At 67.1% G+C, this 57084-nt stretch carries 50 protein-coding genes; 19 read left to right on the top strand and 31 right to left on the bottom strand.

All coding sequences use genetic code 11. The features are described 5' to 3' along the window. Nucleotides 1-1317, top strand: a 1317-nt coding sequence (locus JHD80_RS09000) for a TolC family outer membrane protein (protein WP_199086230.1), incomplete at its 5' end; no start/stop codon positions are given. Nucleotides 1318-1471: 154 nt separating this feature from the next. Continuing rightward, nucleotides 1472-2176: a PopZ family protein gene (locus JHD80_RS09005; RefSeq protein ID WP_349237238.1), complete on the top strand. Its 705-nt coding sequence runs from the start codon at nt 1472-1474 to the stop codon at nt 2174-2176. Nucleotides 2177-2261: 85 nt separating this feature from the next. Here JHD80_RS09005 and JHD80_RS09010 read toward each other — a convergent pair whose 3' ends face one another. Both JHD80_RS09010 and JHD80_RS09015 read right to left on the bottom strand, forming a co-directional pair. Further along, entirely contained in the window at nt 2262-2492 is a 231-nt protein-coding gene (locus JHD80_RS09010; protein WP_199086232.1) for a hypothetical protein, read from the bottom strand. A 25-nt stretch (nt 2493-2517) separates the two neighbouring features. After that, on the bottom strand, nt 2518-3003 hold the full coding sequence (locus tag JHD80_RS09015) for a pyridoxamine 5'-phosphate oxidase family protein (RefSeq protein ID WP_199086233.1): 486 nt from the start codon (nt 3001-3003) through the stop codon (nt 2518-2520). Nucleotides 3004-3188: 185 nt separating this feature from the next. Here JHD80_RS09015 and dps point away from each other — a divergent pair, with 185 nt between their 5' ends. The 5 genes from dps (at nt 3189) to JHD80_RS09040 (ending at nt 10665) form a co-directional block, all read left to right on the top strand. After that, nucleotides 3189-3716, top strand: a complete 528-nt coding sequence (dps, locus tag JHD80_RS09020) for a DNA starvation/stationary phase protection protein Dps (protein ID WP_199086235.1) — start codon at nt 3189-3191, stop codon at nt 3714-3716. A 282-nt stretch (nt 3717-3998) separates the two neighbouring features. Then, nucleotides 3999-6818, top strand: coding sequence for a valine--tRNA ligase (locus tag JHD80_RS09025; protein WP_199086243.1), 2820 nt, complete (start codon nt 3999-4001; stop codon nt 6816-6818). Between the two features lie 306 nt (nt 6819-7124). Further along, nucleotides 7125-7706, top strand: coding sequence for a YqaA family protein (locus JHD80_RS09030; protein ID WP_199086245.1), 582 nt, complete (start codon nt 7125-7127; stop codon nt 7704-7706). 288 nt (nt 7707-7994) lie between these two features. Further along, on the top strand, nt 7995-9725 hold the full coding sequence (gene ilvD / locus JHD80_RS09035) for a dihydroxy-acid dehydratase (protein ID WP_199086247.1): 1731 nt from the start codon (nt 7995-7997) through the stop codon (nt 9723-9725). Next, nucleotides 9712-10665: a tetratricopeptide repeat protein gene (locus JHD80_RS09040; RefSeq protein WP_248311453.1), complete on the top strand. Its 954-nt coding sequence runs from the start codon at nt 9712-9714 to the stop codon at nt 10663-10665. Before ilvD ends, JHD80_RS09040 begins: the two co-directional genes overlap by 14 nt. 108 nt (nt 10666-10773) lie before the next feature. Here the strand turns inward: JHD80_RS09040 and xth are convergent, their stop codons facing one another. Both xth and JHD80_RS09050 read right to left on the bottom strand, forming a co-directional pair. Beyond that, nucleotides 10774-11553: an exodeoxyribonuclease III gene (gene xth / locus JHD80_RS09045; RefSeq protein WP_199086249.1), complete on the bottom strand. Its 780-nt coding sequence runs from the start codon at nt 11551-11553 to the stop codon at nt 10774-10776. 126 nt (nt 11554-11679) lie between these two features. Then, nucleotides 11680-12123, bottom strand: a complete 444-nt coding sequence (locus JHD80_RS09050) for a BA14K family protein (RefSeq protein ID WP_199086251.1) — start codon at nt 12121-12123, stop codon at nt 11680-11682. A gap of 244 nt (nt 12124-12367) precedes the next feature. Here JHD80_RS09050 and JHD80_RS09055 point away from each other — a divergent pair, with 244 nt between their 5' ends. Then, nucleotides 12368-12934: a TIGR00645 family protein gene (locus JHD80_RS09055; RefSeq protein ID WP_199086253.1), complete on the top strand. Its 567-nt coding sequence runs from the start codon at nt 12368-12370 to the stop codon at nt 12932-12934. A gap of 73 nt (nt 12935-13007) precedes the next feature. Here the strand turns inward: JHD80_RS09055 and trpE are convergent, their stop codons facing one another. Continuing rightward, nucleotides 13008-14522, bottom strand: a complete 1515-nt coding sequence (gene trpE, locus JHD80_RS09060) for an anthranilate synthase component I (RefSeq protein WP_199086255.1) — start codon at nt 14520-14522, stop codon at nt 13008-13010. A 2-nt stretch (nt 14523-14524) separates the two neighbouring features. Continuing rightward, nucleotides 14525-16438 (bottom strand): peptidylprolyl isomerase, encoded by a 1914-nt coding sequence (locus JHD80_RS09065; RefSeq protein ID WP_199086257.1) that lies wholly within the window; start codon nt 16436-16438, stop codon nt 14525-14527. Between the two features lie 188 nt (nt 16439-16626). On the opposite strand from JHD80_RS09065, the gene tpiA reads away from it, so the two are divergent. From tpiA to JHD80_RS09080, 3 genes are all read left to right on the top strand, one after another. Next, nucleotides 16627-17391: a triose-phosphate isomerase gene (gene tpiA / locus JHD80_RS09070; RefSeq protein WP_199086259.1), complete on the top strand. Its 765-nt coding sequence runs from the start codon at nt 16627-16629 to the stop codon at nt 17389-17391. A gap of 145 nt (nt 17392-17536) precedes the next feature. After that, nucleotides 17537-17950 (top strand): preprotein translocase subunit SecG, encoded by a 414-nt coding sequence (gene secG, locus JHD80_RS09075; protein ID WP_199086330.1) that lies wholly within the window; start codon nt 17537-17539, stop codon nt 17948-17950. Between the two features lie 154 nt (nt 17951-18104). Further along, nucleotides 18105-19733 carry a CTP synthase gene (locus tag JHD80_RS09080; RefSeq protein WP_199086261.1) on the top strand — a complete coding sequence of 543 codons (1629 nt, stop codon included), beginning with the start codon at nt 18105-18107 and terminating at the stop codon, nt 19731-19733. Here the strand turns inward: JHD80_RS09080 and JHD80_RS09085 are convergent, their stop codons facing one another. The 5 genes from JHD80_RS09085 to JHD80_RS09105 form a co-directional block, all read right to left on the bottom strand. Further along, nucleotides 19734-20120, bottom strand: a complete 387-nt coding sequence (locus JHD80_RS09085) for a GFA family protein (protein WP_199086263.1) — start codon at nt 20118-20120, stop codon at nt 19734-19736. It abuts the gene before it with no gap. 141 nt (nt 20121-20261) lie between these two features. Beyond that, nucleotides 20262-21023: an ABC transporter ATP-binding protein gene (locus JHD80_RS09090; RefSeq protein WP_199086265.1), complete on the bottom strand. Its 762-nt coding sequence runs from the start codon at nt 21021-21023 to the stop codon at nt 20262-20264. Then, nucleotides 21020-22009: a FecCD family ABC transporter permease gene (locus JHD80_RS09095; RefSeq protein ID WP_199086331.1), complete on the bottom strand. Its 990-nt coding sequence runs from the start codon at nt 22007-22009 to the stop codon at nt 21020-21022. The genes JHD80_RS09090 and JHD80_RS09095 overlap by 4 nt, the downstream gene beginning before the upstream one ends. Nucleotides 22010-22056: 47 nt before the next feature. Beyond that, the gene (locus JHD80_RS09100; protein WP_199086267.1) at nt 22057-23079 is read right to left on the bottom strand and encodes an ABC transporter substrate-binding protein; all 1023 of its coding nucleotides are present in this window, start codon (nt 23077-23079) and stop codon (nt 22057-22059) included. A gap of 184 nt (nt 23080-23263) precedes the next feature. Then, a complete protein-coding gene (locus JHD80_RS09105; RefSeq protein ID WP_199086333.1) occupies nt 23264-24406 on the bottom strand; it encodes an NAD(P)/FAD-dependent oxidoreductase in 1143 nt (380 codons plus the stop codon). Nucleotides 24407-24590: 184 nt separating this feature from the next. On the opposite strand from JHD80_RS09105, the gene JHD80_RS09110 reads away from it, so the two are divergent. From JHD80_RS09110 to JHD80_RS09125, 4 genes are read left to right on the top strand one after another with little or no spacing between them, the layout of a single operon-like run. After that, entirely contained in the window at nt 24591-26654 is a 2064-nt protein-coding gene (locus tag JHD80_RS09110; RefSeq protein ID WP_199086269.1) for a hydantoinase/oxoprolinase family protein, read from the top strand. A gap of 6 nt (nt 26655-26660) precedes the next feature. After that, nucleotides 26661-28649: a hydantoinase B/oxoprolinase family protein gene (locus tag JHD80_RS09115; protein WP_199086271.1), complete on the top strand. Its 1989-nt coding sequence runs from the start codon at nt 26661-26663 to the stop codon at nt 28647-28649. Continuing rightward, nucleotides 28646-28963 (top strand): (2Fe-2S)-binding protein, encoded by a 318-nt coding sequence (locus JHD80_RS09120; protein WP_465246507.1) that lies wholly within the window; start codon nt 28646-28648, stop codon nt 28961-28963. The genes JHD80_RS09115 and JHD80_RS09120 overlap by 4 nt, the downstream gene beginning before the upstream one ends. Continuing rightward, nucleotides 28960-30342 (top strand): FAD/NAD(P)-dependent oxidoreductase, encoded by a 1383-nt coding sequence (locus tag JHD80_RS09125; RefSeq protein WP_199086273.1) that lies wholly within the window; start codon nt 28960-28962, stop codon nt 30340-30342. Before JHD80_RS09120 ends, JHD80_RS09125 begins: the two co-directional genes overlap by 4 nt. A gap of 10 nt (nt 30343-30352) precedes the next feature. Here the strand turns inward: JHD80_RS09125 and JHD80_RS09130 are convergent, their stop codons facing one another. The 6 genes from JHD80_RS09130 to JHD80_RS09155 all read right to left on the bottom strand — a co-directional run bounded on the left by JHD80_RS09130 (nt 30353) and on the right by JHD80_RS09155 (nt 36289). Further along, nucleotides 30353-31252, bottom strand: coding sequence for a LysR family transcriptional regulator (locus JHD80_RS09130; RefSeq protein WP_199086275.1), 900 nt, complete (start codon nt 31250-31252; stop codon nt 30353-30355). A gap of 88 nt (nt 31253-31340) precedes the next feature. Beyond that, entirely contained in the window at nt 31341-32651 is a 1311-nt protein-coding gene (locus tag JHD80_RS09135) for an NAD(P)/FAD-dependent oxidoreductase (protein ID WP_199086277.1), read from the bottom strand. Between the two features lie 11 nt (nt 32652-32662). Continuing rightward, nucleotides 32663-33391, bottom strand: a complete 729-nt coding sequence (locus JHD80_RS09140; protein ID WP_199086336.1) for an ATP-binding cassette domain-containing protein — start codon at nt 33389-33391, stop codon at nt 32663-32665. Between the two features lie 2 nt (nt 33392-33393). After that, the gene (locus JHD80_RS09145; protein ID WP_199086278.1) at nt 33394-34050 is read right to left on the bottom strand and encodes an amino acid ABC transporter permease; all 657 of its coding nucleotides are present in this window, start codon (nt 34048-34050) and stop codon (nt 33394-33396) included. A 22-nt stretch (nt 34051-34072) separates the two neighbouring features. After that, nucleotides 34073-34819, bottom strand: a complete 747-nt coding sequence (locus JHD80_RS09150) for an ABC transporter substrate-binding protein (protein WP_199086280.1) — start codon at nt 34817-34819, stop codon at nt 34073-34075. A gap of 144 nt (nt 34820-34963) precedes the next feature. Next, complete coding sequence (locus tag JHD80_RS09155) at nt 34964-36289, bottom strand: NAD(P)/FAD-dependent oxidoreductase (protein WP_199086282.1); 1326 nt, start codon at nt 36287-36289, stop codon at nt 34964-34966. A gap of 218 nt (nt 36290-36507) precedes the next feature. On the opposite strand from JHD80_RS09155, the gene JHD80_RS09160 reads away from it, so the two are divergent. Continuing rightward, on the top strand, nt 36508-36996 hold the full coding sequence (locus tag JHD80_RS09160; RefSeq protein WP_199086284.1) for an Lrp/AsnC family transcriptional regulator: 489 nt from the start codon (nt 36508-36510) through the stop codon (nt 36994-36996). 142 nt (nt 36997-37138) lie between these two features. On the opposite strand, the gene JHD80_RS09165 is transcribed toward JHD80_RS09160, so the two are convergent. The 7 genes from JHD80_RS09165 to JHD80_RS09195 all read right to left on the bottom strand — a co-directional run bounded on the left by JHD80_RS09165 (nt 37139) and on the right by JHD80_RS09195 (nt 45629). Next, nucleotides 37139-38806: an ABC transporter ATP-binding protein gene (locus tag JHD80_RS09165; protein WP_199086286.1), complete on the bottom strand. Its 1668-nt coding sequence runs from the start codon at nt 38804-38806 to the stop codon at nt 37139-37141. Then, the gene (locus JHD80_RS09170; RefSeq protein ID WP_199086288.1) at nt 38806-39663 is read right to left on the bottom strand and encodes an ABC transporter permease; all 858 of its coding nucleotides are present in this window, start codon (nt 39661-39663) and stop codon (nt 38806-38808) included. Before JHD80_RS09170 ends, JHD80_RS09165 begins: the two co-directional genes overlap by 1 nt. A 2-nt stretch (nt 39664-39665) precedes the next feature. Continuing rightward, the gene (locus JHD80_RS09175; RefSeq protein WP_113252194.1) at nt 39666-40616 is read right to left on the bottom strand and encodes an ABC transporter permease; all 951 of its coding nucleotides are present in this window, start codon (nt 40614-40616) and stop codon (nt 39666-39668) included. A gap of 89 nt (nt 40617-40705) precedes the next feature. Beyond that, nucleotides 40706-42319: an ABC transporter substrate-binding protein gene (locus tag JHD80_RS09180; protein ID WP_199086290.1), complete on the bottom strand. Its 1614-nt coding sequence runs from the start codon at nt 42317-42319 to the stop codon at nt 40706-40708. A gap of 64 nt (nt 42320-42383) precedes the next feature. Further along, nucleotides 42384-43100: an HAD-IA family hydrolase gene (locus JHD80_RS09185; RefSeq protein ID WP_199086292.1), complete on the bottom strand. Its 717-nt coding sequence runs from the start codon at nt 43098-43100 to the stop codon at nt 42384-42386. A gap of 286 nt (nt 43101-43386) precedes the next feature. Beyond that, nucleotides 43387-44763 carry an aspartate aminotransferase family protein gene (locus tag JHD80_RS09190; protein ID WP_199086294.1) on the bottom strand — a complete coding sequence of 459 codons (1377 nt, stop codon included), beginning with the start codon at nt 44761-44763 and terminating at the stop codon, nt 43387-43389. A gap of 14 nt (nt 44764-44777) precedes the next feature. Further along, the gene (locus tag JHD80_RS09195; protein ID WP_199086296.1) at nt 44778-45629 is read right to left on the bottom strand and encodes a GNAT family N-acetyltransferase; all 852 of its coding nucleotides are present in this window, start codon (nt 45627-45629) and stop codon (nt 44778-44780) included. Nucleotides 45630-45950: 321 nt separating this feature from the next. On the opposite strand from JHD80_RS09195, the gene JHD80_RS09200 reads away from it, so the two are divergent. Both JHD80_RS09200 and JHD80_RS09205 read left to right on the top strand, forming a co-directional pair. Continuing rightward, nucleotides 45951-46619 carry a haloacid dehalogenase type II gene (locus JHD80_RS09200; RefSeq protein ID WP_199086298.1) on the top strand — a complete coding sequence of 223 codons (669 nt, stop codon included), beginning with the start codon at nt 45951-45953 and terminating at the stop codon, nt 46617-46619. Nucleotides 46620-46630: 11 nt separating this feature from the next. Beyond that, nucleotides 46631-47908: an NAD(P)/FAD-dependent oxidoreductase gene (locus tag JHD80_RS09205; protein ID WP_199086300.1), complete on the top strand. Its 1278-nt coding sequence runs from the start codon at nt 46631-46633 to the stop codon at nt 47906-47908. Between the two features lie 219 nt (nt 47909-48127). On the opposite strand, the gene JHD80_RS09210 is transcribed toward JHD80_RS09205, so the two are convergent. From JHD80_RS09210 to argE, 7 genes are all read right to left on the bottom strand, one after another. Continuing rightward, on the bottom strand, nt 48128-49138 hold the full coding sequence (locus tag JHD80_RS09210; RefSeq protein WP_465246508.1) for an amino acid ABC transporter substrate-binding protein: 1011 nt from the start codon (nt 49136-49138) through the stop codon (nt 48128-48130). A gap of 92 nt (nt 49139-49230) precedes the next feature. Continuing rightward, nucleotides 49231-50691: an NAD-dependent succinate-semialdehyde dehydrogenase gene (locus JHD80_RS09215; protein WP_210339843.1), complete on the bottom strand. Its 1461-nt coding sequence runs from the start codon at nt 50689-50691 to the stop codon at nt 49231-49233. A gap of 14 nt (nt 50692-50705) precedes the next feature. After that, nucleotides 50706-51749, bottom strand: a complete 1044-nt coding sequence (locus JHD80_RS09220) for a tartrate dehydrogenase (protein ID WP_199086304.1) — start codon at nt 51747-51749, stop codon at nt 50706-50708. 11 nt (nt 51750-51760) lie between these two features. Then, entirely contained in the window at nt 51761-53224 is a 1464-nt protein-coding gene (locus tag JHD80_RS09225) for an aldehyde dehydrogenase family protein (RefSeq protein WP_199086306.1), read from the bottom strand. Nucleotides 53225-53357: 133 nt separating this feature from the next. Then, a complete protein-coding gene (locus JHD80_RS09230; protein ID WP_199086307.1) occupies nt 53358-53717 on the bottom strand; it encodes a cupin domain-containing protein in 360 nt (119 codons plus the stop codon). Between the two features lie 31 nt (nt 53718-53748). Then, entirely contained in the window at nt 53749-54672 is a 924-nt protein-coding gene (locus JHD80_RS09235; RefSeq protein WP_199086310.1) for a 2-hydroxyacid dehydrogenase, read from the bottom strand. Nucleotides 54673-54696: 24 nt separating this feature from the next. Then, on the bottom strand, nt 54697-55830 hold the full coding sequence (argE, locus tag JHD80_RS09240) for an acetylornithine deacetylase (protein WP_199086312.1): 1134 nt from the start codon (nt 55828-55830) through the stop codon (nt 54697-54699). Between the two features lie 112 nt (nt 55831-55942). Here argE and JHD80_RS09245 point away from each other — a divergent pair, with 112 nt between their 5' ends. Beyond that, on the top strand, nt 55943-56923 hold the full coding sequence (locus tag JHD80_RS09245; RefSeq protein ID WP_349237239.1) for a GNAT family N-acetyltransferase: 981 nt from the start codon (nt 55943-55945) through the stop codon (nt 56921-56923). Nucleotides 56924-57084 lie beyond the last annotated feature (161 nt).

Here is a 57084-nt window from a genome sequence, read left to right on the forward strand (position 1 = left end):
ATGGATGCCGCGCTCGCGCGGGCCTACTCTGCCAATCCGACGCTCAACGCGCAGCGCGCCTCCGTCCGCGCGACCGACGAGAACGTGCCGCAGGCGAAGGCGGGCTACCGTCCGCGCATCACGGCCTCGGCCGATATCGGCGCCAGCATCACTCAGCAGGAGATTCCTGCCCTCGCCAGCAGCTCGCCCTATCACACGACGGTCAATTCGCGCCTCGGGTCGCGTGGCGCCGGCGTCCAGATCGACCAGAACATCTTCGACTCCGGCAAGACCCGCAACTCGGTGAGCCAGTCCGAATCGCAGGTGCTCGGCGCGCGCGCCACGCTGCGCAACACCGAGCAGAACGTGCTGCTCGACGCCGCGACGTCCTACATGAACGTGCTGCGCGACACCGCGATCCTCAACCTCAACCGCAACAACGTCGAGGTTCTCGAGGAGCAGCTGCGCCAGACGCGTGACCGCTTCCAGGTCGGCGAAGTGACGCGTACCGACGTGGCGCAGGCGGAAGCCCGCCTGTCCTCGGCACGTTCCCAGGCGATTCTCGCCGAATCGAACCTCAAGACCTCGGTAGCGCGCTTTCGCCAGAACGTCGGCACCGAACCGCGCTCGCTGGCGCCTGGCCGCCCGGTCGAGGCTCTCCTGCCGAAATCACTGCCCGTCGCGCTGAACCAGGCGCTGTCGAATCATCCGGCCATCATCGCCTCGCTTCACGGCGTCGACGCCGCGGAACTGCAGGTGAAGGTCACGGAAGCCGATCTCTACCCGGTGGTGGGTGTGCGCGGCCTCGTTCAGCAGCGCTACGACAACCAGTATTACGGCGACCAGCGCTTCTCGGCCAGCCTCGTCGGCACGCTGACCATCCCGATCTACGAGGGTGGCCAGGTCTATGCCCGGACGCGCCAGGCCAAGGAAACGGCCGGCCAGCGTCGCATCGAGGTCGACACCCAGCGCGATACCGTGCGCGCCGCGGTCGTTTCCGCCTGGGGTGGGCTCGAAGCGGCCAAGGCCCAGATCATCGCCGCCCAGGCGCAGGTCGAGGCGGCGTCCACGGCTCTGTCCGGCGTCCGCGAGGAGGCCAAGGTCGGCCAGCGCACGACGCTCGACGTCCTCAACGCCCAGCAGGAGCTGGTGAGCGCCCGCTCGAGCCTCGTCGTCGCCCAGCGCGACCGGGTCGTAGCCTCCTATTCGGTGTTGTCCGCCATCGGCAAGCTCTCGGCCCAGTCCCTGAAGCTCAAGGCCGAGGTCTACGACGCCCGCGAGCATTACGAGCAGGTCCAGGGCAAGCTCTGGGGCACGCAGACGCCCGACGGCCGCTGAGCCTTCGCTCGCGGTTTCGCGCCGCGGGCATCGCACGCCGCGCCTCCGGCAGGACGCGGCGTTGACCCTCCCTCAGTCGCCGCATCGGAGCCCACGGGAAGGCGCCTGCCGCTTTCTCGCCCGGTGCTGGCGGGCAACAGGGTGGATTTCTCCTGTGGGAGAGCCGGTTGGCGCCTTGTCTGACATAGGTGCCGTGGAATACTGCGCTCTTGGAGCGGCGTTGATTCCATCGGCGCGCACGGTGTCGAACGGTCAGACTCTCATGAGCGCGCAAGCCAAGCCCAGCGAACCGTCGATGGAGGAAATCCTCGCCTCCATCCGCCGGATCATTTCGGACGATGAGAAGCCGGCCGAAGAGGCCGCGGCGCCGCAGGCCGCCCCGGAGCCCGAACCGATCGCCGCCATCGACGACGACGTCCTGGATCTCGGTGCCGAGGCCGCGCTGGTCGCAGCGCCGGAGCCGGCACCGGCTGCCGCGTTTGCCGAAGATTCCGATATCGCCTTTCTCGACGATCAGCCGGCCGCAGCACCGCAGCCGGCGCCATCCGCTGGGCCGGTGGAGCCGCCGCCGGCCGCTTACCAGCCCGCGCCGGAGCCTCGCCCCCAGCCGCAGCCCGCTTTCGCCGCGGCTCCGGACATGGCGAGCCTGCTGTCCGATCAGGCGAGCTCCGTCGTCACCAACGCCTTCGGCCAGCTCGCCTCGACCGTGCTCAGCAATAATGCACGGACGTTGGAGGATCTGGTCAAGGACATGCTGAAGCCGATGCTCAAGTCCTGGCTCGACGACAATCTCCCGAGCATGGTCGAGCGGCTGGTCCGGGCCGAGATCGAGCGCGTCGCGCGCGGCGGCCGCAGCTAAGGGCTCCGCCGATCCCACGCGAAAGCACCGCCATCCCGGATCAATCCGGAATGGCGGCGCCTTTCTTTGACGTGCGAAGCGAGTCTTATTTCGACGTTACGGCTCGCCGGCGTCGCGACGGCGCTGGCTTGCGCTCGAAGGCGCCCGCTTCCTTGAGGCGCATCAAGCCGTAGCCGGCCATGGCGAAAGCGGTGGCCGGCGCGCCGAGCCGGGAGACCAGCATCGTCAGCCCGACCGCGACCGGGCGGGGATAGCGGCCGGAGGCCGCTTCGACGGCGAACCAGGCGCCCAGGCCGTGAACCAAAAGTTTAATCATCGCATCCTGCTCGTCGGTTCGGGTTTCAGAGGGGAACCTTGCGGTTTTCGCCGAGATTGGGCTTGGTGCCGGTCAGGGCGGCGGCAGCCATCTTCACGCTGGTGACGATCTTGCCGGGGCTATCCCAGAACTCCGCCATGCTCGGCCGGACACGCAGCACGCAAATGTTAGGATCGTTCTCGTCGTCCCAGAAGGCGCGGTTGCTCGCATCCCAGAGGTCATGCACGCGCTGGCGGTCCTCCAGAACGGTCGCCGTCCCTGTCACGGAAAGATAGCGGTGGCCGCCGGTATCGGCGAAGGCGAGGCAGACATTGTCGTTGACCTGGATCTCGTCGTCCTTGTGGTGGCGGCGATCGGTCAGGAAGTAGATCGCGTCGTCGGCGCGCTCGCCATGGGCGTGCATCGGCCGGGCACGCAATTCGTCGCCCTGGCCGTCATGGGTCACGAGCATCGCGAACTTGATGGACTCGATGAGGTCCCAGACCCGCGTCTGGTCGTCGTGGTGAGACATTCCGCTCTCCCGCTGGCTGTCTTGAATGGCTGTTGGTCAAACGGGTCGCGAGGCGACTGGTTCCGTCCGGCGAGAATGCGGCCGGTGGGAACAGTGCCGCTGCTCGCGCGTATCAGGAAGGATTCGCCGGGATCGCCGGCTCCGGCAGTGATGCCGCCCATTCCTTTCCGATCCGAGGGTTTGCCATGGCCAAGACGACATCCAAGACAGCGCCGAAGAACTCGACCACGGCGAAGGTGGTCAAATCCAGCCGGGTCGATCTGGCCTCGAACACCAAGACCAAGGTCATCGGCCTGCTCAACGAGCGCCTCGCCGACGGCATCGATCTCTCGCTCGTCACCAAGCAGGCGCATTGGAACCTGAAAGGGCCGGGCTTCATCGGCATCCACCTGATGCTCGACGGCTTCCGCGATGAGCTCGACATCCATGTCGACACGGTCGCCGAACGCATCGCGCAGCTCGGCGGCATCGCCTTCGGCACGACGCAGACGACGGCGCAGTCCACCTCGCTCAAGCCGTATCCGACGGAGATCGTCTCGGTTCAGGACCATCTCGCCGCCCTGATCGAGCGCTATGCCGACACCGCCAACAAGGTGCGCGAGGCGATCGATGCGTCCGACGAGGCGGGCGATGCCGATACCGCAGATCTGCTCACCGCCTATTCCCGCATGCTCGACAAGTCGCTCTGGTTCCTGCAGTCCAACCTCGCCTGAGGGGCGATCGTCTTGTCATTCCGGGGCGCACCGCAGGTGCGAACCCGGAACCCACGACCTGGTGAGGCATGCGATGCGGAGTTGCAGCCGGCTCGCCCGGTCGTGGGTTCCGGGTTCTTCGCTTCGCGAAGCCCCGGAATGACAAGGGCGGCTCGAAGCCGCGCATCATCGAAAACGTTGACGCGCGGCCCGTGCATGGGCTCTTAAGGGCCGAGACCTTTTTGGCCCGTGATTTTTCCGGCCGGGGCAGGTTCCCCGGCCTTTCTGCGTTCGAGCGATGCGATGATGGACAAGACTTTCGAACCGGCCGCCGTCGAGGCCCGGATCAGCAAGGCCTGGGACGAGGCGCAGGCCTTCAAGGCGGGCAGGGGCGCGGCCCCAGGCGCCGAGCCCTATTGCATCGTGATCCCGCCGCCGAACGTCACCGGCTCGCTGCATATGGGTCACGCGCTCAACAACACGCTGCAGGACGTGCTCTGCCGCTTCGAGCGCCTGCGCGGCAAGGACGTGCTCTGGCAGCCCGGCACCGACCATGCCGGCATCGCGACCCAGATGGTCGTTGAGCGCAAGCTCGCCGCCGAGAACAAGACCGACCGCCGCAGCATGGGCCGCGAGGCTTTCCTCGCCGAGGTCTGGAAGTGGAAGGAGGAGTCGGGTGGCACGATCGTCAACCAGCTCCGCCGGCTCGGCGCCTCCTGCGACTGGTCGCGCGAGCGCTTCACCATGGACGAGGGGCTCTCGGCCGCCGTCCTCAAGGTCTTCGTCAGCCTGCACAAGCAGGGGCTGATCTACCGCGCCAAGCGCCTCGTGAACTGGGACCCCAAGTTCCAGACCGCGATTTCCGACATCGAGGTGCTGCAGGTCGAGAAGACCGGCACGTTCAAATGGCAGCGCGGCGGCGAGGAAGAATTCGACGCGGCCAAGCTCGACAAGGCCTTGAGCCGCGACCCGAACGGCCATCTCTACTATTTCAACTACCCGCTCGAAGGCGCGACCTACGACGCAGACGACGCCTCGACCTTCATCACCGTCGCGACGACGCGGCCGGAGACGATGCTGGGCGATACCGGCGTCGCGGTTCACCCCGAGAACGAGACGATCGGCCATCTGATCGGGCGCAAGGCGGTGCTGCCGCTGGTCGGCCGCGTCATCCCGATCTTCGGCGACGACTATGCCGACCCGGAGAAGGGCACCGGCGCGGTCAAGATCACGCCTGCCCATGATTTCAACGATTTCGAGGTCGGCAAGCGCCACCAGCTCGACGTCGTCAACATCCTCGACGGCGAGGCGCGCATCCTGCTCGCCGGCAACGAGGATTTCCTGGCCGGCGCCAAGCCGGAGGCCGAGACGCTTGCGCTCGACGGGCTCGACCGCTTCGTCGCCCGCCGCCGCGTCGTCGAGATGATGGCCGCGCGCGGCCTGCTCGTGAAGGTCGAGCCGAACACCCATACCGTCCCGCATGGCGACCGTTCCGATGTCGTGATCGAGCCCTGGCTCACCGATCAATGGTATGTCGACGTCAAGCCGCTGGCGCAGCGCTCGATCAAGGCCGTCCAGGACGGGCGCACGAAGTTCACGCCCGAGAACTGGACCAAGGTCTTCTACGACTGGCTGGAGAATATCGAGCCCTGGTGCGTCTCGCGCCAGCTCTGGTGGGGCCACCAGATCCCGGCCTGGTACGGGCCGGATGGCGAGGTCTTCGTCGCCGAGTCGGAGGCCGAGGCGCAGACGCTCGCCATGGCGCATTACGGCGACACCGTCGCGCTGACGCGCGACGAGGACGTGCTCGATACCTGGTTCTCCTCGGCGCTCTGGCCGTTCTCGACGCTGGGCTGGCCCGAGCAGACCGCCGAGCTGAAGCACTATTACCCGACGGCGACGCTCGTCACCGCCTTCGACATCATCTTCTTCTGGGTCGCCCGGATGATGATGATGGGCCTCAACGTCATGGACGCGGTGCCGTTCAAGGACGTCTACATCCACGCCATCGTTCGCGACGAGAAGGGCGCGAAGATGTCGAAGTCCAAGGGCAACGTCATCGATCCGCTGACGCTGGTCGACAAATACGGCGCCGACGCCCTGCGCTTCACGCTGTCGGCCATGGCCGCGCAGGGGCGCGACATCAAGCTCAGCACGCAGCGCGTCGAGGGCTATCGCAACTTCGCGACCAAGATCTGGAACGCGGCGCGCTTCGCGGAGCTGAACGGCTGCGCCCGCGCCGAGGGCTTCGATCCGGCCAGCGTCAAGCAGCCGCTCAACCGCTGGATTCTCAGCGAGGCGGCACAGGCCGCCGAGGAGATCGCGGCCGGCATCCCGAGCTTCAGGTTCAACGAGGCGGCGGGCGCGGCCTATCGCTTCGTCTGGAACCAGTTCTGCGACTGGTATCTCGAACTCGCCAAGCCGGTGCTGCAGGGCGAAGGCGTCGATGCTGCGGCCCGCGCCGAGACGCAGGCGACGGTCGCTTACGTCATCGACCTGATCTGCCAGCTCCTGCACCCGTTCATGCCGTTCCTCACAGAGGAGCTCTGGGCGCAGAAGGCCGAGGCCGGCGCGCCGCGCAAACTCGCGGCTGGCGATGCCTCGCTGGTCTGCCTGACCCGCTGGCAGGACCTCTCGGGCCTCAAGGATGCAGCGGCCGAGGCGGAGATCGGCTTCGTCGTCGACCTGATCTCGGATATCCGCTCGGTGCGCTCGGAAGTGAACGTGCCGGCCGGAACGCAGGCCCCGCTCGTCCTCGTCAACGCCTCAGATGCGACGCGCGCGACGATCGAGAGCTGGCGGCCGATGATCGAGCGCCTCGCCCGCGTCTCCGACATTGCTTTCGAGACGGCGGCACCGGCCCAGTCGGCCCAGATCATCGTGCGTGGCGAGGTCGCGGCGCTGCCGCTCGCCGGGCTGATCGATCTCGATGCCGAACGCTCCCGCCTGACCAAGGAACTGGCCAAGCTCGACCAGGACATCGCGGTCGTCGAGAAGAAGCTCGGCAACCCCGATTTCATGGCCCGCGCGCCGGAGGAGATCGTCGAGGAGAATCGCGAGCGCAAGGCGGCGGCCGAGGCCCGCAAGATCAAGGTCGCCGAGGCCCTGACGCGGCTCAGCTGAGCCGCTGGCGTGGGCATTCATCGGTATCGCCGTCATGCTCGGGCTTGACCCGAGCATCTCCTGCCGAAGGAGGCTCGTGCGCCTCCCGTCTTGAGATTCTCGGGTCAAGCCCGAGAATGACGCTCTGTCACGCGCCGGAATGACGGTTTTAAGGTGGGTAACGACGCATTCCGGTCACGCCCGTGTCGTCAAATTGACGCTGATCCAAGAGAGGACTGGCATTCTCTCGCGGACCCCGCTTAGATGCGCCCGACGCAATTCCGCCATGCAGAAGCGTGGCGGCCAAGGACCGGCTGTTCAGAACCCATGCTCAAGCGAGCCTATGACTGGTGCGTTTCCTACGCCTCCCATCCTGCGGCCCCGTGGCTGCTCTTCGGCATCACCTTCATCGAAAGCTCGTTCAGCCCGCTGCCGCCGATCCCGCTGCTGATTCCGATGTGCATCGCCCGGCCTGACCGGGCCTGGTTCTATGCCGGGATCTGCTCGCTCGGCGCGGTGCTCGGCGGCTATCTCGGCTATGCCATCGGCGCTTTGCTCTACGAGTCGGTCGGCGCCTGGCTGATCGGCATCTACGGCCTGCAGGACAAGGCCGCCAGCCTGATCGCCACCTCGCAGGACTACTGGTTCTGGGTGCTCGTCACCAAGGGGCTGACGCCGATCCCGTTCAAGATCGTCACGATCATGTCCGGCTTCCTGCATTTCGACCTGTGGAAGTTCACGATCGGCATGGTCGTCTCGCGCGCGACCTTCTTCCTGATGATCGCGGTGGCGCTGCGCTTCTACGGCGACGACATACGCATCTTCATCGAGAAGCACCTGCCGATGGTGGCGCTGGCGCTGCTCGTGGTTGTGGTCGGCGGATTCTTCGTGCTGCCGATGGTGCTCTGAGCGCCGTTACGTCATCAAGGCGTCCGAAGTTTTGTGACATCGGCGCAACACCCGGATGGGAACGGTGTCCGGCACCGCCCCGGCAGCCACAATCGCCGCGAAGCCGCCACAAACGAAGCCCAGCAAAACACTGCGTTAAGTGCCTGAGATATATCGAAATCAGGTGTAACGCGCGGAGCTCGGCAGGGTTCCGGACGTTTTTCGGGTTTTCGGGGGCGTGATTGCTCCGGGCAGGCATGGCGTGGCACATCTTCGCGCCGTGCTGGTCGGGGGACAGGGCGAGTGGCGATGGACGGGCGTGTGTACGACAAGTCGAGGCTGCCGAGCCGCCATGTGAGCGTCGGCCCGGCCAAGGCCCCGCACCGTTCATATTATTACGCGATGGGCATGACCGCGAAGCAGATCGCGCAGCCCTTCGTCGGCGTCGCCTCCTGCTGGAACGAGGCTGCCCCCTGCAACATCTCGCTGATGCGCCAGGCCCAGGCCGTGAAGAAGGGCGTCGCCTCCGCCGCCGGCACGCCGCGCGAGTTCTGCACCATCACCGTCACCGACGGCATCGCCATGGGCCACCAGGGCATGAAGTCGTCGCTCGCCTCGCGCGAGGTCATCGCCGATTCGGTCGAACTGACCATGCGCGGCCATTGCTACGATGCGCTGGTCGGCCTCGCCGGCTGCGACAAGTCGCTGCCCGGCATGATGATGGCGATGGTGCGCCTCAACGTGCCTTCGATCTTCATCTATGGCGGCTCGATCCTGCCCGGCAATTTCAAGGGCCGTCCGGTCACCGTGCAGGATGTGTTCGAGGCCGTCGGCAAGCATTCGGTCGGCGCGATGTCGGACGAGGACCTGAAGGAGCTCGAGGAAGTCGCTTGCCCCTCGGCCGGGTCCTGCGGCGCCCAGTTTACCGCCAACACCATGGCGACCGTCGCCGAGGCGATCGGCCTGGCGCTGCCCTATAGCTGCGGGGCGCCGGCGCCCTACGATGTCCGCGACACCTTCTGCTACACCGCCGGCGAGATGGTGATGGAGCTGATCGCCCGGAACATCCGCCCGCGCGACATCGTCACCCGCAAGGCGCTGGAGAATGCCGCGATGGTCGTCGCCGCCACCGGCGGCTCGACCAATGGCGCGCTGCACCTGCCGGCGATCGCGCATGAATGCGGCATCGATTTCGACCTGTTCGAGGTCGCCGAGATCTTCAAGAAGACGCCCTATATCGCCGACCTGAAGCCGGGCGGAAAATACGTCGCCAAGGATATGTTCGAGGTCGGCGGCATCCCGCTGGTGATGAAGAGCCTGCTCGATGCTGGCTACTTGCACGGCGACTGCATGACCGTCACCGGCCGCACCATCGCCGAGAACATGGCTTCGGTGAAGTGGAACGACCAGCAGGACGTGGTCTACCGCGCCGACAAGCCGATCACGGTCACCGGCGGCGTCGTCGGCCTGCAGGGCAATCTGGCGCCGGAAGGCGCGATCGTGAAGATCGCCGGCATGCCGGAGGATCAGCTCGTCTTCACCGGCCCCGCCCTCTGCTTCGACCGCGAGGAAGACGCCTTCGAGGCGGTCAAGAACCGGACGTACAAGGAAGGCGACGTGCTCGTCATCCGCTACGAGGGCCCCAAGGGCGGCCCCGGCATGCGCGAGATGCTGTCGACCACCGCCGCCCTTTACGGCCAGGGCATGGGCGACAAGGTCGCGCTCATCACCGACGGCCGATTCTCGGGCGCGACCCGGGGCTTCTGCGTCGGCCATGTCGGGCCTGAAGCCGCCGTCGGCGGCCCGATCGGCCTGATCCGCGACGGCGACATCATCGAGCTCGACGCCATCACAGGAAAGCTCGCAGTCCGCCTTTCTGATGCCGAACTTGAAGCGCGTCGTAAGGACTGGAAACCGCGGAAGACCGACTACAATTCCGGCGCGCTGTGGAAATACGCGCAGACGGTCGGCTCCGCCAAAGGCGGCGCCGTCACCCACCCAGGAGGGGCGGCCGAAACCCATTGCTATGCGGATATCTAGCTCGATCATAGCTTGCCTGTTCCTGATGCTCGGCGGCCAGCAGGTCGTCCTGGCGCAGGACTTTTCAGGCGCGAAGCCGCTGCTGCCGCCGCGCGCCATTCCGGGCGGGGCGCTGCCGGAGCCGGAGGATTCCGTCCCGGGTGCTGGCGCCGCGACCGTTACTCCCGGCCCCGATACGCCGACCGCTCATACGGCGCTGCCCCTCGTGCCCTTCACCAGCGCGCGCGACGCGCTGAAGGCCTGGATGCGCGACTCGACCGCGGGCAACAAGGTAGGGGCCGTCCGCGCGCTCGAATACGCGGCGTCGCAGGGCCATCTCACGGCGCAGTACAAGCTCGGCCGGATGTATGCCGGCGGCGAAGGCGTTCCCGCCAATGATCTCAAGGCCTTCGAGTATTTCTCGAAGATCGCCGACGAGAATGCCGATGCCATGCCCGGGACGGCCGATGCCCGGCTCGTCGGCAGCGCCTTCGTGGCGCTGGGCAACTATTTCTCGGACGGCATCAAGGGCAGCTATGTGAAGCCCAATCCCGACCGGGCCTTCGACATGTTCCACTATGCCGCCTCCTATTTCGGCGACCCGGACGGCCAGTACAACCTCGCCCGCCTCTACATGACCGGGCAGGGCGCCAGCCGCGATCCGCGCCAGGCGGCACGCTGGATGAAGCTCGCGGCCGAGAAGGGCCATGCGCCGGCCCGCGCCGCCTTCGGCGAGATGTTGCTGCGCGGCGGCGAGGGCGTGCCGCGCCAGCCGGTGCTGGGCCTGATGTGGCTCGCCATGGCCCGCGAGGGCGCCGATCCGGCCCGCGAGGCCTGGATCATCGAGCGGCATGACATCGCCTTCGCAGCCGCCTCGGCCAACGACCGTTCAGCGGCATTGGCCCTGATCGAACGCCAGCATCTGGTCAACTCGCGCAACGGTGCCGCGCCTCAGAACTGAGGCGAGTAGGCGTCATTCTCGGGCTTGACCCGAGAATCTCATGACGAGAGAGCACTGGGTTCCGAGATGCTCGGGTCGAGCCCGAGCATGACGGCTTCCTTGTAGGCCTCAATGCAAGTCGATCATCACCGGGACATGGTCCGAGGGCTTCTCCCAGCCGCGGACATGCTTGGCGATCTTCACGCCCGAAAGCCTGTCCGCCGCCTGCGGCGAGAGCAGGAGGTGGTCGATGCGGATGCCGTTGTTCCGCTGCCAGGCGCCGGCCTGATAGTCCCAGAATGTATAGAGCCCGGATGCGTCGGTCGTGCTGCGCAGGGCCTCGGTCAGGCCGAGGTTCAGGAGCCCGCGGAAGGCTGCGCGCGTCTGCGGCAGGAACAGCGCATCGCTGACCCAGGCGGCCGGGTCGCGGGCGTCGCGCGGCTCGGGAATGACATTGTAGTCGCCGGCCAGCACCAGCGGCTCCTCATGCTCCATCAGCATCCGCGCATGGGCGGTCAGGCGATGCATCCAGCCGAGCTTGTAGGGGTATTTCTCGGTATTGGGCGGGTTGCCGTTGGGCAGGTAGATCGAGGCGACGCGGACCACGCCGTCGCCGAGCGGCAGCACGCCCTCCAGATAGCGCGCCTGCTCGTCGCCATCGTCGCCCGGCAAGCCGCGCCGGACATCCTCCAGCCGCGAGCGGCTCAGGATCGCGACGCCGTTGAAGGTCTTCTGCCCGTGCGTCTCGACCTGCCAGCCGGCGGCCTCGATCTCGGCGCGCGGGAAATCGGCGTCCACGCACTTGATCTCCTGCAGGCAGAGCGCATCGGGCTCGGCCTCTTTCAGAAAATCGAGGAGATGGCCGAGGCGCTGCCTGACCGAATTGACGTTCCAGGTGGCGATCCGCACGAGACGCTCCGATTCAGACGAGCTGCAGGATAAGCGGCACGGTGGCGGCCAAGGCAAGACCGCAAACGAAAAACTCCCCGCATGGCTGCGGGGAGTCCTTGTCTGCGATCGCTCTGTCGCCTGCTGTCAGGGGCAGGCGCGGACGACGCCGCCAGCGGCGATATATGTTCCGGTCTCCGGGTTGTAGCTGCGGAAGCGGCGCGAGCAGTAGGCGACGGCATCGGTATCCTCGACGCTGTAGCCATAGGCGCGCGGCACCGGCCGGGCATAGACCACCGGCGGCGCGACATAGACCGGCTCCGGCTCGTAATAGACGGCCGGCGGCGGGGCGGCCAATGCGCCGGCGGCGAGCGCGCCGCCGAGGATGCCGGCCGCGATGCCGGCGCCGACCGCGGGACCCCGGCGATAATAGCCGTAGCGGCGATAGTACTGCACGTTCTGGACGAGATCGCTGCCGGGCCGTGCGGTCGCGACGGCAGAGGCCGCGGGCGCCAGCGGGGCAGCCGAGGCCGGAAGGGCGAGTAGGGCACCGCCGGCAAGGGCGGCAGCGACGGCGAGCGTCCTGATCATGTCGAAACTCCTCTGCGAGACCTAGCGAGCGGAACTCCGCATGTTCCCCCGTTTGGATTCGAATGTAGCGGTCCCGTGACCACAGGGGAAGCTAGCAGTCAATCCGGGCATAAATAGGCCGTCACGCTGCCGTCGCTTTTGCCCGCGAAAGCAACGCAAAGGCTGCTTGCACAGACGGGATTTCCCCTCCATCTAGCGTTGCATCCGCCAATCGACATGTTTTCAGAAGGATCGGAACCCGACCATGGCGCAACCGCGCGACCCGTCCGCCCAACTGGGCCCGATGAAGCCGCTGCCGGCCCTGATCTTCAGCTCGCGCTGGCTGCAGCTGCCGCTCTATATCGGCCTCATCGTGGCGCAATGCGTCTATGTCTTCCTGTTCCTCAAGGAACTCTGGCACCTCGTCACCCACGCCTTCGATTTCAGCGAGCAGCAGATCATGCTGGTCGTGCTCGGGCTGATCGATGTGGTGATGATCTCGAACCTGCTGATCATGGTCATCGTCGGCGGCTACGAGACCTTCGTCTCGCGTCTGCGGCTCGAGGGCCATCCCGACCAGCCGGAATGGCTGAGCCACGTCAACGCCAGCGTACTCAAGATCAAGCTCGCCATGGCGATCATCGGCATCTCGTCGATCCATCTGCTCAGGACCTTCATCGAGGCCGGCAATATCGGCGGGCTCGGCCGGACGACGAACTACACCGAATCCGGCGTGCTGCTGCAGACGCTGATCCATGTCGTCTTCATCCTCTCGGCCATCGGCATCGCCTGGGTCGACCGGATGACGGCGCACCCCAGCAAGGCGCATTGATTAAGGCTCGCTGAAACACAAACGCCCCGCCTGACCGGCGGGGCGTTTTGCATTCGGGCCGTCCCCGTGGGGCTTACTGGCCGCGCCCGGTGCGGGCGGCGAACCGGATCGCTTCCTCGGCGGCCCGGAACAGGGCCTTGGCCTTGTTGATGCACTCCTCCTGCTCGGAGGCCGGGTTCGAATCGTAGACGATGCCGGCGCCGGCCTGGACGTGCATGCGCCCGTCTTTGACCACCGCCGTGCGCAGCACGATGCAGGTATCCATCTCGCCATTGGCACCGAAATAGCCGATGCAGCCGGCATAGGCGCCGCGCGCATCGCGCTCCAGCTCGTCGATGATCTCCATCGCCCGGACCTTCGGCGCGCCCGAGACCGTCCCGGCCGGGAAGCCGGCGATCAGGGCGCCGAGCGAATCATGCTTCGGGTCGATCCTGCCTTCGACGTTCGAGACGATGTGCATCACCTGGCTATAGCGCTCGATGAAGAACGAATCGGTGACCTTGACCGTGCCGATCTCGGCGACGCGGCCGACATCGTTGCGCCCGAGATCGAGCAGCATCAGGTGCTCGGCGCGTTCCTTCGGATCGGCCAGCAGTTCCTCGGCCAGGGCATTGTCCTCGGCCTCGGTCGCGCCGCGCCGCCGCGTCCCGGCGATCGGCCGGATCGTGACCGTGTCGTCGCGCAGGCGCACCAGGATCTCGGGGCTCGAGCAGACGATCTGGAAATCGCCGAAGTCGAGATAGCAGAGGAAGGGCGCCGGATTAACCCGCCGCAGCGCCCGGTAGAGCGCGAAGGGCGGCAGTGCGAACGGCGCCTCGAAGCGCTGCGACAACACGACCTGGAAGATGTCGCCAGCGCGGATGTATTCCTTCGCCTTGTCGACCATCTCCAGATACTCGGCTTCGCTCGTGTTAGAGGTGGTGACCGGCTCGGGCAGGTTGGCGATGTCGATCTCGGCCTCGGCGGGGAGGGCGCCTTCCAGCGCCTGCACCACGGCGTCCAGACGCTCCTGCGCCCGCTCATAGGCATGGCGCGCGCCGACGCCGGGCATGTGCCGGACGGGCGTCACGACATGGATCTCGTCGCGCACCGAGTCGAACACCACCATCAGCGTCGGCCGCGTCAGGATGGCGTCGGGCACGCCGGTGCCGGTTTCCTTCGGTTCCGGCAGGCGCTCCATCAGGCGCACCATGTCGTAGCCGAGATAGCCGAACACGCCGGACGCCATCGGCGGCAGCCCCTCGGCTTCCGGAATAGCGCTTTCTTCCAGCAGCGCGCGCAGGCTTTCGAAGGCCGGGCGCGGATCGTCGAGGAAGGTCTCGCCCAAAGCCGTCCGGCAGAGCGAGGCCTGCCCGTGATGGCAGCGCCAGATCAGGTCGGGCTCCAGCCCGATCATCGAATAGCGGCCGCGCACGGAGCCGCCCTCGACGGATTCGAGCAGGAAGGCCGGGCCGGTCGTGGCATGGCGCAGCTTCAGGAAGGCGGCGACCGGCGTCTCGCAATCGCCGACCAGCACCTGCCGCAGCAATTGCGGCGCGCCGGTCTCGTAGATCTGCGCGAAGCGCTCGAAATCCGGAAGCGGCTGCATCGTCAGTTCTGCGCCCCGCCTGTCGCGTTGCGGAAGGCGGCCTCGTTGATGCTGACGCCGAGCTCGGCCTGCCGCTTCGCGACATATTGCAGCATGATGTCCTCGCCGACGCTTTGCGAGAGCAGGCGCTCGAAATTGCCGGCTTCCTGCGTCGTGCGGACATAAGGCGCGACGGTCGCCGAATCGACCTTGAACAGGATGCGCCCGCCATCCGGCGTGGCGGCGGAACCGCTCTTGCCAGCGGCGGTGCCGAAGACCTGGGCGACGACCGTGCCCGGCAGTTCGGGGCGCTGGTCCTGCCGGCCGAGATCGGCGGCGGTCTCGATGGTCAGCCCGGCCGAAGCCGCGACCACGTCGAAGCTCTCGCCCTTGTCGAGCCGCTCGCTGAGCTCGCGCGCCTTGGCCGAGAGCTTCGCGGACGTCTCGTCGGCGCGCCACTGCGTCTCGACCTCGGCCTTGACCTCGTCGAAGCTCCGCTCGCGTGCGGGATCGATCTTGGTGATGTCGAACCAGACATAGCCGGTGTCGCGGGGCAGGCGGATCGCCTCGTTGTCGACGCCGATATCCGAGCGGAAGATCGCCTGCAGCGTCGGGTCGCCGCCCGGCAGCGCCTCTTCGCGCGAGCCGTCGGGCTTGCCGAGGCCGGCATTCATCGGGCCGGCCATGCGCAGCTTCAGGTCGAGGTCCTTGGCGATCTCGGCAAGCGGCTTGGCGGAGGCGCGCTGGTCCTCGATCTTGTCGTGGAGCTCGGTGACCTGGGTGGCGGCGCGGCTCGTCGCCAGCTCCTGCTTCACCTCGGCCGCGACCTCCTCGAACGGGCGCACATGCGCGCCGTCGACCTTGGTCACGCGCAGCAGCACCGTGCCGAAGGCGCCCTTGACCGGCGCGCTGACGGCGCCTTCCTCGAGCCCGAAGGCGGCGTCGCGCACGACGGGGTCGACCATCTGCGCGCGGGTGAAGGTGCCCAGCGTCAGGTCGTTGAAGGCGACGTTCCGCTCGGTCGCGATCTCGTCGAAGGTTTCACCGCCGTCGATCTTGGCCTTGGCGGCCTTGGCGTCCTCTTCGTTCGGGAACAGGATCTGCTGCACGGTGCGCGTCTCGACCGTGGTGAAGCGCTGGGCCTTCGTCGCCTCGTAGCGCGCCTTGGCCTCTTCGTCGCTGATCTTGGCGGGATCGGCGAGCGTCTCCGCGGTGATCGAGAGGATGGCGGCCGTCCGGTATTCCGGCGCGCGGAAGGCGATCTTGCGGTCGTTGAAGAAGGTCTTGAGCTGGTCCTCGCTGGGCGCCGCGATCTCGCCGGCGGCGCTGGCGGGCATGCGGGCGAACGTGATCGAGCGCTTCTCGTTGCGCAGGCGGCTGCCGATCTCCTGCAGCGCGACCGGCGCGGTCAGCGCTCCGACGACCATCTCCGAGAGCTGCTGGCGCAGGATCGTCGAGCGCTGGAGTGCGACATAGCTCTGCTCGGTATAGCCGTTCGAGCGCAGCAACTCGTTGAAGCGGGCCGGCGAGAACTGGCCGGCGGCGTCGCGGAAGACCTGGTCGTCGAAGATCAGGTTGCGAATGGTGTCGTCGGAGACGGCGAGCCGCATGCCCTGCGCCGTCTGGTCGAGCGTCGACTCGGTGAGCAGGCGGGAGAGCACCTGCCGGTCGAGGCCGAGCGCACGCGCCATCTCCGGCGAGATCTGCCGGCGCTGCTGGCGGATCAGGTTCTGGATCTCGTTCTGATAGGCCGTCCGCATCTGCTCGACGCCGATCTCGGCCTTGCCGATCTTGGCGACCTCGTTGCGGCCATAGCCGCGGAAGATGTCGCCGACGCCCCAGATCGCGAAGGCGAGGATCAGGACGCCGAACAGGACACTGATGACGAGCTTGCCGAGCAAACCCTGACTCGCCTTGCGGATGCCCTGCATCATCATGGAAGCTGTCTTTCCCTGAACCTGTTCGTGGCGCGGAAACATGCCCGCACGCGTATTTTCCGGCGCTGCTTATAGGAACCGGCGGCGAAAGCCGCAATCGCCGTCGCGCTTCCGTGCGCAGTTGCACGCGATTGCGGCGCCGGCCGGGCGTTGCTAGAGCCGGGGCAGCGAATTTTCGGAGGATCGACGTGACGCGCAGCATCAAGCCGCTGGTGGCGGGCAACTGGAAGATGAACGGGCTGAAAGCCGACCTCGCCATCGCGGCCGAGGTGGCCAGGGGCTACGACGCCGCGCTGAAGCCGGCCGTCGACCTCGCCATCTGCCCGCCCGCCAGCCTGCTGTTCACGGCGACCGCGGCGCTGATCGGCTCGCGCATCGCGACCGGCGGGCAGGATTGCAGCACGCAAAGCTCCGGCGCCTTCACCGGCGAAATCTCCGCCGCGATGCTTGCCGACGCCGGCGCAAGCTTCTGCATCGTCGGCCATTCCGAGCGCCGCACGCTGCATGGCGAGACCAATGCCACGGTCAAGGCCAAGGCCGAAGCCGCGCAGAAGGCGCTGCTGGTGCCGATCGTCTGCGTCGGCGAGACCAGGGACGAGCGCGAGGCCGGCAAGGCGCTTGCCGTCGTCAAGAAGCAGTTGCGCGGCTCCGTGCCCGAGGGCGCGACGCCCGCGACGCTCGTCGTCGCCTATGAGCCGGTCTGGGCGATCGGCACCGGCCTGACGCCGACCGCGGCCGATGTTGCCGAGATGCATGCGGCGATCCGCGCCGAGCTCGGCCGCCTGCTCGGCAAGCAGGCCGCTGCCGGCGTGCGCCTGCTCTATGGCGGCTCGGTGAAGCCCTCGAACGCCGCCGAATTGATGAATGTCGCCAATGTCGACGGCGCGCTCGTCGGCGGCGCCAGCCTCAAGGCCGAGGAATTCCTGGCGATCGCCCGGGCCTGTTCCATCTGAACACGCATTGCGTGAATAGGCCGGCGCGCAGGGGTGGCGCTGCCGGTCCACGCATGTTATGTGCCGCGCCGAATTCGCCTCGATCTTCGAGGAGGAGCGGGTGGCCCTTGGCGGCGGCCCGCGCCATGCCCATTTTCGTGAGACCATGCAGAACGTTCTCATCGTCATCCACCTGATCATCGTCGTCGCGCTCGTCGGCGTCGTGCTGCTGCAGCGCTCCGAAGGCGGCGGCCTCGGCATGGGCTCCGGTGGCGGAGGCGGCGTCGGCGGCTTTATGACCGGCCGCGGCCAGGCCAATGCCCTGACCCGCGCTACCGCGATTCTCGCCGGCCTGTTCTTCCTGACCTCGATCGTGCTGGCCGTGATGGCGACGCGCGGCCGCGTGCAGCGCTCGATCATCGACGGCGCGCCTGCGACCTCCGCCCCGGCCACGCCTGGCGCGCCTGCGGGTCCGAGCGCCCCGAATGCCGGCGGCGTCCTCGATCAGCTGCGCCAGATGCAGAACCAGAATCAGGGCGGCGCCCAGCCGCCGACGCCGCCAGCGGCGCCGCAGCAGTAAGACAGGGTACGGGCCGGGAAACCGGCCCTTCTCTTTTGAGTTGGGAGAGGCCGGGCGACCGGCCTTCTCTTTTGTGGACAAGCGCGCAGGGCAAGGCGGGACTGCTCAGAACGCGCTTAGCGAATCGAACCCGTGGCGATAGAGGTGACCTCCCATGACGCGGTATGTTTTCATCACCGGCGGCGTGGTGTCCTCGCTTGGCAAAGGCCTGGCGGCGGCGGCTCTCGCAGCCCTTCTCCAGGCACGCGGCCATACGGTCCGCCTGCGCAAGCTCGACCCCTACCTGAATGTCGATCCGGGCACGATGAGCCCGTATCAGCACGGCGAGGTCTTCGTCACCGATGACGGCGCCGAGACCGACCTCGATCTCGGCCATTACGAGCGCTTCACCGGCCGGCCCTGCAACAAGGGCGACAACATCACCACCGGCCGCATCTACATGGACATCCTGACCAAGGAGCGCCGGGGCGACTATCTCGGCGCGACCATCCAGGTCGTCCCGCATGTCACCAATGCCATCAAGGAATTCATCCTCACCGGCAACGAGGGCTACGACTTCACGCTGGTCGAGATCGGCGGCACGGTCGGCGATATCGAGAGCCTGCCCTTCCTGGAAGCCATCCGCCAGACCAACCAGCAGCTCCCGCGCGGCCAGTGCATTTTCGTGCACCTGACGCTGCTGCCCTATATCCCGACCGCCGGCGAGTTGAAGACCAAGCCGACCCAGCATTCGGTCGCCGAGCTGCGCTCGATCGGCATCCAGCCCGACATCCTGCTCTGCCGCACCGACCGCGAAATCCCGCGCGAGGAGCGCCGCAAGCTCGCGCTGTTCTGCAATGTCCGCGAAACCGCCGTGATCGAGGCCCGCGACGTCGCCTCGATCTATGACGTGCCGCTCTCCTACCATGCCGAGGGGCTCGACACCGAGGTGCTCGCCGCCTTCGGCATGGACGCCAAGCCCGAGCCGGACGTCACCGGCTGGAAGCGCATCTCCGATCGGGTGAAGAACCCGGAGGGCGAGGTCACCATCGCCGTCGTCGGCAAATATACCGGCATGAAGGACGCCTATAAGTCCCTCATCGAGGCGCTGACCCATGGTGGCATCGCCAACAACGTGAAGGTCAATCTCGACTGGATCGAGTCCGAGGTCTTCGAGAAGGAGGACCCGGCGCCCTTCCTCGAGCATGTCCACGGCATCCTCGTGCCCGGCGGCTTCGGCCATCGCGGCGCCGAGGGCAAGATCAAGGCGGCGACCTTCGCGCGCAACCGGAAGGTGCCGTATTTCGGCATCTGCTTCGGCATGCAGATGGCGGTGATCGAGGCGGCGCGTTCGCTCGCCGGCATCGAGAACGCCAATTCGACCGAATTCGGCCCGACCGAAGAGCCGGTCGTCGGTTTGATGACCGAGTGGATGCGTGGCAACGAGTTGGAAGAGCGCGCGGCCGGCGGCAATCTCGGTGGCACGATGCGGCTTGGCGCCTATGCCTCGACGCTGGCGGCCGGCTCGAAGATCGCCGCGATCTACGGCTCGACCGAGATCTCCGAGCGCCATCGCCACCGCTACGAGGTGAACATGGGCTATCGCGAGAAGCTGGAGGCGAAGGGCCTGCGCTTCGCCGGTCTCTCGCCCGACGGCCTGCTGCCCGAGACGGTCGAATATCCCGACCATCCCTGGTTCATCGGCGTGCAGTACCATCCCGAGCTGAAGTCGCGTCCGTTCGAGCCGCACCCGCTCTTCGCCAGCTTCATCGAGGCGGCGAAGGCTCAGAGCCGTCTGGTCTGATCAGCCCTCGTCGAGCTGCACCGTCGCCCAGGGCAGGCGGTGCTGCTCGAACACTTCCTTGCCCGGTCCGGGAAAATCCGGGTCGGCGAAGGCGCCGATCGCGACCGCGACCATCTCCGGCTTGCGCGACGGCTCCCAGAACAGCGTGCTCCCGCAAACCGGGCAGAAATGGTGGAGCACGCGATGGCCGCTATCGGCCGGGCGCTCGTAATCACTGAAGCGCCCGGAAACGACTAAGGCTTCGCGTCCGAAGAAGGCCGCGACGCCATAGGCGCTGCCCGTCCGTCGCTGGCACTCGCGGCAATGGCAGAGCGCGACGAGCGCCGGATCCCCCGTGCAGGTGATGCGCAATTGCCCGCAACTGCAGCGGGCTTTCCGGGTCTTCATCGGGCACGTCCTCCTTCAGAGCATTTCCGGTTTTATCTGGATCGGAGGCTTTTCGCCCGCCGTCGCCCCGCCTTTCGGCTATCGGGCTGATGCCGTCGCCACGCCGGAAAGGGTCTGTGGCCGCATCGACGAGCGGTCTGATCAGCGCAGGTAGTGGATATGCGGCCTTTGGTGATGGGGCGAGGTCTCGATGCGGGCCTCGACCGAAAAGACGTCGCGCAGGAGAGCCTCGGTGATCACGACATCCGGAGCGCCCGATGCCACGATCTTTCCCTGCTCCATGACGATGATCGCGTCGCAGAACATCGCGGCGTGATTGAGATCGTGGAGGGCGACGACGCTGGTGATCGGCAGGCCCGCGACCAGTTTCAGCACGCCGATCTGGTGCTGGATGTCGAGATGGTTGGTCGGTTCGTCGAGGATCAGCTCGGTCGGCGTCTGCGCGAGCGCCCTGGCGATATGCGTGCGCTGCTTCTCGCCGCCCGACAGGCTCTGCCAGCGGTCGCCGCGCCGGTCCTGCAGGCCGGCGCGCAGAAGCGCCTCGTCCACGGCGCGGTCGTCCGCATGGGTCCAGCGCGATAGCCAGGAGCGATGCGGGAATCGTCCGAGGCGGACGATGTCGGCGATGCGGAGATTGGCGCTGGTGGTGGCATGCTGCTCGACGAAGGCGACGCGGCGCGCTACGGCCCGGGCGCCCAGCGACGCGAGGTCGCTGTCGCCCAGCAGCACGCGGCCCGATTGCGGGCGCTTCAGGCCGGTCAGCAGGCGCAGCAGCGAGGTCTTGCCGGAGCCGTTGGGGCCGAGCAGACCGAGCATCCGGCCGGGTTCCGCGACGAAGGAGACGCCATCGACGATGGTCTTGCTGCCGATCCGCCACACCAGGTTCTCAGCCGTGATGCTCATACGGCACGCTGCAAGCGGTAGAGGATGATCGAGAAGAACGGCACGCCAACAAGCGCCGTGACGACGCCGATCGGCAGCACCTGCTGCGGGATCAGGGCGCGCGAGGCGACATCCGCCAACACCATGAAGACCGCGCCGATCAGCATGCAGGCCGGCAGAAGCCGGACATGGAGCGGCCCGACCAAGGCGCGCGCCGTGTGCGGCACGATCAGGCCGACGAAGCCGATGGAGCCGACCATGCTGACGATGGTCGCGGTCATCATCGCGGTGAGGGCGAAGAGCACGATACGCGCCCGGTCGACATTGACGCCGAGCGAGGCTGCGGTCTCGTCGCCGAAGGCGAAGGTGTCGAGCGTCCTGGCATAGCAGAGGCAGGCAACGAGCCCGATGCTGACGACGACGGAGACCAGCATGAATTCCGGCCAGCGCACGCCGCCGAAGCTGCCGAGCAGCCAGAACATCACGTCGCGCGCCTGCTGGGCGTTGCCGGATGTGGTGACGATATAGGAGGTCGTTGCGTTGAAAAGCTGGGACGCCGCGACGCCCGCCAGGATCGTGCGATCGGCGCCGCCGCGCGTGCCGTTCGACAGCAGCGCGACGAAGCAGAACGCCGCGAAGGCGCCGAGGAACGCGCCGCCGGACAGCGAGAGAACGCCGCCGCCCAGGCCCAGGATGATGATGGCGACCGCGCCAGTCGATGCGCCCGCGGAGATGCCGAGCACATAGGGCTCCGCCAGCGGGTTGCGCAGCAGCGATTGCATGATCGCGCCCGACAGCGCGAGACCGGCGCCGCAAAAGGCGGCGACCAGCGCGCGGCTCAAGCGGTAATCCCAGATCACCGTCTCGTAGACGCGATCGATCTCGACCGTCGTCCAGCCGAGCCGGTTGGTGATCGCGGTGAAGGTCGTGCCGAGGGGGATCGGCAGGTCGCCGATCCCGGTGCTGAGCCCGATGGCAAGCCCGATCGCCACCAGCGAGGCCAGCATCAGGCCGGCGAAGACGGCCTTGCCTTCGAGGGCGCCCTGTTCCGGGGTCACTTGAGCAGGCCGAGCGCTTTCAATTGCTGCGCGACCTGCTCGGCGCCATAGACGGTTCGGACGCCGGGGTTCATCGCCTGGCCATCCATGACCACGATGGCCTTGTTCCTGACGGCCGCAAGCTGGCTGACGGCCGGGTCCGTGGTCAGGAACCTGATCTTGGCCTCCGGCTTGTCGAGCTCCCAGCGGTTACGATCGAGGCTGGCGACGACGATGACGTCCGGCTTGGCAGCGATGATGCTCTCCCAGCCCAGCGTCGGCCACTCGGCCTCGGCGCCGATGGCATTGCGGCCGCCGAGCAGGTTGGCGATGAAGCCGGACGCGCCGTTCTTGCCGCCGAGATAGGCATCGGCGGAGGGGGAGGGGCTGGAGAACCAGAAGACGTAGGAGAGCTTCTTGTCGCCCGGCGTCACGCCGGCACGCAGCGCCGCCTCGCGCGCCTTGAAATCGCCGATCAGGGCCTGGCCGCGATCCGCGACGTCGAAGATCCGGGAGAGCTCGTCGATCTCCTGATAGAGCACCTCCGTGCTCCAGAGCTGGGCACGGCTGCCATAGGCGTCCTTGCTGCCCTTCGTCTCCAGGCAGGTGCTGGGCGAGAGATAGCTGGGAACGCCGACGCGCTCGAAATCCTCGCGCTTGGCGACCTTGCTGCTCGGGCCGAGCAGGGTCGGAAGCGCCGCGGCGACGAAATCGGGCCTCTCGGCGAGCATGCTCTCGAAGGTGGGGAATTCCACGGTCAGGAGCTTCACCTTGGCATTGGCTTCGGCAAGCTGCGGCAGGACCTTGCTCGGCCAGAAGGCCGTGCCCGCCATCCTGTCCTGCAGACCGAGCAGCAGCATGATCTCGGCGCTGTTCTGGCCGAGTCCGATGGCGCGCTGCGGCGCTTTCTGGAAGGTGACCTTCGCCCCGCAATTGTCGAGAGTCAGCGGATAGCTCGTTGGCGCCGCCGCAAGCGGATTCGTCAGTCCGCCCGCGGCGCAAACCGCAAGTGCGACCAAGAGCGATTTGAAGTGGCCCACGCGTTGTTTCCAGCAAATGTTGCCTGTGCAGCGAGCTCTTAACGACCCCGCGCGGGAAGGGCTAGCCGAGCCGCAAACATTATAAATATTCTAAATTTCTGAGCTGCTTTACTTGAGCGTGCGCTGATCCTTCAGCGCTACGAAGCCTACCGGGTCTGCTCGAAGCTCTGAGCGGTCGGCGCTTTCAAGCTGCGGCCGGGCTTCGGCCGTTTTTCGCGTCGGCGAAGCGCTCGATCCGGAAGTCGTGGAGCGGGATGTCCGTCGTGCCCGTCGCGATCAGCTCGGCCATCGTGTCGCCGACACCGGGCCCGAGCTGGAAGCCGTGCCCGCTGAAGCCGAAGGCATGGAATAGACCCGGCGTGGTGCTGGACGGGCCCATGACCGGCAGCATGTCGGCGAGATAGCCTTCGCAGCCCGACCAGGTGCGGATCACCGAGACATTTTCCAAGGCCGGCAGGAGCTGCATCAGGGCGCGAAGCTGCGCCGGCAGCCGCGCCGGATCGGCCTTGGCGTAGCCGGGCTCGAGGGGGACGTTCACCCGTTCGGCCGCGCCGCCGAAGACGATATTGCCGCGCTCGACCTGACGGAAATAGGCGTCGGTCCCATGCCGGCGGGTCCAGATGCCGACGACCGGCAAGATGCGATGGTGTATGGGTTCGGTCACGCCCATCTGCGGCCCACGCGGGGTAAGCGGCACCGGCTCATCGAATTGCGCGGCGATCCGCATCCCCCAGGCGCCGGCCGTATTGAGCAGCTTTCCGGCCTCAAACACCCCCTTCGACGTCGTGACGCGGAAGCCTGCCTCGGTTTTCTCGATGCTGCCGACCTCGCACTCCTCAACGATCTCCGCGCCGAGCCGGCTGGCTGCATCGGCGAAGGCTGGCGCGATCAGGCGCGGGTTCCCGGAGCCGTCATTCGGGGAAAAGGAGGCCGCGATCGCTCCGGGGCCGAGACCGGGAAAGCGCGCCCGGATCTCGTTGGCGCCGAACTCCTCGAGCTCGAGGCCCCAGGGCCGTGCGGCGTCGGCATAGGCGCGCATATCCGCCAGAGCATCCTCGTCGAAGATCAGGCGGAGATGGCCGGTCGCGCGGAACTCCACGTCGCGGCCGAGCAGGTGCTCGGCCTCGCCCCAAAGGCTCAGGGAGCGATGCGCCAGCGGCAATTGCGTGAGATGGCGCCCGGTCCGGCGGATATTGCCGAAGGAGGCAATGGTGGCGCCCGTTCCGACACGGTTGCGTTCGATCAGCGTGACCGTGAGGCCGCGCCGCCGCAGGAAAAAGGTTGCGGCGGTCCCCATCAGCCCGCCGCCGAGCACGATCACATCCATGTCCAGCCTCTTGCCGTACAGGCGGCAAATATCCGTGTCGCCGAACCTGACCTGGGTGCGCGGAGCCGTCAAAGACGCGATGGCCGGCAGGCCATAAGTCGAGCCTATGGTCCTGCCCCGCATGTCTCTTGGACCATCTCGCCGCATCCGTGCCAGCTTCCGGCCGCCAGCAAGAGGAGCGGACATGGACGATGGAACTGTGCCGGGTGCGGACTGGAAGGTCGGCGTCGATATCGGCGGCACCTTCATCGATTTCTGCGCGCTGGAGACGCGCTCGGGCCAGGTCGCTTCGCTGAAGGTGCTGACCACGCCTGACGATCCGGGCGCCGAGCTGATGACAGGCCTCTCGCTGCTCGCCGAGCGCGAAGGCCTCGATCCCGAGGCCGTCACCCGTTTCGTCCACGGCACGACGGTCGGCGTCAACACCATCATCCAGCGCAAGGGAGCGCAGCTCGCTCTCTTCACCAATGCCGGTTTCGAGGACGTGATCGAGCTCGCCCGGTTGCGCATGCCGGATGTGTATTCGTTGTTCTGTTCGCGCCCCGACCAGCTCATCAGCCGCGACAGGGTGTTCGGCATTCCGGCCCGCATGCGGTCCGATGGCCGCGAAACGGTGAAGCCCGATCTGAAGGCGGTCGCCGCAGCCGTCGCCGCGGCGAAGGCGCGCGGGGCCGTCGGCATCGTCGTCGCCTTCCTGCATGCCTGGCGCGACGGCGCGCAGGAGGAGGCGGTGAAGGCCGAGATCGCGCAGCTCGCTCCGGAGCTCTTCGTCTTCACCTCGGCCGAGGTCTGGCCGGTGATCCGCGAATACGAGCGAACGACGACGGCGATCCTCAACGCTTATGTCCATCCCCGCATCGCCGGCTATCTGACGGCGCTGGAGCGGCGGCTGGCGGATCGCGGCGTGCCGGCGCGCGCGCTCCTGACCAAGTCGAACGGTGGCGTGATGAACGCTGCCGAAGGCAAGCGCGCTTGCGTCTCCATGCTGCTCTCCGGCACGGCTTCGGGCGTGATCGGCGCGACATGGTTTGCCCGCCAAGCCGGCGAGAAGCGCGTGCTGACGCTCGATATCGGCGGCACATCCGCCGACTTCGCCCTCATCATCGATGGCGAGCCGCAATACGGCACCGGCGAGATGATCGGCGAGTTTCCGCTGTACATCCCGTCCGTCTCGGTCAGCTCGATCGGCATCGGCGGCGGCTCGATCGCCACGGTCGACGGGCAGGGCGTGCTGCGGGTCGGGCCGGAATCGGCCGGTTCGACACCGGGGCCGGCCTGCTACGGACGCGGCGGCGTTGAGGCGACCGTCACCGACGCCATGGTGGTCTGCGGCTGGCTCGGCCATAGCGAGATGGCCTATGGCCAGCTCAAGATGGATGCCAGTCTTGCTCGCGCCGCCGTCGGGCGACTGGCCGAGACGCTCGGAAGGCCCCTCGACGACACGGCGCAGGCCATCCTCGATATCGCCGTCTCCGAGATGTTCGTCGAGGTCGAGAAGCTGTCCTCGCGGGCCGGCGTCGATCTCAAGGACTTCACACTGATGCCGTTCGGCGGCGGCGGCCCGATGCTCGGCGCCTTCCTCGCCCGCGAACTCGGCATGACCAGGCTGCTGGCGCCGCGCCGGCCGGGTGTCGTCTCGGCATTGGGCGGGCTCGTCGCCGATCTGCGCGGCGATTTCGTCCGCACGCTTTTCGCCGAGCTCTCCGCGACGGTGCTGCCGGAGCTGAAGGCGGCCTCGGCTGCGATGGTTCAGGAGGGGCGGAGCTGGCTTGCGGCCCAGGGCCATGCCGGCCCGGCCGATCTCAGGTTCTCGGCCGATATGCGCTATGTCGGCCAGAGCTACGAGATCGAGGTTCCCTTGCAGCCGGCCTGGCTCGAAACCGGTGACCCGGCGGCGATCGCCCGCGAATTCCACCGGACTCACCAGCGGATCTACGATTTCGACGACGCGGACGGCCGGATCGAGATCGTCAACCTGCGCCTCTCGGCCGTCGGTGCGGGACCGGTCCTCACCTTTCCCGAAGCCGCCGAGGTCGACGCGGCCGCCACGCCGGAATGCGAACTCGATATCCATACCGGAGGGTCGCGAAGGGCGGTCGGACTGTACCGCCGCGCTGACCTGCCGCCCGGCAGCCGCTTCGCCGGCCCGGCCGTCGTCGCCCAGGAGGACACTACGGTGGCCATACCTGCCGGCGCGACGGCGCGGATCGACGGCTATCTCAACCTTCATCTGACTTTCGCTGGGTGATATCCGATGTTCGACCGGATGAAGCTTCAGGTGCTCGCGAACCATGCGCGCGCCGCCGCCGAGAACATGGCGCATACGCTGCACCGCACGGCGCATTCCGCCTTCGTCAAGGAGACGGAGGATTTCACGGTGATGCTGATCAGCCGCAGCGGCGACACCTTCGCCGTGCCGATGGAGCTGGGCGCGACCTGGTATCCCGGCCTTTCCTGGGCGCCGGCGCTGGCGATGGTCGACGACTACAAGCCCGGCGACGTCGCCTTCACCAACGACCCCTATTCCTGCTTCGTCGCCACCCATGCTCCCGATACCCATCTCTGGAAGCCGGTCTTTCACGAGGGCGAGATCGTCGCCTGGACGGGCGGCCATATCCACAACACCGATATGGGCGGCGCGGTGCCGGCCTCGCTGTCGCGCGCCCTGACCGAGATCCATCAGGAGGGCATCCGCTTCCCGCCGATGAAGCTCGTCAACGAAGGCGTCTTCGACGAGCAGATCCTGCGGATCATGACGACGAACGTCCGCAAGCCGGACCTGAACATCGGCGACATCAAGGCCCTGGTCGGCGCGCTCAACACCGGCGAGCGCAAGGTGCTGGCCATGATCGAGAAGTTCGGCCGCGAGGCCTTCCTCGGCGGCGTCGAGGCGCTGCTCGACCATGCCGAGGCGCAGGTGCGCGAGGTGCTGCGCGGCATGCCGGACGGCATCTGGGAATTCGCGGATTATGCCGACGAGGACTCGGTCGAGGCCAATCCCTGCCGCCTGAAGCTCAAGCTGACCATCCGCGGCGACGAGGCGGTGCTGGATTTCACCGGCTCCGATCCGCAGCTCGCCTCCTCGCTCAATGTGCCCACGGGCGGCAACCCCCGGCACACGATCCTGCTCGTCGGCGTCTATTACGTCCTCTACACGCTGAACCCCAAGATCCTGCTCAATACCGGCCTGACGCGCCCCTTCACCTGCATCGCGCCGGAGGGAACGGTGCTCAACCCGGTCTTCCCGGCCGCAGTCGGCATGCGCTCGCTCACCTGTGCGCGGTTGCGCTCGGTGATCTTCGGCGCGTTCTCGCAGGCCGTGCCGGAGCGGTTGCCCGCCGCGCCCGCCGGCAACAACTGCATCGTCAACGTGATGACGACGGACGAGCGCACGAGCCGGACCGTCATCGCCGCTGTGAACCCGGTGGTGGGCGGCGGCGGCGGCATGCCGCATCGCGACGGCACCAACGGCTCCGGTGCCGACGCGGCCTATCTCAAGAACACGCCGATCGAGATCACCGAGACCGAAACGCCGGTGGAATTCGTCAAATACGGACTGGCGAGGGATAGCGGCGGCGCCGGGCGCTGGCGCGGCGGGCTTGCCACCGACATGGCCTTCCGCGTTTTCGCGCCGGACAGCCGCATCACCGCCCGCAATCGCGACCGCAGCTTCTTCCGGCCCTGGGGCGTGCTGGGCGGCCGGGCGGCGGGACTGTCGGACATGGTGGTCAATCCGGGCCAGCCGGAGGAGCGGCGGCTCGGCAATATCGACACAGCCGTCCTGCAGCCCGGCGATGTGCTGGAGATCCGCTCGGCCGGCGGTGGCGGCCGAGGTCACCCCTTCGACCGGGAGGCCTGGCGCGTGGCGCAGGATGTCGTGCGCGGCTATGTTTCGCCGGAAGCGGCGGAGCGGGACTACGGCGTCGTCATGCAGGGCGAAGTGCTGGACGAGGACGCGACGAAGGCCCGGCGCGCCCACTGCGCGCCGGTATCCGGCCATTTCCATTTCGGCCCGGAGCGCGAGGGTTACGAGGCGCAATGGACGCCGGATGCCTATGACAGGCTGACGGCCTTGCTCGCCGGCCTGCCGATCCATTGGCGCTTCTTCGCCAAGACGGAGATCTTCCGCCGCATGAAGGGCAGGGCCGGCGCCCAGGGCGTCGATGAGGCCTTTGCCGCAGCCAGGGTCCGCTTCCCGGAGATGCCGGAGTCTCGGCACCCCTTTGCCGAGGCGGCCGAATGAGCATGGCTGCGGGAGAGGCCGGCGGCCGGCTGGTTCGGCTGGCAGAGACGGATCGTGCGCCCTTGCGCTTCTTCCTCGATGGCGCCGAGCGGCGAGCCTTGGCCGGCGATACCGTACTCAGCGCCGTGCTCTCGGTCGCGCCGGCGCTGCGCCGCTCGGAATTCGGCCTGGAGGCCCGCGCAGGCTTCTGTCTCATGGGAGCCTGCCAGGACTGCTGGATATGGCAGGAGGATGGACCAAGGCTGCGGGCGTGCTCGACGCCGTTGGCCGAAGGCATGCGTCTCCTGTCCGACGCGCCGCGAGAATGGCCATGAGCGAGGCAGCCAAGCCTCGGGTCGTCGTCGTAGGTGCTGGGCCGGCGGGCATCCGGGCTGCCGAGGCCCTCGTCGTCGGCGGGCTGGTACCCGTCGTCATCGACGAGGGCGAGCGCGCCGGAGGCCAGATCTATCGCCGGCCGCCGCCGGGTTTCACGCGCCCGCCAGAGGCGCTCTATGGCTCGGAGACTGCCAAGGCGATCGCGCTGCATCGGAGCTTCGATTCCCTGGTGGGGGCCGGCCGCCTCGTTCATCATTCCCGCAGTTCCGTCATCGCCATTGCGGACGGGCGATTGCAGGTCATCGGCGACGCAGGCGCGCGCTGGATGTCCTATGACCGGCTGATCCTCGCCACCGGCGCGATGGATCGCGTCATGCCCATGCCGGGCTGGGAGAATGCCGGCGTCTACGGGCTCGGCGCGATGCAGATCGCGCTGAAGGCGCAAGGCGCCGCGCTGGGGCGAAGCATCGTGCTGGCTGGCTCCGGCCCGCTGCTCACGCTGCTCGCGGTGCAATTGCTCAAGGCCGGAGGGCAGGTCGCCGCGGTCCTCGATACCGCGTCCATGCGCCAGCAATTGCGCGGCTTCTCCGGTCTTGCGGCGCGACCGCTCTTTGCCCTGCGCGGGCTGATGATGCGTCGCAGCCTTGGTCGGCTCTACCATGCCGGCGTCCGGCTGGATCGGATCGAGGCGGATGAGCGCGGCTCGGCCGTCGTGCTCTGGCGGGACGAAGCGGGCCGGAGCCAGCGCACGTCTTGCGACGCGGTCGGCCTCGGCTGGCACCTGCGGGCCGAGACGCGCCTCGCGGACCTCGCCGGCTGCGACTTCGCCTATGACGAGACCTGGCGGCAATGGCTGCCGCAGGCCGATGCCATGGGGCGGGCCGGGCGCGGCGTCTACCTCGCCGGAGACGGGCTCAGGATCCTTGGCGCCGATGGGGCGGAGGTCGCGGGGCGCCTTGCCGCTGCGGCCTGCTTGCAGGATCTCGGCTTGCCGTTCGCAGACATCTCGTCGGAGCGGCGCCGCCTTGCCCGGCTCAACCGCTTCGCGCGCGGTATCGCGGAGGCCTTTCCCTGGCCGGCGGAGGCTGCGGCCGGGTTGCCGGATGACACGGTGGTCTGCCGCTGCGAAGGCGTGACGGCAGGCGAATTGCGCAAGACCGTCGAATTCGGTGGCGGCGAGGTCAATCGCGTCAAGTCGCTCGGGCGTGTTGGGATGGGGCGCTGCCAGGGTCGCTATTGCGAGCTCGCCGCAGCGGAGATCGTGGCCAATGCCGCGGGCCATGCCTGCGCAGCGGCGGCGGGTCGGTTGCGCGGGCAGGCGCCGGTGAGGCCCGCCCCGATCTCTACCCTGATTCAGGACGCAGCTACAGGCGGATAGCGCCGCATGTTCAGGTGCTGTGCGAACGATTGAGGTCCCCGCAGGCCGCGCGCAGGCAATCGCGCATCAATTCATGGCTGGGCGAGAGCGGCCGGTCGTTGCTGGTGAGGATCGCGATCGGCACTTCGATCCGGGGTTCGAACGGGCGGGTCACGACACCGTTGAACTGCTCCCAGGGCAGCAGGCTATCAACGATGGCGATGCCGAGCCCGTCGCGCACATAAGGCAGGGCCGTGATCGACAGGTCGATCTCGATCGCCGGCGCATAGGCGAAGTCCTCGGCCTCGGCCGCGGCCGCCAACAGGCGCCCGGGCAGGGTGTCGGCGCGATAGGAGATCAAGGTTTCGTCGCGGATATCGGCGAAGCGGACGCAGTCGAGCCCCGCCAGCCGATGCTCGGCCGAGACGACGCAGACCAGCGTGGCACGCCCCACCGTCTCGGCATGAATGCCGGCATGGGGCAGGTTGTTCATGGCGATGCCCAGCGACACTTCGCCGTTGCGCAGCATCTCGACGATCGACGTCTGGGAGGCGATCAGCGAGCGCACCACGATCTCGGGATGGGCCTCCCTGAAGGCGGTGAGGGCGCGCGGCACGATCGACATCGACGGGGGCGCCGAAGCGGCGAGCCGGACGAGGCCGGTGCGGCCATGGCGCATGTCGATCGTCCGGCGGCGGAGCGCATCCAGCTCGCCGAAGATATGCTCGGCCTGGGAGTAGAGCTCCTCCGCCTCCTGCGTCGGCACCAGCCGGCCGCGCACGCGGTTGAACAGCTTGAAGCCGAGCTGGTCCTCGGCATGAAGCAGGATCTGGCTCAGGGCAGGCTGCGAGATGTTCAGCATCGCGGCCGCGCCGGTGACCGTGCCGCAGCGCATCAGCGTGCAGAAGACTTCGAGTTGGCGCGCCCGCATCTGTCGTCCCATCAACGGCGATAGCGCAGACATCGCCGCCGCCGGCTCCGATGTCCAGTCTCAAGCGTCTCTGGGATTCCTCCCCGGTCTATCGCTGGTCCCAGCGATCCCGCATTTCGTAGAACAGTACGGCCAGCGGCAGGAACCAGGGCTTGCCGTAATAGAGCGGGCGGCTGCGGAAGGGCAGATCGGCATAGGCGCTGGGCTGTCCCGTATCGCCGAGCATCCGCTGCGCGATCTTGTGGCCGAGCCAGCTCGCTCGCGCGATGCCGGTGCCGTTATAGCCGCAGGCGTAGAAGATGCCCTCCTGCTCGCCGAGATGCGGCAGCTTGTCGAAAGTGAAGCCGGTCTGGCCGTGCCAGTAATGCGTGATCGGCGTCCGTTCCAGCTCGGGAAAGACCTGCAGCATCTGCTTGCGCAGATGCGCGGCATTGGCGTGGGCGACAGTCTCGCCGTTCACCTTGAGCACCCGGCCGCCGAACAGAATGCGCGTCCCGTCGGGCGAGGGGCGATAATAGGTCACGACGCGCTGGCTGCCCGCCAGCATGCGCCGCTTCGGCATGAGGCGATCCATCACCTCGGCCGGGAGCTGGCCGGTCGCGATCAGCGCGCTGCGGATGGGAATGATGCGCCGCTGCAGGAAGGGCAGCAGCGTGCCGGTATAGCCGTTGGTCGCGAGGAGAAGCTGCTTCGCCGCGGTCTTTCGCTCGCCCACAGAGAGATTGAACCCGCTGCCTTGCGGCGAGATCGCCGTGACCCGGGCGCCGCTGACGATCTGCACGTCGAGCCGCCGCGCGGCTTCGGCGAGACCGGCGACATAGCGGGCCGGATGCAGGCCGGCATAGCCCGGCATGGCGAGGCCGCCATGATAGAGTTCGGTGCCGATCTCGCTTTGCTGCTCGGCCCGCGGCACCAGATAGGCATCGCAGGGCATGACCTGCCGGATGCGGTCGAGATTGCGCCCCATCGCCTCGTAGAGACGCGGTGTCATCGCCCCCCGGAAATAGCCGACCACCGCCAGATCGCAGTCGATGGCCTCCCGCGCCACCACATCCTTGACATGCTGCAAGGCGAGAAAACTCTCCTCGACGATGGCGCGCGCCTTGTCCGGGCCATAGGCCATCGCGGTGTCGAAGGTCGCCCAGCCGGGGCCGAGCATCCCGCCATTGCGGGAGGAGGCGCCCCAGCCCGGCGCTTCCGCGTCCAGCACGGTCACCTGCTTGCCGGCGCGCGCCAGGGTCAGCGCGGCGTTGAGCCCGGTGAAGCCCGCGCCGACGATGGTGACCTCGCTCTGTGCCGGAAGTTCTGCCGGGGCCTGCCCTGCAGGCCTCGCGGCGTCCCACCAATAGGGCGTGTCGACCGCGTCGTCGCTGAAGAACGGACCGGACAGGCGTGCCATGCGCGTAACCCTCAGGATGGCAGGATGCGCCGCAGGAAATCCTGCGTTCGCGGATGTTGCGGCCGGCTCAGCACGGCTTCGGGCGAGCCCTGTTCGACGAGGACGCCGCCATCGAGGAACAGCACGCGGTCCGCGACCTCGCGGGCAAACCCCATCTCATGGGTGACGACGACCATCGTCATGCCCTCGTCGGCAAGCGAGCGCATGACGGCGAGGACCTCTCCCACGAGCTCCGGGTCGAGCGCCGAAGTCGGCTCGTCGAACAGGATCGCATCGGGCTTCATGCCGAGCGCCCGCGCAATCGCGACGCGCTGCTGCTGGCCGCCGGAGAGTTGGGCCGGATAGGCATCGATCTTGGCGCCGAGCCCGACCCGCATGAGCAGCTCGCGCGAGCGCGCCAGAACCTCCTCGCGCGGCTCTTTCTTCACGAAGATTGGGCCTTCCGCGACGTTTTCCAGTGCCGTCCGATGCGGGAACAGGTTGAAGCGCTGGAAGACCATGGCGACGCGGGTCCGCACCTGTCGGATGCGCGAGGAGGCGGTGTCGACCCGCTCGCCATGCACGGTGATCTCGCCGCCCTGATAGGTCTCCAGGCCGTTGATGCAGCGCAGGAGCGTCGATTTGCCGGAGCCGGACGGCCCGATAATGCAGACCACTTCACCCTTCTCGACCGCGAAGGAGACGTCGTGGATGACCTCGAGCGTGCCGAAGGATTTTCGGATGTTGCGCAGTTCGATGATGCTCATCGGGCCTGCCTCATGCGGCGTTCGAGCCAGCTATTGAAGGCCGTGAGCGGCAGGCTCATGGCAAGGTAGATCAGCGCCACGAGCGTGAAGATCGTGGTGTTCTCGAAGGTCGATGATGCCAGGAGCTTGCCCTGCAGCGAAAGCTCCGCGACCGTGATCGTCGAGGCCAGCGAGGAATCCTTGAGCAGCATGACCATCGTGCTGCCATAGGGCGGCAGCGCCACGCGGATCGCCTGGGGCAGCACGACGCGCCGCATCAGCAGCCCCCAGCCCATGCCGATCGAGAGCGCCGCTTCCGTCTGCCCGCGGTCGATGGCTTCGATGCCGGCGCGGAAGACCTCGGCCATGTAGGGCGAATAGGCGATGCCGAGCCCGATGACGGCCGCCTGCACGGCGCTCAGCGACAGGCCGAGATCCGGCAGCACGAAATAGATGTAGAACAGGGTGACGATGCCGGGGATGCCGCGCACGATCACGATGATCGTGCGCGCCGTCCAGGCGAGCGGCGCGATACCGCTCACCCGCATGAAGGCCCAGGCCAGGCCGAGCACCGTCGCGAGGACGAAGGCGCCGAGCGTGACCAGGATCGTGAGGTAGACGCCCTGCATCAGGATCGGCAGATACGTCGGAACCTGGCTGAGAAAATGCGTCATGGCTGGCAGGAATGGCGCGCGCTCAGAGACCCCATTTCTTCAGGATCGTGTCGAAGCGGCCATCCTTCTTCATGTTCGCAAGGCTGGTGTCGATCTTCGCCAGCAGCTCGGCATTGCCTTGCTTCACGGCGATGTTGATCGGGCCCGGCACGGACGGCTTGTAGGACTTGACCAACCGCAGTTGCGGGAAGCGCCCCTGCGCCAGGTTGTAGGCCAGGATCGGATAGTCGCCGATACCGGCGTCGAGGCGGCCGTTGGAAACGTCGCGCAGGATGTCGGGCAGGCTGTCATAGGCGTTGACCTCGGCCGGCGCCCCCGACGCCTTGAGGGCGTCGATATAGCGGGTGCCGATCTGGCCGCCGACCTTCTTGCCCTTGAGATCCTCGAAGCCGACATAGTCCTTGGCGTCGTCGGACTTGACCACGAGGCCCTCGCCATAGGCGTAAACGTCCTGGCTGAAGTCGACGACCTTGGCGCGCTCGGGCGAGCCGTACATGGCGGCGGAAATGATATCGATCTTGCCCGAGGTCAGGGCGGCGATCAGCGTCGAGAACTGCATCGGCTGGATCTCGACCTTGAAGCCGGCATCCTTGCCGATCTCCTCGATGACATCGACCATCATGCCCTGGATGGTGTTGGTCTTCGCGTCGAGGAAGGTGAAGGGCGTACCGGTGGGCGTCGAGCCGACCTTGTAGACCGTTTGCGCCTGGGCGGTCGCAGCAGCGACCATCATGCCGAGCGCTGCAACCGTTGTTCTGAACCCGATCATCCCATTCCCCATTTTTGCTTCGTGGACACCCGGTTGTCCGCGCCGGGCCATGCAGCATCCGTACCGGCCGGAGCGAGCGACAAGACGAATTCATGTCGGACCCATAAGACGGACTTATGCGGTCCGATGCGGGCAGGGTGGCAGCTAGAACTCGGCCACCTTGCCGAAGGCGGAGCCCTCCAGCCGCTCCGGCCGATAGGGCCTGGGATCGACGATCGGTTTCGCGCCGGTGACGATATCCGCTATCATGTGGCCGGCGCCGGGGCCGATGCCGAAGCCGTGGCCGCTGAACCCCGCTGCCAGGATGAAGCCTGGCAGGCCGGCGAGCTCGCCGATGGCGGGCACGCCGTCCGGCGTTGAGTCGATATAGCCGGCCCAGCGTGCCGCGACCGGCACGGATTTGAGGGCCGGCAGCAGGGCCTGGGCGCGGGCATGGGTCTCGGCGATCTGGCTCGGATCGGGCGTCGGGTCGAGGATGCGCCGGGCTTCCATCGGCGTCGGCGCGTCGAGCTTCCAACGGCCGAGCGTTTCATGGCCGGATGTCCAGCCTTCGAGCCCGCCGATGGCGAGGTTGCGCCAGCGCCGCATGAACATCGGCACGAACTGGCGAGCGAAACGCAATTGCTGCGGCGTGGGATCGACGCGGGCGCCGCCGCTGATCGCCAGCGTGTAGCCGCCATCGCTGCGACGCGTCACCGAGACTGCGGCCGTATGCAGCGCGTCGGGCAGGCCGGCAGCGCCGGGCGCGACGGACAGAATCGACGAGCGCACAGAGGATTGCGGGAAGCGGATGCCGTACTGGTTGAGGAAGGACGAGGCCCAAGCGCCACCCGCGTGGATGACCGTCCCCGTGCGGATCGTGCCCTTCTCGGTCACGACGGCCGAGACGCGTCCGCCCGCCGTCTCGAGCCCGCGCGCGGCACAGAATTGATGCACGCTGCCGCCGGCCTTGAGGATGCCGCGCGCGATCATCGGCGCGGCGCGGGCAGGGTCGGCGGTGCCGTCCGAGGGCGAGAACACGCCGCCCTTCCAGCGCTTGCCGGTCGCGCTGCCGCGAGCCGAAGCTTCCTCGGTGGTGAGCATATGGGTGACGACGCCTTCGCCGACGGCGAAATCGCGCCATTTCGCCCAGGCCGCCAGTTGCGCGTCGTCATCGCTCAGATAGAGCAGGCCGCAGCGCCGGAAGCCGAGATCCTCTCCGATCTCCTCGGCGAAGCGATCCCAGAGCGTGAGGCTTTCCGTCGCCATCGGCAGCTCGCGGGCATCGCGATTCTGCTGCCGGCACCAGCCCCAGTTGCGGCTCGACTGCTCGGCGCCGATGCGGCCCTTCTCGACGAGCGCGACCTTCACGCCGCGGCGCGCGAGATAGTAACCCGCCGAGACGCCGACGATGCCGCCGCCGATGATGACGACATCGGCACGCTCGGGCAGGGCGGGGCTGGTCTCGATCTCGGACAGTGGCGCTGGCATCGCGGTCTCCTTGCGGAGAGGAGACTATCCGCCGGCCACCGGGCATGTGCACCGCAGATCGGATCGCCGCAGCATTTCATTCCGTTTCGACAGCCTGATTCTGCCATCGCTTGCGCCCGGCACCTGTTAGACACGGTGCAGCGTTCGCGGCATGATCTGCTGCCGGAGTGCCCGCTGGAAGGCGCGGCGTGGCCATCCGTCGATCGAAGGGGACACCGATGAAGCTTGACCAGATCGACATCAAGATCCTCTACGAGCTGCAGAAGAACGGCCGGATCACCAATGTCGAGCTGGCCGAGCTGGTGAACCTGTCGCCGAGCCCCTGCCTGATGCGCGTCAAGAAGCTGCAGCAGGACGGCTACATCACCGGCTATTCCGCCCGCATCAATATCGGCAAGCTCGGCCAGACGCTGACGGTTTTCACCGAGGTGACGCTCAAGAACCATCGGCAGATCGATTTCGCGCGCTTCCTTGCCGCCATCGAGAAGCTCGACCAGGTGATCGAGTGCCATCTCGTCTCCGGCGGCTACGACTATCTGGTCAAATTCGTGACCAGCGGCATCATCGAATACCAGACGCTGATGGAGCGGCTGATCGACCTCGATATCGGCATCGACAAGTATTTCAGCTTCGTCGTGCTGAAATCGCCGATCGTGAAGCCGCATATGCCGCTGACCAGCCTGTTTCCTGTCACGGCGACCAGTTAGGCCCAGCCGATCTCGCGCGGAAACAGGCGCTCATCCCGGGCTTGACCCGGGATCCATCGGAGAATGCAGATCTTATGATGGATTCCGGATCGGCGCCGCTTCGCGGCTTGTCCGGAATGGCGGCGTGCTTCCTTGCGAAAGCTCAGCGCTTCGAGAAGGCGGCGACGAGTTCCGGGTCGCGTTCGAGCTTGTCGAGCCAGGATGGGTCGAGCTTGGGCACCGAGGACATCAGCAGCCGCGCATAGGGGTGGCCGCCAGCCTTGCCGACCTGGTCGGCCGGCAACTGCTCGACCTTCACGCCGCGATACATCACCGCGACCTCGTCGCAGATCGCCTGCACCGTCGTCAGGTCATGGCTGATGAAAAGGTAGGACAGGCCGAGTTCGCGCTGCAGCTCTTTCAGCAATTCGATGATGGCCGCGGCCACCACCGTATCGAGCGCGGAGGTGATCTCGTCGCAGAGGATCAGTTCGGGATCGGCGGCGAGCGCCCGTGCCAGGTTCACGCGCTGCTTCTGCCCGCCCGACAATTCGTTCGGCAGCCGGTGCTTCAGGGCGCGGGGCAGATGCACCAGCTCGAGCAGCCGGTCGATGCGCGCGTCGCGGGCGGCGCCGCGCAGGCGATGGTAGAAGGTGAGTGGGCGGCCGAGGATGTCCTCGATCGACTTGGCCGGGTTGAGCGCGGTATCGGCCGACTGGAACACGATCTGCAGCTTGCGTAGTTCATCGGCGCTGCGGTCCTGCGCCCGCGGTGCCATCGGCTTGCCGTTGAAGGCGATCGTGCCGGAGGAGGGCGGGATGATGCCGGCGATGGCACGCGCGAGCGTGGATTTCCCGCAGCCGGATTCGCCGATGATGCCGAGATTGCGGCCGCGCTCCAGCGTGAAACTGACCTTGTCGACGGCCATGATCAGCGGCCTTCCGTCGGCCTGCAGCTTGCCGTAGCCCGCGCTGATGGATGCAAGCTCCAGCACGGGGCGGGGAGCCGCGCCGTCCGGGCTCGCCACCTGCGCGGGGATGCGCCCCGGCGGCGCGAAGGCTGCGAGCAGTTCCTGCGTGTAGGGATGCTTCGGCGCCGACAAGATCTGCGCTGTCGCGCCGATTTCCTGGATGACGCCCCCTTTGAGGACGACGATGCGGTCGGCGATCTGGGCGACGACGGCGAGGTCATGCGAGACGTAGACGCCAGCCATCCGGCTCTGGCGCATCACGGATTTGAAGGCGCGCAGGACCTCGATCTGCGTGGTGACGTCCAGCGCCGTCGTCGGCTCGTCGAAGATCACCACCTTCGGATCGCCGATCAGCGCCATGGCCGCTGATAAGCGCTGCAACTGGCCGCCGGAAACCTGGTGCGGATAGCGCGCGCCGATCGTCTCGGGCGAGGGCAGGGAGAGCGCACGGAACAGGTCCACCGCCTTGGCTTCGGCCTCGGCACGCGGCATCAGGTCGTGGATGCGGGTGATCTCGATCACCTGGTCCATGATCCGCTGCGCCGGGTTGAAGGCGGCGGCCGCGCTCTGTGGCACATACGAAACCGCGACGCCGCGGACCTTTGCCCGCTCCTTTTCCGACAGTGCGGCCATGTCGCGGCCGTCGACGCTGACGCTTCCGCCGGCGATGCGGCAGCCCGTACGGGTATAGCCGAGCAGCGTCAGCGCGATCGTGGTCTTGCCCGAGCCGCTCTCGCCGATCAGCGCGACGATCTCGCCGGGCGCGATCTCGAAGCTCACCCCCTTGATGATCTCGACGCGGCGGCCGGCATCGGTGGTCGCTTCGACCTTGAGGTCCCGGATTTCGACGAGAGGGCTCATCATTCGCTCCGGTCGCGGATTTTCTGCGGCAGGTTGTCGATCAGCATGTTCACCGCGATCGTCAGGCTGGCGATGGCGAAGGAGGGCGCCATCACGGCCGGCGAGCCGAAGGGCAGCCCGCCGATATTCTCGCGCACCAGCGAACCCCAGTCGGCCTCCGGCGGCTGCACGCCGAGCCCGAGGAAGGACAGGCCGGACAGGAGCAGCACGATGAAGACGAAACGCAGGCCGACATCGGCCAGCACCGGGCCGATGATGTTCGGCAGGATTTCCGCGCGGATCAGATAGCTCAGCTTCTCGCCGCGAATGCGCGCCACCGTGACGAAATCCGCGGTGTTGACGTTGACCGCGAGCGCCCTGGCGAAGCGATAGGAGCCGGGCGTGTAGATGATGCCGAGGATCAGCATCAGCACGGGGATCGAGGAGCCGACGCCGGCAACGGCAACGAGAGCGAACAGCTTGCTGGGGATCGAGCTCAGCGCATCGATGAAGCGGCTCAGCGCCGTATCGAACCAGCCGCCGGTCACGGCCGCCGCCATGCCGAGCGTGACGCCGATGCTGCAGGCGATCAAAGTGGCCGCCAGCGATATGCCGACCGTGTAGCGCGCGCCGAACAGGATGCGCGAGAGCATGTCGCGCCCGAGATAGTCGGTGCCGAGCGGAAACTGCAGGCTCATCGGGCCGAAATAGTCGGTGTCGACGATGTCGCTGATGCCGTGGGGCGTGACATAGGGCGCCAGGATCGCGATCAGCGCCCAGGCGAGGATGACGATCAGGCTGATCCAGCCGGTGAGGTTGAACCGATACCCGGCGCGGCGCTGGCTGGCGGTTGTCGTGTTGGCTGCGTCGATGGCCATGGTCAGCGCAATTTCGGGTTCGACAGGATGGCGATGACGTCCGCCGTCGTGATCAGGAGCAGGTAGACGACGCAGAAGATCATCGCGCAGCTCTGGATGAGCGGCAGGTCCCGCGTCGCCACCGCGTCGACCATCAGCTTGGCGATGCCGGGATAGTTGAAGATCGTCTCGACGATGATGACGCCGCCGAGCAGATAGGAGAGCGACAGCGCGACGGCGTTGACGATGGGGCCGAGCGCGTTGGGCAGAGCATGGCGCAGCACGACCCGCGGGCGCGAGGCGCCCTTGAGCTGCGCCATCTCGACATAGGGCGTATTGAGCGCCTCGACCACGGCGGCGCGCGACATGCGGATCATCTGGGCCGAGATCACGAAGCTCAGCGTGAAGACGGGCATCGCATAGATGCGCAGCATCTCGCCGAAGGAGTGGACGTCCCGCGCGAAGGACAGCGCCGGCAGCCATTTCAGCCAGACGGCGAAGATCAGCACGCCCGCGGTCGCGATCATGAATTCCGGCACCGAGATTACCATGATCGTCGCCATCGTCACCGAGCGGTCGTAAACCGAGCCGCGCAGCATGGCGGAGGTGATGCCGAGCGCGAGCGCGATCGGCACCGAAAACAGCGCAGTCGCCGCCGCGAGCTGGAGCGAGTTGCCCAGGCGCCCGGCGACGAGCTCCGCGATCGGCCGGTTATTGGCGTAGGAGATGCCGAGATCGCCCGTCAGCATGCCGCCGAGCCAGCGGAAGAAGCGCAGGATCGCCGGATCGTTCAGGTGCATCGCCGCGCGCAAGCCCGCCACGGCCTCGGGCGTCGCGGCCTGGCCGAGCAGCACCTCCGCCACGTCGCCGGGCAGGATCTGCGTGGCGCAGAACACCACGAAGGAGACGATCAGCAGCGTCAGCAGCGCGACGAGCAGCCGTCCGCCCAGCAGTGACAACAGGTGAAGGTTCATCGACGCTCCCGCAGCAGACACCTCCAAGCGGAGTGTGGCACGAAATGCGGGCCGGACGCACGCGCCCGGCCCGCGGGAGAAGCGGGGCCTCAGCCTTCGAGCCAGACGTACTCGGCGAAGGCGTAGCCCATCATGCCGCCGAGCGGGTTCGGGAGCAGGCCTTTGAGCTTGTTCGAGATGGCGTCGACATTCGAGATGTAGACCGGGATCGCGGTGCCGGCCTCGTCGGCGACCATCACCTGCATCTCGCCGTAGATCTGCTTGCGCTTGGCTTCGTCCAGCGAGCCGCGCGCCTCGAGCAGCATCCTGTCGAACTTCTCGGACTTGTACTGGCTCTCGTTCCACGGTGCCGTGGAGGCGTAGAGCAGCGAGAACAGGATGTCCGGCGTCGGCCGCGGGTTGATGTTGCCGAAATGGACCGGGGCCTTGAGCCAGTAGTTCGACCAATAGCCGTCCGAAGGAACGCGCTGGATGTCGAACTTCATGCCGATCGCGTTGCCGGCCTGCTGGACGAGCACGGCCATGTCGACGGAGGAGCCGGCGGCATCCGAGGCGACGATCGGGATCGACTGGCCGAGGACGCCGGCCTTCTGGAAGAGGGACTTGGCCCGCTCGGGATCGAACGCCTTCGGCTTCAAGTCCTTGTTGTGATAGACGTTCATCGGCGGAACGGGCTGGTCGTTGGCGATCTCGGCGAGGCCGCGAAGCGCCGACTTCTGGATCTGCTCGCGGTTGAGCAGATACTTCATGCCCGCCACGAAATCCGCCTTGTTGCCGGGCGCCATGTCCAGCCGCATGTTGAGATTCGTGTAGTTGCCGGTCGTGGTCTTCGACAGCACGACGTTCGGCTGGCTCTCGACCAGGCGCATGGAGCGCGGATTGATCGCCGCTGCGAGCTGGATATCGCCCGAGAGCAGCGCATTGACGCGCGCAGTGTCGTCGGTGATGGCGAAGAACTCAAAGGAGTCGAGATTCGCTCCGCCGGACTTGAAGTAGTTCTTGTTCCTGACCGCGATCGAGCGCACGCCGGGCTCGAAGCTTTCGCAGGTGAAGGCGCCGGTGCCGTTCGCCTTGGCGAAGTTCGTGGTGCCGTCGGCGATGATCATGAAGTGGTGCGTCGACAGGATGGTCGGCAGGTCGCCGTTGGGCGCCGCGAGCGTGATCTCGACGGTGAGCGGATCGACCGCCTTGAACTCGGTCATCTGCTTGGCGAGCGAGTTCGATTTCGAACCGACGGCCGGGTCGAGATGGCGCTTCAGCGAGTAGATGACGTCGGCCGAGGTCAGCGGCTTGCCGTCATGGAAGGTGACGCCCTTCTTGAGCGTGACGGTCCAGACCTTGGCGTCCTTGGTCTCGAATTTCTCGGCGAGCTCCATCTGCAGCTTGCCGTCGCCGTCCAGGAAGGTCAGGCGGTTGTAGAAGGCGCAGCAGCGGACATAGTCCGTCGAGAGCGAGGCCTTCGCCGGGTCGAGCGTGTCGGCGGTCGAAGATGACCAGCCGGCAGCCTTCAGGTTGCCGCCCTTGACGGGTGTCGCCGCGAGCGCGGAGGTGGCGCGCGCCAGCACGAGACTGCTGGCGGAGGCGGCAAGGCCGCCGGCCATCAGCATCTGCAGGAGGTCGCGGCGGCTGGCGCCGCGGCGGATCGCATTCTCGACGATGGCGTCGTCGGCGCTCGTCCAGCTCGAAGAAATCTTGTCGGTCATGCTCATTCCCCTGTTCTGATTTGCGCCGTTGTGCCGGCGTTGGTCTTCTTCGGTTCGGGTTCGTTCAAGCCACCAGGCTGGCCTCCACGGCGTCGGCGAGCGCGCCCATCGAGGTGAAGTGGAAGTCGGGCTTGGTGAAACGCTCGGGCTCGATCGTGCCGCCATAGCCGGGCTGGGCGTGGCGCCGCTGGATCCAGCAATTGGTCAGGCCAAGCGTCCGGGAGATTCCGATGTCATGGTACTGGCTCTGCGCGACATGCAGGATCTGCTCGCGCGAGCCGCCATCCTTCTCGACGAAGGCGAAAACCTGCTCGAAGAAGGCGGGATTCGGCTTTTCCGTGCCGGTGTCGTCGACGGTGAAGCCGGCATAGAACGGGTTGCCGAGCGCGCGGGAGAAATGCGTGAAGGCCCAGCGCTGGGCGTTGGTCATGGCGATCAGCTTGTAGCGCTTCGACAGGCGGGCAAGCGCGTCGACACTGTCGGGGAAGGGGCGCCAGTCCTTGACGGCATCGCGCAGGCGCTGGCCGTGGCTCTCGCCCGGCGGCAGGCCGAGCTTCGGCGCGATGACGCCGTAGACGCGGGCGAGATCATCCGGGAAATGCTGGACGTCGGGCATGTAGCGGGCCGCCCGGTAGAGGCTGAGCGCTTCCTCGCCATCGAAGGGCACGCCGGTTTCGCGGGCGATATCTGCCAGGCTGCCGACAAGGCCGCCCTCGAAATCGATCAGCGTGCCGACGACGTCGAACGTCATGTAGCGGAAGTCGCCGAAACTCTTAGCCATCGCCTCTCCGCTTCTCCCGCCTGTTGCGTGCGGGCAATCGTCAGCGAGCGCGGTCGCGTCGCTTTCGGATCATTCGGTCGCTGGTCGCGACGGTCGTACTGTGTTCCCCGGCCGATCTCCGTCGGCCATATGCGAGTTTCCCACGCCATGGTCGCCGGATACGCTGAATGTCCAAAACCCGGCGGCACAAAATTCCGTATTCGCAGCCTTCGCGGAATCCCGGCTGTGAAGAGTGGAGGCGGGGCCACCCTTCACCTCCGCTCGATCCCCGCAGGTCCTGCGAATGTCAGGCCATCGCGGCGCTTACATCCGGATCGGCCAGCGTCTCGTCGAGCGTCGCGCGGGTCCGCTCGACGATCGCGTCGATCTCGGCATCGGTGCAGCATAGCGGCGGGGCATAGCCGAGCACGCCGTTGCCGAAGGCGCGGATGACGAGGCCGTTGTTCCAGGCGCGGTCGAAGACGCGCTGGGCCGGGACGGCAGCGGCAGGAAGCGGCGTCTTCTTCGCCTTGTCGGTCACCAGCTCGACGGCGGCCAGCATGCCGCGGCCGCGCACTTCGCCGACCAGCGGGTGGTCGCCGAGGCTTTCCAGCCCCGCCATCAGGCGCGCTCCGGCCTTGCGGCCATTGTCGAGCAGGCCGTTCTCATAGAGACGCAACACCTCGAGGCCGACAGCAGCGCTGACCGGATGGGCGGAGTAGGTGTATCCGTGGCCGACCGCCGCCGCGCCGGAGCCGTCCGCGATGACGTCGTAGACCTTCTGCGACATCAGCACGGCGCCCATCGGCACATAGCCCGAGGTCAACCCCTTCGCGACGGTCATCAGGTCGGGGACGATATCCTCGTCCTCGCAGGCGAAGAGCGGGCCGGTGCGCCCGAAGCCGGTGATGACCTCGTCGGCGACGAAGAGGATGTCGAGCTCGCGGCAGAGCTCGCGCATTGCCTTGACCCAGCCCGACGGCGGAACGAGCACGCCGCCGGAGCCCTGGATCGGCTCGCAATAGAAGGCCGCGACGCGGTCCGCGCCGCCCACGGCCTCGACCTTGGCCTTGAGCGCTGCCAACGAGGCGGCGATGACGGCGTCCGGCGCGGAACCAGCCGGGTTGCGGTAGGTATAATGCGACGGAATCTTGTGCTGCCAATCATAGGGCACGCCGAAACCGGCGTGGAACGCGGGCAGGGCGGTGAGGCCGGCGCCGACGGTCGAGGAGCCGTGATAGCCCTGCTCGATCGAGATGAACTGATCCTTCTGCGGCTTGCCGCGGGCCTGCTGGTAATAGCGGATGAAGCGGATCGTGCTGTCGACCGCGTCGGAACCGCCGAGTGTGAAATAGACGCGGTTGAGATCGCCCGGCGAACGCTCGGCGAGTTCGGCCGCCAGCCGGATCGCGGGTTCGGAGCCGAGGCCGAAATAGCCCGTCGCATAGGCCAGCTCGCGCATCTGGTTCGCGGCTGCCTCGACGATGCTCTCATGGCCGTAGCCGGCATTCACGCACCACAGCCCGGCGAAGCCGTCGATGAGCTGCTTGCCGGACGCGTCGGTGATGGTCGCGCCCTTCGCCGAGCGCAGCACGCGTACACCGGCCTTTTCATGGCCGCGATAGGATGCGACCGGATGAATCCAATGTTCGCGATCGAGTTCGATCAGGGAATTGCTCAACATGGCGGTTCTCCAGACTATCCGAGCGCTTGACTGGCGAGGGCGAAGGTTTTGGCGGGACCGGGCGGCTGCCGGCCAGTCGCGTTGCGGTCCATGACGATGCCGCCGCCGACGCCCACGAGGCCGCGCGCGGAAAGCCATGGCGAAAGCTCAGGCCACTCGGCGGTGTCGACGCGCAGGAAGGCGCCCGGACGGCTGGCGATCAGGAAGCTCATGAGGCTCTGCGCCTGTTCCAGCGTATGCGCGACGACGGGGCCGATCACCTCGCCGCGGCCGAACGGGCGCAGCGCGGCATAGCCGACGATCCGACCGGCTTCGCGCAGCAGGACCATCCGCCCGGCCTTTGCCAGGAGCCTGAGCAGAGGGCGGCGATCCGTTCCCTGCGCCTCCAGGTCGAGCGCGGCGACCGCTGGGAAGGTCTCCGGACCGGCCCACTCCAGCCCCGTGGCGTCGTTCTCCGCATCGGCCAGCCGCGGCGCGGGGATGCCCTGGTGCTGGCGAATCTCGTGGGTGGCGGTGAACCCAAGCTTCTCATAGAGAGGCAGGCCGTCGGCGGTGGCGGTGAGACGGCATTCCCGCTGGCCGCAGGCTTGCAGGACAGCGCCCATCAGCTTCCGGCCGAGGCCCCGTCCGCGCATATTGGCTGCGACGATCACCGTGTTGACGGTCGCGCAATCGTCCCCGAACGGCGTCAGCATCGCCGTACCGACCACGGCATCGCCCTGGAGCGCGACGAAGCCGTGGCTGAGGGCCAGGAGCATCGCCCAATCCTCGCGCCGATGGGGCCAGCCCGCCTCGCGCGAGAGCAGAACGGCGCCGTCGAGATGGCGTTCGTCGAAGGCGACGAGATCGATCGTTTCCTGGTCCATGATGCTCAGCTTCGAATCCTCTGCCTTATGGATAGGCGTTGCGCCGGCGCAGTTGCTCCTGAGGAACGGCCCGGCGCGATATCTTCGACCGTGGGAATGCGCGGGGACCGCATGGAATGCCACGGCGGGCCGCAAGGCCCCGACGATCGGCAGGCAAGGTCCGCCTCCACCGCGATGCAGGCGAAACTCTCTGCCATGGCCCCATGGGCGGACGGCAGTTTGTGCTTCCCGCCGTGGGCAATGCGGTGCTCGCGCCGTTCCGGCTGGGGCTATGATCCTTGCCAACGGACACAACCGTTTCGCCACAGGGGATTTCCGCGGATGACCGTCTTCAAGCCCAAATTCGTGACCTTCGACTGCCACGGCACGCTGATCTATTTCGCGATGGATAAGGCCGCACGCGCGCTTTACGGCGAAAAGTTGAGCGAGCCGGCGATGCGGACCTTCATTACGGATTTCTCGGCCTATCGGCTCGACGAGGTTCTCGGCGACTGGAAGCCTTACGCCGAGGTCGTCCACAATGCGTTGGAACGTACCTGCAAACGCAACGGCGTCGCCTTCCGCCCCGAGGATGCGCGCTGGATCTACGAGCAGGTGCCGAGCTGGGGGCCGCATCCGGACGTGCCGGAGGGGCTTGCTAAGGTGGCGAAGGAAATCCCGCTCGTCATCCTGTCCAATGCGGATAACGACCAGATTCCGCACAACGTCGCCCGGCTCGGCGCGCCCTTCCATGCCGTCTACACGGCCGAGCAGGCCCGGTCCTACAAGCCGCGCATGAAGGGTTTCGAATATATGTTCGACATGCTGGGCTGCGGGCCGGGAGACGTCTGCCACGTCTCGTCCTCTTTCCGCTACGACCTCATGACCGCGCATGATCTCGGGATCAAGAACAAGGTCTGGGTCAATCGCGGGCACGAGCCGGCGAACCCTTATTATGGCTATACCGAGATCAAGGACATCGGTGGCCTGCCCGGCGTGTTCGGGCTCTGAGGCCCCGGCCGATGCAGTTCAAATCCTATTGGCATGACACGGCCGACAGCTTCACCGGCGCCGCCAAGGGGCCGGTCGAGGGCTCCTACGACGTAGCCGTCGTCGGTGGCGGCTTCACCGGCCTTGCCGCGGCGCGCCAGCTTGCCATGGCGGGCGCCCGAGTCGTGGTGCTGGAGGCGGAAAGCGTCGGCTACGGAGCCTCGGGCCGCAATGGCGGCCATCTCAACAACGGATTGGCTCACAGCTTCATCGCCGCCAAGGCGGCGCTGGGCAGCGAGCGCGCGGTGGCCCTCTACAAGGCCTTCGACGATTCCGTCGATACGATCGAGCGGATCGTCGCCGAGGAGGGGATCGACTGCTCCTTCCGGCGCGCCGGCAAGCTCAAGCTCGCCTCCAAGCCGGAGCATGTCGCCTCGCTCGCCCGTAATTTCGAGGTGCTGCATCGCGAGGCCGATCCCGACACGGCCATGCTGAGCCGGGCGGAGCTTGCAGGCGAGGTCGGCTCCGACGCGTTCCATGGCGCGATGCTCTCGAAGAAGAGCGCCATGATGCATATGGGCCGCTTCGTGACAGGCATGGCCACTGCCGCCGCCCGGCACGGCGCGGTGATCCATGAGCACGCGCCCGTCACCGAGCGGCGGCAGGAAGGCGCGCGGCATGTCCTGCAGACGCCGCGCGGAAGCGTCTCGGCGAAGGACGTGCTGGTGGCGACTGGGGCCTATACCTCCGGGCCGTTTTCCTGGTTCCGGCGCCGGATCATCGCGGTCGGCTCGTTCCTGATCGCGACGCGCCCCCTGAGCGAGGCCGAGGTCGCGGCGACCATGCCGGGCAACCGCACGGCCGTAACGTCGCTCAATATCGGCAACTATTTCCGCCTCGCGCCGGACAACCGGCTGATCTTCGGGGGGCGGGCGCGTTTCTCCGCCACGTCGGACCAGACCTCCGACGCGAAGAGCGGCGCCATTCTGCGTGCGAGCCTTGCCGGCATCTTCCCGCAGCTCAGGAATGTCGAGATCGACTATTGCTGGGGCGGGCTGGTCGACATGACCAAGGACCGCTATCCCCGCGCCGGCTACGAGGACGGCGTCTGGTACGCGATGGGTTATTCCGGCCATGGCGCGCAGATGTCGACGCATCTCGGCATCATCATGGCCGATGCCATCCTCGGCCGCCCCAATCGCAATCCGCTCGAGGGCCTCACCTGGCCGGCGGTGCCCGGCCATTTCGGCAAGCCCTGGTTTCTGCCGCTCGTCGGCCTCTACTACAAGGCGCTCGACCGCATTCAGTGAGCGCAGAGGTTCGCCGGCAAAGGATGGCTTCGCGATAGGTCGCGGAGCATCAGCCGGCATGAGCCGTTTGGCGTCGATGTTCGAAGGATCGCGGTCATCTCGAAAATGAGGAACGGCACGCCCGGACCCGACCCGGGCGTGCCGTTTTTGCTCTTTGCTACGAAGGTCGATCCGACCTTCGCAAGCTTCGCGAATTTTGAAGGCGCCGCCCCGCGCCCTTCAGCGGATTGGCGGGGCGTATTGCAGGCCGCCTTCCGTCCAGAGCGCGTTCTTGCCACGGGCGATCTTGAGCTCGGAGCCCTGGCCGACGTTACGCTCGAACGCCTCGCCGTAATTCCCGACATGCTTGACGATGCGGTAGACCCAGTCGCTGGTCAGGCCGACGCCCTCGCCGAATTTGCCCTCGACGCCGAGCAGGCGGCGGATCTCGGGGTTGTCCGATTTCAGCATCTCGTCGACATTCGCCTTGGTGACGCCCAGTTCCTCAGCGTTCAGCATCGCGTCATGCGTCCACTTGACGAGGTTGAACCATTGCAGGTCGCTGCTGCGCACGACCGGGCCGAGCGGTTCCTTCGAGATCAGCTCGGGCAGGACGACGGCCTCCGCAGGATTCACCAGCTTCAGCTTCAGTGCGTAGAGCGCCGAGGAATCGTCGGTCAGCGCGTCGCAGCGGCCGGATTCGAATGCCTTGATCGCCTCGTCGCCCTTGTCGAAGGTGACCGGCTCGTACTTGATCTTGTTCTTGCGGAAATAGTCGGCGACGTTGAGTTCGGTCGTCGTGCCCTGCTGCAGGCAGATCGAGGCTCCGTCGAGCTTGCGGGCAGTGTCGATGCCGAGCTTCTTCTGCACGAGGAAGGCCTGCCCGTCGTAATAGTTCACGCCGGCGAAGGTCAGGCCGAGCGTCGTGTCGCGCGACATCGTCCAGGTCGAGGTGCGGGAGAGCAGATCGACCTCGCCGCTCTGGAGGGCGGTGAAGCGGTCCTTCGAGGATAGCGGCGTGAACTTGACCTTTCTCGGATCGTTGAAGATCGCGGCCGAGATCGCGCGGCACAGGTCGACGTCGAGACCGGTCCAATCGCCCTTCGCATCGGGAATCCCGAAACCGGCGAGGCCCGGGCTGACGCCGCAAATCAGGTCGCCGCGGTTCTTGACCGAAGCGAGCGTCGTGGTTTGTGCCTCGGCCGGGGCGATGGCCGCTGACAAAGCGAGTGCCAGTAGTGTGGAGGCGATGGTTTTCACGGTAGTTCCCCTTGCTTTGATTGGCTCTGTTCAGCCGACATGGATGCGTAGGCGTAGAACTCCTGTGGCATGCCCTTTGCCCGTCAGAGCCCGCCGATATGGAAGGCCTTGACCTCGAGATATTCCTCTATGCCGAGACGCGAGCCTTCACGGCCGAGGCCGGATTGCTTCACGCCGCCGAAGGGCGCGACCTCCATCGAAATGGCGCCGGTGTTGAGGCCGACCATCCCGAATTCGAGCGCCTCGCCGACGCGCCAGGAGCGCCGCATGTCCTGCGTGAAGAAATAGGCGGCGAGCCCGAAGAGCGTGCCGTTGGCGATGCGGATCGCCTCCTCTTCGCTGCCGAAGCGGAACAGGGGCGCGACCGGGCCGAAGGTCTCCTCGCCGGCAAGCTGCATCTCGATGGTCGCATCGCCGAGGACGAGGGGCGTCGCGTATTGCGCGCCTTTCGGCATGTCGGCCGCGGCGGCGAGGCGCCGGGCGCCCTTGGACAGGGCGTCGTCGACATGGCGCTCGATCTTCTCGATCGAGGCGCGGTTGATCATCGGCCCGATATCGACGCCTGCATCCGTGCCGGGGCCGACCTTCATAGCCGCGACGCGGGCCGCCAGCTTGTCGGCGAAGCGATCGTAGATGCCGCTCTGGACCAGGATGCGGTTGGCACAGACGCAGGTCTGGCCGCCGTTGCGGAACTTGGAGACGAGCACCCCTTCGATCGCCAGATCGATATCGGCGTCGTCGAAGACGATGAAGGGGGCGTTGCCGCCGAGCTCGAGGCTGAGCCGCTTGATGCCGTCGGCCGCCTGGCGCATCAGCAGCGCTCCCACCCGTGTCGAGCCCGTAAAGGAGATCTTGCGAACGGCCGGGTTGCCGGTGAGCTCGGCCCCGATCGCGGTCGGCATTCCGGTGACGATGTTGATGACGCCGGCCGGGATGCCGGCCCGTTCGGCGAGGACGCCGAGCGCCAGCGCCGAGAACGGCGTCAGCTCGGACGGCTTGATCACCACGGTGCAGCCGGCGGCGAGCGCCGGCGCGACCTTGCGGGTGATCATGGCGTTCGGGAAATTCCAGGGCGTGACGATGCCGCAAACCCCAACCGGCTCCTTCATCACGATGATGCGCCGGTCGGCGGTCGGGGCGGGGATCGTCGTGCCGTCGATCCGCCGCGCTTCCTCGGCGAACCATTTGACGAAGGAGGCCCCGTAGCGGATTTCGCCGCGCGCCTCCGCCAGCGGCTTCCCTTGTTCGTGCGTCAGGATGAGCGCGAGGTCCTCGACATGCTCCAGCATGAGCGCGTGCCAGGCTTCCAGCAGCGCGGCGCGCTCGGCATTCGGTTTGGCACGCCAGGCGCCGAAGGCGGCGGCTGCGGCCTCGATCGCGGCGCGCGTGTCCGTGCCGTCGGCATCCGGCACGGAGCCGATGGCGGCTTGCGTCGCCGGATCGATCACGTCGAGCGTGCGGCCGGAGGCGGCGGCCCGCCAGTCGCCGCCGATGAGGCAGGCCTGGCGCAGCAGGGCTGGGTCGCGAAGAGCTTCGATGGCCATGAATGCGGTCTCCGTCAGCCGAGTGCCGAAAGCACGGCGGCGGTGATGTCCTGGGTCTTGTGCTTGCCCGGCTCGATGCCGATGCCGCGGGCCGTGGCGGCTTCGATCGCTGTCATCACGGCCTTTGCAGCCTCGGCCTCGCCGAGATGTTCGAGCATCATCGCGCCCGACCAGATCGCAGCGATCGGATTGGCGATCCCGAGATGGGCGATATCGGGCGCCGAGCCGTGCACCGGCTCGAACATCGAGGGCGCATCGCGCTCGGGATTAATGTTGGCGGAAGCGGCGAAGCCGAGCCCGCCCTGGATGGCAGCGCCGAGATCGGTGAGGATGTCGCCGAAGAGGTTGGACGCGACCACAACGTCGAGGCTTTCGGGCGCCATCACCATGCGCGCGGCCATGGCGTCGATATGGTAGTTCGTGACCTCGACATCGGGATAGTCGGCCGCGAGCTTCGCGGTGATCTCGTCCCAGAACACCATCGAGTATTTCTGGGCGTTGGACTTGGTCACAGAGGCGAGCTTGCCGCGGCGCTTGCGTGCCTGCTCGAAGCCGAAGCGCAGGATGCGCTCGACGCCCTTGCGCGTGAAGATCGAGGTCTCGACCGCGACCTCGTCGGCCGTGCCGTTATGGACGCGCCCGCCGGCGCCGGCATATTCGCCCTCGGTATTCTCGCGGATGCAGAGGATGTCGAAGGCGCTCGCGCGCAATGGCCCCTCGACGCCCGGCAGCAGGCGGTGCGGGCGGATGTTGGCGTATTGCACGAAGGCCTTGCGGATCGGCAGCAGGAGCCCATGCAGCGAGACCGAATCCGGCACGCGCTTCGGCCAGCCGACCGCGCCGAGCAGGATCGCGTCGTAGCCGCGCAGCGTCTCGATGCCGTCTGCCGGCATCATCGCGCCGGTCTTCTCGTAGAAGTCGCAGGACCAAGGAAACGTCGTGCCTTCGAGCTTGAAACCGGCGCCATGCGCGGCGCGGCCGAGCACCTCCCAGGCGGCCTCCGTGACGGCTGCACCGATGCCGTCGCCGGGGATCAGCGCGATCTTGTAGGATGTCACAGGGAGCCTCCTCAAAGGGCGATCAGGACGCTTTTCGATTTGCGGTTCGCCAGATAGGCCTCGCGTCCCAGGTCCTTGCCGAGGCCGGACTGCTTGTAGCCTCCCGTCGGCAGGATATGGTCGCGCGAGCGGCCGTAGCGATTGACCCAGACCGTACCGGCCTGCAGGCGGTTGACGGCGCGCAGCGCGCGCGAGAGGTCGCGCGTGTAGAGGCCGGCGCAGAGCCCGTAAGTCGGATGATCGGCGAGCCCGAGCCCTTCCTCTTCCTCGCGGAAGGTCTGGACGGTCAGGACCGGCCCGAAGATTTCCTCGGTCACCGCGGGCGAGGTGGCATCGACCCCTTCCAGCACGGTCGGCGCATAGAAATAGCCCGCGTGATCGAAGCGCTCGCCGCCGAGCCGGCAGGTGGCGCCGCGCGCGACCGCCGCATCCACGATGCTTTCCATGCGGCCGATCTGCCGCTCCGAGATGATCGGCGAATAGGCGCTTGCCGCGTCCCAGGTCGGGCCCGGCCGGACCGTGCGCATGCGCGCGATGATGAGCCCGACCAATTCCTCCGCGACGCTTTCCGCCACGATCAGGCGCGAGCCCGCGACGCAGGCCTGCCCGGCATTGCCGAGGATGCTGCGGGCGATGGCGGCGGCTGCCTGCGGCAGATCGGCATCGGCGAAGACGAGCTGCGGGCTTTTGCCGCCGAGCTCCAGCGTCATCGGCTTGATGCCGGTGCGGGCGATGTTCTCCATGATCGTGGCGCCGGCGGCGGTCGAGCCGGTGAAGCTCACCTTGGCGATATCGGGATGCCCGGTGATCGCGGTGCCGGTCGTGCGGCCATCGCCGAGCACGATATTGATCAGGCCCGCCGGCAGCCCGGCCCGCACCGATAGCTGCGCCAGGTAGAGCGTCGCGAACGGCGTCATCTCCGACGGCTTGAGCACCACGGCATTGCCGGCCGCGAGCGCGGGGCCGAGCTTCCAGCCGGCCATGTTGATCGGGAAGTTCCAGGGCGTGATGGCGCCGACGACGCCATAGGGCTCGGTCGCGATCATGCCGAAGCTGTTGGCGCCTGTCGGCACGAGCGCGCCGCCTTCCTTGTCGGCGAATTCGGCGAAGAAGCGGATCTGCTCGGCGGTGACGGGGACATCGCCGGCCATGAGCTCGGAGATCGGCCGGGTCGAGGCGATCGCTTCCAGCCGCGCCAGCGTTTCCGCTTCCGCTTCGATGAGGTCGGCCCAGCGGTGGAGCGCGCGGGCCCGCTCGCGCGGCGCCAGGCGCCCCCAGCCGCTTTGCGCCAGCGCGGCTTTCGCGGCGGCGACGGCGCGGTCGACGAGCTCCGCATCGGCGACGGGGCAGGCGGCGAAGGCGACCGCATCGGAAGGGCGATGCAGGTCGATGCCGTCCCTGGCGTCGACCCATTCGCCGGCGATGAAATGGCCGCGGGGGAGCGTGACCGAAGCGGGATCGAAACTCAGCGACAAGGGCGCGTCTCCGGGTGATGGTCGCCCGAGCTTAGCCCCGCCCGGCCCGAAGTTTGCGCCTGTGAGGGCCGCTCGACCGACCGGAAATCCTGTTTGCAGGCTCCCGGGCGGCCGATTATTCGGCGTGCTGAGGTCAGCCGGCGATCACGTAGATCTTGCGAACGGTCTCGATCGTCTTCCAGACGCCGACGAAGCCCGGCTTCATCACGAAGCTGTCGCCGGCCCGGAAGGTCCGCGGCTCCTGGCCTTGCTCGGTCAGCTCGATGACCCCCGAGAGGATGTAGCAGAACTCCATCATCTCGCCCTTGATCGAGTGGTTCTCGCCCGGCGTCGCCTCCCAGACGCCGGTACGGACTTTCCCCGTGCCGTCTCGGGACTCGTCCTGCGCCCAGGTCTTGAACGAAGGATCGCCGGAGATCAGGCGGTCCGGGGCCGCCTTCGAATGCTTGGGCTCGCTGGTGGGCGCGAGGTCGAGCTTGACGAGGAGGGACATGGGGAAGCCTTTCGTTCGGGGTTGAAGGGTTTCAGTAGCCGCGGCTGCGATCGACGAGGCCGATCGGCGGCAGGCCGGAGCGGTGACGGCGGAGGTTCTCGATGACGGCCTTGGCCGCGGGCGCGGCCTCGACCTTGCTGGCGATATGCGGCGTCAGGATCACCTTGGGATGGCTCCACAAGCGATGATCCGCCCGCAGCGGCTCGGGTTCGGTGACATCGAGGACGGCGGCCGAGAGCTGGCCGCTGTCGAGGGCATCGAGCAGGGCGGCGTGGTCGAGATGCTGGCCGCGGCCGACATGCACGAGGCCGGCGCCGGCCGGCATCTGCGCGAAAAGCTCGGCGTTCAGAATGCCCGATGTCTCCGGGGTCAGCGGCAGCAGGCAGACCAGGATGTCGGCCTCGGCGAGCAGGGTCGACAGGCCCGCCTCTCCATGCAGGCAGCGAATCCCGTCGATCGTTCGCGGCGTGCGGCTCCAGCCCGAAATCGGGAAGCCGAAGGGTTGCAGGCGCTCGATCACCGCCGATCCCATCATGCCCAGGCCCAATATGCCGATCCGCCTGTCCGGGGCGGATACGAGATCGTAGGGCTCCCAGTGCGCGGCTCTCTGCTGGGCGAGGTAGAGCGGCCATTGCCGGTGCAGGGCGAGCACGCCGAGCGTGACGTATTCCTGCATCATCCGGGTGATGCCTTCCTCGACCATGCGGACGACGAGAACCTTGGGCGGCAAGCCATCCGTGTTCATCTGGTCGATGCCGGCCCCGATCGAGAACAGGATCTCCAGATTGACGTAGCGCTGGAGGTTCTCCGGCGCGGTCCAGGTGATGAGGTAGCGGATCTCCGCGGGGTCGTAGGACTCGCTGCTTCTGATGAAGCGGATATCGGGCAACTCCTCGGCAAAGCGCGCCGCGAATACCCGCGCCCGCTCGTCGGTCGAATTGAAAAGGAAGGTCAAGGCGAGCTCCGTGAAATCGGGAGATCAGGGCGTTTCCTGCGCGAATTGTGCGCAGAGCCGTTCCAGCATATCGACGCAGGCCACGAGCTCTGCGCGCGTGACGTATTCGTCCGGCTTGTGGGCGCGGGCGATGTCGCCGGGGCCGCAGATGATCGCGTCGATCCCCGCCGCCTGGTAGAGCCCGGCCTCCGTACCGTAGCTTACCGCCGCGAGCGGTGCTTCGCCGGTGATCCGGGCCATCAATCGGGCGATCGGCGCATCGGCGGGAAGCGACAGGGCGGGATAGCCGGCGATCGGCTGCCAGTTGGTTCCGAAGCCCTCGGCTCGCAAGCCTTCGAGCGCTTCGCGCACCGGTTCGAGCAAGGCTGCCGGCGAAGCGCCGGCGATGGCGCGCGCCTCGATCTCGACGATGCAGCTTTCCGGGATGATGTTCAGCGCCTCGCCGCCGCGGATCTTGCCGATCTGGAGGGTGGAGCAGGGGGGCTCGAAGACGGGATCGAGCGGGCCATCGCTCAGCTTCGAGGCAGCCTCGCCCGCAGCCGCGATCACGCGCCCCATCGCGTGGATTGCGTTGAGACCGAGATCGGGGCGGGAAGAATGGCCCGAGCGGCCTTGGACCTCCACGCGCGCGGCCGCCTTGCCCTTGTGCGCGAGGATCGGGCGCAACCCGCTCGGCTCGCCGATCACGGCCGCCGCGGGGAGGGCGCATAGCGAAGGCAGCGCGGCGAGGAGATGAGGAACGCCGCGGCAGCCCGCCTCTTCGTCATAGGAGAAGGCAAGATGGATCGGCCGGGCGGGCTTCAACGCAATGAGCGACGGAACGATCGCGAGCGCCGCGGCGAGAAAGCCCTTCATGTCGCTCGTGCCGCGGCCGAACAGCTTGTCGCCCTCCGTGCGCAGCCGGAACGGGTCGGCGCGCCATTGCGGTTCCTGTGCCGGGACGACGTCCATATGGCCGGACAGGACGAGGCCGGGGATGTCGCGCGGACCGATCGTGGCGAAAAGGTTGGCCCTGTCGCCCTCCGGGCCCGGGAGGAGCTGCGCTTCGATGCCGAGATTACCGAGATACTGCGCGATCCAGCCCGCGATGGCGGCGTTGGGCTGCCCCACGACGGACGGAATTTGGATCAACGCCTTCAGTATCTCTTCCGACGTCACGGACAGCTCCGGTTCCAGATGCGCTGACGACAGAATAAGGGCTGTGCGCCGGTGGTCGGTCCGTTTCGTCACCTTCCGACGCACTTCCCTGCCGAAATGCGCCGGAAGAACGGTGCTTCCTGTTGCGGGATTGGTTTACAACCGATCGGTAAACCGGCCGGAGTCCATAGCCGGGCAGAACCGCGGACGCGGCGGAGGCTACGCTTTGGAGACGATCGCTCGACTGCATATCGATACGTTCGAGCTCACCTTGCGCGACATCAAGCAGGTGGATCCCAAGCTGCTGCATGCTCTTTCCGTCTCGGTGGGATGGCCCCATCGCGACAGCGACTGGCAGATGCTGCTCGAGCTGGGGCAGGGACTTGCAGCCGTCGACGAGATCGGGCGGGTGGTCGGAACCGTGATGTGGCTGCGCTACGGCGCCGATTTTGCCCTCATCTGCATGCTGATAACGCTGCCGCGCCTGCAGGAGCAGGGCGCGGGGAGCTGGCTCATGGAGAAAGCGCACGAGCTGAACAAGGGCGCCGTCTTCGGTCTCAACGCCACGCGGGAGGCAAAGCGGCTCTATCGTTCGCTCGGATACGGCTACGAACAGAAGATTCTGCGGTGCCAGGGAGAGGCGACGCCAGAGGCCGCGCTTTCGGCCAAGGTGGAGGGGCTGGTTCGTCCAGCCGCAGCCAGCGACCACGAAAGCCTGCTGCGGCTCGACCTTGCCGCGACCGGCCATGACCGCTCCATCGCCTATCAGGCGCTGCTGCCCGTCTCGCGCGGGCAGGTGCTCGTTCGGAACGACGAGATCGTCGCCTTTTCCCTGTGCCGGCCCTTCGGCCGTGGGCATGTCATCGGCCCCGTCATCGCGGCCAGCGAGGATGATGCGATCGCCGTCTCGCGGGCTCATGTCGAGACCCACGCTGGAAGCTTCCTGCGCGCCGACACGCCGGCCAGCAACACCGTCTTCACGAACTTCCTGGTCGGGAGCGGCATGCAGATCTACGACAGCGCCACCTCGATGGGACTCGGACGAGCACCGTTCAAGCCGCTAGCGTCGGCCGGCCCGCGTCGAATCACGCTCGCCAGTCAGGCAATCGGCTGATGCCGCCGCGGAGAAGATGGGCATAGCCCTTTCGGTGAATGTCCGCTTTCGAAACGTGCCCCAATGCCGGCTACCGGCACAGCCGCACGCATCGTCAAAACAGATTTGGGCGTTGTGCGGCGGCGGCTGATCGATCAGGCCGCAGGCGACACGGGGACTTT

The organism is Allobosea sp. ASV33 (assembly GCF_016428755.1).
GTDB lineage: Bacteria > Pseudomonadota > Alphaproteobacteria > Rhizobiales > Beijerinckiaceae > Allobosea.

Bases quoted from the DNA above. Each gene is read 5' to 3' on its own strand.
- JHD80_RS09010 (WP_199086232.1), bottom strand. From the start codon at position 2,492: ATGATTAAACTTTTGGTTCACGGCCTGGGCGCCTGGTTCGCCGTCGAA.
- JHD80_RS09015 (WP_199086233.1), bottom strand. From the start codon at position 3,003: ATGTCTCACCACGACGACCAGACGCGGGTCTGGGACCTCATCGAGTCC.
- dps (WP_199086235.1), top strand. From the start codon at position 3,189: ATGGCCAAGACGACATCCAAGACAGCGCCGAAGAACTCGACCACGGCG.
- JHD80_RS09025 (WP_199086243.1), top strand. From the start codon at position 3,999: ATGATGGACAAGACTTTCGAACCGGCCGCCGTCGAGGCCCGGATCAGC.
- JHD80_RS09030 (WP_199086245.1), top strand. From the start codon at position 7,125: ATGCTCAAGCGAGCCTATGACTGGTGCGTTTCCTACGCCTCCCATCCT.
- ilvD (WP_199086247.1), top strand. From the start codon at position 7,995: ATGGACGGGCGTGTGTACGACAAGTCGAGGCTGCCGAGCCGCCATGTG.
- JHD80_RS09040 (WP_248311453.1), top strand. From the start codon at position 9,712: ATGCGGATATCTAGCTCGATCATAGCTTGCCTGTTCCTGATGCTCGGC.
- JHD80_RS09050 (WP_199086251.1), bottom strand. From the start codon at position 12,123: ATGATCAGGACGCTCGCCGTCGCTGCCGCCCTTGCCGGCGGTGCCCTA.
- JHD80_RS09055 (WP_199086253.1), top strand. From the start codon at position 12,368: ATGGCGCAACCGCGCGACCCGTCCGCCCAACTGGGCCCGATGAAGCCG.
- trpE (WP_199086255.1), bottom strand. From the start codon at position 14,522: ATGCAGCCGCTTCCGGATTTCGAGCGCTTCGCGCAGATCTACGAGACC.
- JHD80_RS09065 (WP_199086257.1), bottom strand. From the start codon at position 16,438: ATGATGATGCAGGGCATCCGCAAGGCGAGTCAGGGTTTGCTCGGCAAG.
- secG (WP_199086330.1), top strand. From the start codon at position 17,537: ATGCAGAACGTTCTCATCGTCATCCACCTGATCATCGTCGTCGCGCTC.
- JHD80_RS09080 (WP_199086261.1), top strand. From the start codon at position 18,105: ATGACGCGGTATGTTTTCATCACCGGCGGCGTGGTGTCCTCGCTTGGC.
- JHD80_RS09085 (WP_199086263.1), bottom strand. From the start codon at position 20,120: ATGAAGACCCGGAAAGCCCGCTGCAGTTGCGGGCAATTGCGCATCACC.
- JHD80_RS09090 (WP_199086265.1), bottom strand. From the start codon at position 21,023: ATGAGCATCACGGCTGAGAACCTGGTGTGGCGGATCGGCAGCAAGACC.
- JHD80_RS09095 (WP_199086331.1), bottom strand. From the start codon at position 22,009: ATGCTGGCCTCGCTGGTGGCGATCGGGCTTGCCATCGGGCTCAGCACC.
- JHD80_RS09105 (WP_199086333.1), bottom strand. From the start codon at position 24,406: ATGGATGTGATCGTGCTCGGCGGCGGGCTGATGGGGACCGCCGCAACC.
- JHD80_RS09110 (WP_199086269.1), top strand. From the start codon at position 24,591: ATGGACGATGGAACTGTGCCGGGTGCGGACTGGAAGGTCGGCGTCGAT.
- JHD80_RS09115 (WP_199086271.1), top strand. From the start codon at position 26,661: ATGTTCGACCGGATGAAGCTTCAGGTGCTCGCGAACCATGCGCGCGCC.
- JHD80_RS09120 (WP_465246507.1), top strand. From the start codon at position 28,646: ATGAGCATGGCTGCGGGAGAGGCCGGCGGCCGGCTGGTTCGGCTGGCA.
- JHD80_RS09125 (WP_199086273.1), top strand. From the start codon at position 28,960: ATGAGCGAGGCAGCCAAGCCTCGGGTCGTCGTCGTAGGTGCTGGGCCG.
- JHD80_RS09130 (WP_199086275.1), bottom strand. From the start codon at position 31,252: ATGCGGGCGCGCCAACTCGAAGTCTTCTGCACGCTGATGCGCTGCGGC.
- JHD80_RS09135 (WP_199086277.1), bottom strand. From the start codon at position 32,651: ATGGCACGCCTGTCCGGTCCGTTCTTCAGCGACGACGCGGTCGACACG.
- JHD80_RS09145 (WP_199086278.1), bottom strand. From the start codon at position 34,050: ATGACGCATTTTCTCAGCCAGGTTCCGACGTATCTGCCGATCCTGATG.
- JHD80_RS09150 (WP_199086280.1), bottom strand. From the start codon at position 34,819: ATGATCGGGTTCAGAACAACGGTTGCAGCGCTCGGCATGATGGTCGCT.
- JHD80_RS09155 (WP_199086282.1), bottom strand. From the start codon at position 36,289: ATGCCAGCGCCACTGTCCGAGATCGAGACCAGCCCCGCCCTGCCCGAG.
- JHD80_RS09160 (WP_199086284.1), top strand. From the start codon at position 36,508: ATGAAGCTTGACCAGATCGACATCAAGATCCTCTACGAGCTGCAGAAG.
- JHD80_RS09165 (WP_199086286.1), bottom strand. From the start codon at position 38,806: ATGAGCCCTCTCGTCGAAATCCGGGACCTCAAGGTCGAAGCGACCACC.
- JHD80_RS09170 (WP_199086288.1), bottom strand. From the start codon at position 39,663: ATGGCCATCGACGCAGCCAACACGACAACCGCCAGCCAGCGCCGCGCC.
- JHD80_RS09175 (WP_113252194.1), bottom strand. From the start codon at position 40,616: ATGAACCTTCACCTGTTGTCACTGCTGGGCGGACGGCTGCTCGTCGCG.
- JHD80_RS09180 (WP_199086290.1), bottom strand. From the start codon at position 42,319: ATGACCGACAAGATTTCTTCGAGCTGGACGAGCGCCGACGACGCCATC.
- JHD80_RS09185 (WP_199086292.1), bottom strand. From the start codon at position 43,100: ATGGCTAAGAGTTTCGGCGACTTCCGCTACATGACGTTCGACGTCGTC.
- JHD80_RS09190 (WP_199086294.1), bottom strand. From the start codon at position 44,763: ATGTTGAGCAATTCCCTGATCGAACTCGATCGCGAACATTGGATTCAT.
- JHD80_RS09195 (WP_199086296.1), bottom strand. From the start codon at position 45,629: ATGGACCAGGAAACGATCGATCTCGTCGCCTTCGACGAACGCCATCTC.
- JHD80_RS09200 (WP_199086298.1), top strand. From the start codon at position 45,951: ATGACCGTCTTCAAGCCCAAATTCGTGACCTTCGACTGCCACGGCACG.
- JHD80_RS09205 (WP_199086300.1), top strand. From the start codon at position 46,631: ATGCAGTTCAAATCCTATTGGCATGACACGGCCGACAGCTTCACCGGC.
- JHD80_RS09215 (WP_210339843.1), bottom strand. From the start codon at position 50,691: ATGGCCATCGAAGCTCTTCGCGACCCAGCCCTGCTGCGCCAGGCCTGC.
- JHD80_RS09230 (WP_199086307.1), bottom strand. From the start codon at position 53,717: ATGTCCCTCCTCGTCAAGCTCGACCTCGCGCCCACCAGCGAGCCCAAG.